Source organism: Mycolicibacterium stellerae, assembly GCF_003719305.1.
GTDB lineage: Bacteria > Actinomycetota > Actinomycetes > Mycobacteriales > Mycobacteriaceae > Mycobacterium > Mycobacterium stellerae.
The window spans coordinates 173,015-230,216 of sequence record NZ_RARC01000001.1; the positions used below are offsets into that span (position 1 = coordinate 173,015).

Genomic DNA, 57,202 nt, shown 5'->3' on the forward strand with positions numbered 1-57,202 from the left:
GCGAACAGCCGCGCGATCGGGTAGTCGAGTATGTATCCGTACCCACCGAAGAGTTGCAGACAGCGGTCGACCGCGCGGGTCTGCACCTCGGAACAGAAGAGCTTGACCTTCGCGGCGTCGACCGGATCCAGTTCCCGGTGTTCGTGCGCGAGCGCCGCGGCATCGAACATTGCCTGTCCCGCAGCGATTTCGGTCGCGACCGCCGCGAGTTCGAACTTGGTGTTCTGGAAGGTGCTGAGCTCCTTTCCGAAGACGCGGCGGTGCCCGACATAGTCGAGCGTCGCATCAAGAGCCGCCTGCGCCGACGAGACCGCGTTGAGTGCGACGCCAAGTCGTTCACCGGCCAGGTTGTGCGTGAGGTAGGTGAAGGCCTCCCCCTCACACCCCAGCAGGTTCGCCTTGGGCACCCTCACTTGGTCGAACGCCAACTCGGCGGTGTCCTGCACGGGCAGGCCGATCTTGTTCAGGTTCGCCCCCTTGGTGAAACCGGGCATCCCGGCCTCGACGACAAGCAGTGAGAGCCCCTTCCTGCGATCCTCGGTGTTCGAGGTCCGAGCCACGACGATCACAGCGTCGGCCAGGATGCCGCCGGTGATGAACGTCTTCGCGCCGGTGACGACGTAGTCGTCGCCGTCACGCACCGCCACCGTCTTGATGCCGCCGAGATCGGAGCCGGTATCCGGTTCGGTCATGGCGATCGCGGTCAACATCGCACCGGCGGCGCACCTGGGTAGCCATCGGCTGCGCTGCTCGGCGTTGCTATAGGTGAGGAAGTACGGCATCACCACGTCGAGATGGCAGCGCAGCGGTCCGAGGTGGACCATCGCCCGCGCGACCTCCTCGTGCAGGACGACGCTGTAGAGGTATCCCGCCTCACCCGACCCGCCGTATTCGACCGGGATGTTCATACCGAGGACACCGAGGTCCGCCAGGCGCACGAAGAAGTCCCTGGGCACCAGCTTGCCCTGCAGCCAGTCGGGAAATACCGGGACGACTTCACGCTGGAGGAATGCGCGAATCATCGCGCGGAAGGCGTCGTGTTCACGGCTGAAGAGTGTGCGCTTCACACCTATGCGGCGCCCTTCTCGAGGATATGAACACCGCACGTCGAACCAAGGCCGATGACGTGCGCCAGGCCCACCGTCGCACCCTGGACCTGACGGTCGCCCGCTTCGCCGCGCAGGTGTGTAGCGATTTCGTAGAGGCCGGCCACGCCAGTGGCACCGATCGGATGGCCCTTGGACAGCAGGCCGCCCGACACGTTGACAGGGATCTGACCGGACCTCTCGGGGCCGCCCGAGCTGACGAATTCGCCTGCCGCGCCTGGCCCGCACAACGCCAGATTGTCGTAGTGCAGTAGTTCAGCTGTCGCGAAACAGTCGTGAAGCTCCACCAGGCTCAACTCGTCGGGTCCGATACCTGCCGCCTCATACGCCTGCGAAGCGGCATTGCGGGTGAGGGTGTTGATATCGGGTTGCACCTGGCCGGTGTCGGTCCAGGGATCTGTCGTCAGCACGGATGCCGAGACCTTCACCGCCCGGCGCCGTACATCGGGATCCAGTGTCGCCAACCGGCGATCGGAGACCACCAGCACCGCGGCGGCGCCGTCACCGGTCGGGCAGCACATCGGCAGCGTGTTCGGGTAGGCGATCACCTCGGCGGCCAGCACCTCCTCGAGGGAGAACTCCTTTCGGTACTGCGCGTAGGGGTTGTGTACGGAGTTGCGGTGATTCTTCACGGCCACCATCGCGAACTGCTCCCGGGTCACACCGTGGCGCAGCGCGTAATCCATCCCGGCCTGTGCGAAGACGCCGGGCATCAGCCCGGTGCCCAGCAGTCCTTCGCTGGGCAGCACACCGCCATATCTGCCCCTTGGCGCGAACGACTTCCGGTCGCCGTTCTTCGGTTTGCCGCCAAGCAGACCCATTTTGCCCATTTGCTCCGCACCGACGGCAAGTGCGACGTCGCATTCACCTGCCTTGATGGCCATGATGACCAGCCGTACGGCCGACGCGCCTGTGGCGCACGCGTTGAAGACGTTGTACGCCGGTATGCCGGTTTGGCCAATCTGCTTCTGTAACCGTTGGGCGACGCCGGTATTCGACTCGTAGGCGTTGCCGCACGCCAGCATCTGCACCTGTGAGATGTCGAGCGAAGCGTCGCCGAGCGCGTTGCGCGTTGCTTCGCTAGCCAGGTCGATCACATCCTTGTCCGGATAGCGGCCGATCTTGGTCATGGCCGCACCGACGATCCACACGTCACCAGAACTCATTGCCCAACTCCTTTCTGCCGGTATCCGAATGCCACGGCCTCGACACCGTCGTCGTCGGTGTCGACCACCCACGTCGTGAGTTCGACCCTGCGAACCTCCTCGATCGCGACGGGGTTGGGCTCCACATCCACGAGGTTCGCCTTGACCGTGCCGCCGCCGTCGAGGTCGACCACGACCGATACATACGGGGTCGGCACCTTGGGCGATGCGCGGTGGACGATGGTGTAGGCGCGCAGCTCTCCGGAGTTCGCGAGGTCGCGCCATCCAAACGTGGCCGATCCACACGAAGCGCATGCGTTACGCCGATCGAAGTACAAAGCCCGGCATTTTTCGCAGCAGTGTGCGCGTAGGTGCGCCGGTTCGTCGAGCACCAGGTAGTCGACGATGGGGATCTGTCCGCCCATGCTTTCCTTGCTTCTCCCTTCAAAAGTGGGTACCCGCGCGCACTCGCGTCACGCGAGTGCGCAGGTACCACCCGTGATTACCTCTGTGTCGTTCACCCGGGTGCGAAATGCCGTCTGGCCGCCGTCGATCCGCCAGACGTCGACGGTGAGCGGATCGCCGGGGAAGACGGGCTTGGCGAACGAGCCGGAAATCGAGGCGATACGAGAGGCGTCCCCGTCGGCGGCGACGTCGACGAGCACGCGCGTCGACATGCCAAATGTGCACAGACCGTGCAGGATCGGCCGATCGAAGCCGGCGGCTCGGGCGAACGACGGATCGGAGTGAAGTGGGTTGCGGTCGCCGGAGAGGCGATAGATCAGCGCCTGGTTTGTGAATGTGTCGATGGTGATCGACTTGTCCGGTTCACCCGCTGGAGGTGTCGGCCGCAGCGACGGTCCCTTGTCGCCACCCCATCCGCCTGCGCCGACGATGTAGATCGCCATGGTCGAGGTCCAGAGCTTCTCGTCGGTCGCCGCGTCGCGGCCGACTGTCTCGGTGACGACGATCGCGGCTTTGCCCTTGTCGTATATGCCGGTCACCTCGGCGATGTTGTTGGCGGATCCGGCCGGCTTCAGCGGCTGGTGCAGCGACACCCGTTGTGATGCATGAACGATTTTGGTCCAGTCGAGCTTGCCGATCATCGTGAGGATCGGCGTTCGGGCCAGCACCACCGGCATCGAAGGCACCGCCTGCAAAGTGATGTCGCGGGAGTTGTCCGTCGTGAATTGTAGGTCGTCGACACCACACCCCAAGCCCAGTGCGTAGAGCATCGAATCCTTTGTCGTCCAGGTGACTTGGACAGCGTCGGTGGCAATGCCGACGGCATCGTGGTTGAGCGTCATGATGACCTCTCGGTTGACGGATTGACAGAATGCCGGTGCGTATCAGCAGGTCATTGTTTGGGCAGCCGCGCATAGCCGCGCGGGCCTTCGTAAACATCGGGCCCCAGATTCTTGAACAGCTCCTCCCGCCGCTCGGCGAGTTCGTCGATTGTCCACTTGCCGTGTTTGAAGACGATGTCGCTGACTTGGGGGAGCTTGACGTGGGCGACGGCTCCGCCGCACACGATGAAGGTCTGCGCGGTGATGTCGGCCGCCAGATCGGTCGCCAGGAACGTGACGAACGGCGCGATGTTGTCGGGGTCCATGGCGTCGAACGGCCGCTCCCCCGTTGCGAACTCGCCTGCACGGTCGGAATTCTCGAAGGTGGTGGTGGTCAGCCGGGTGCGGGCCCGTGGGGCGACGGCGTTGACGGTCACCCCGTATTTCGCCGTCTCTCGCGCGACCGCGACCGTGAACGCCACGATTCCCATCTTGGCGGCGTCGTAGTTCGACTGACCCGCATTGCCGAACAGACCCGACTCGCTTGTCGTGTTGATGATCGCGCGATGCCCGGTGTTGCCTGCCTTGGTCTCTGCCCGCCAATGGCGAGACGCCGCGCGGGTAGGCAAGAAGTGGCCCATGAGGTGCATGTTGATCACGTTCGACCAGTCTTGCGGATCGATGCTGAATACCATTCCGTCACGCAGGATTCCAGCGTTGTTGACGAGGATGTCGAGCCGGCCGAATGCTTCTATGGTCTGACCGACCAAGCGGTCCGCGCCATCGGGATTGGTGACATCGTCGAAGTTGGCGACCGCTTCACCACCTTGCGCGACAATCTCTTCGGCGACCGCCGCTGCGGGCCGTTGGTCGGCGCCCTTGCCATCCCATGCGCCGCCCAGATCGTTGACGACGACCTTGGCGCCCTGGTCGGCCAGGGCAAGGGCTTCGCCCCTGCCGATACCCCGGCCGCCGCCGGTGACTATCGCCACCCTGCCCTCAAGATGCGCCATGCCCTACTTCCCTTCTGGTGTCTGGGTTGGTGTCGACCCATCGCTGGATCAGTTCGCGTTTCACGACCTTGCCGGCGCCGTTGAGCGGCAACGGCAATTCGGTGACCCACCATCGGGACGGAACCTCGAAGTGGGCCAGTGCGGCTGCGGCGAAAGCCTTCAGTTCGGCCGTGTCGATTTCGGCGCCCGTGTCCGTGACGACCACGGCTCCGACTTCTTCACCGAGAGTGGGATGTGGCAGGGCGACGACCGCGACGTCGCGAACGGCCGGGTGGCGCAGAAGCCTGTCCTCGACGTGGCCTGGCGCGATGTTCTCACCGCCACGGATGATGATGTCGCGCGACCGACCGACGATGTAGAGGTAGCCTTCATCGTCGAGGTAACCGAGATCGCCTGTGTGCAACCAACCTTGGTCGTCGATCGGATTGGCGGCGACGTCCTCGCCGACGAAGCCTGCCATCAGGGTCGGCGCCCGAGCCAGTACCTCGCCCACCCCGTCGGCATCCGGGTCGGCGATCATGATCTCGGAGGTGGGTAGCGGCTTTCCCACGCAGCCCGGCTTGTCGAGCAGGTCGGTTCCGCCCGCCGAGGTCAACGCTCCGCCGGACTCGGTCTGTCCGTAGATGCTGCTGATGCTGCGGCGCGCCGAGGGAAGTCCGCGGGCGATCTTCTCCGCCAACTCGGGCACGACAAGCGAACCGCCCATTGCCACCGACACGACACTGGATGTGTCGTAGTCGTGCAGTCGTGGGCTGTCGAGGACGCGGGCGATCATCGTCGGCACTCCGCCGAAGAATCTCACCTGTTCGCGTTCGATCAGGCCGAGCACTTCTTGCGCGTCAAACCGGCCTTCCAGGAACAGGAGCCGGCCCCCGGACAATTGTGCCGACACCAGCGTCTGGAACCCACCGATATGGAACAACGGCAGACACATCAGGCTCACCGTGCCCGGATGGTCGTCGGAGAGCCGGTTTGGCAGACGACGCGTGCGCACCAGGACGTTCTGGATGTTGGCCACGACCGCGCCCTGGCTGAGAATGACTCCCTTCGGCGCGCCTTCGGTGCCGGAGGTGAAGAAGATTGCGGCCGGGTCGGATTCAGTCCGCACGCATAGCGATTCGGCGATCGCCTGCGGGGCGCGGTCCACCAGGATCCTCACGTCGGAGATCGTGAGCGTCGGGTAGTCGCGAAGCGACGGCTTGGCACACCAGATGTCGTCGGCCACGACGAGTGCCGGTCGAACCCTGCCCAACGTGTCATGCACTTCCTCGTCGCTCCACCAGGCGTTAGCGAAGACGACGACACCTCCGATCTTGACGATTGCCCAGTACGCGGTGACCCATTCGGGTGAGTTGCCTGCCAGCAGAACGATCCGGTCGCCCGCTGTCATGCCCCGTCGTCTCAGCTCAGCGGCGACCTCGTCGATATCGGCAAGGTGCTCGGCGAACGTGATCCGTCGCTCGCCTGCGACCAGTACCGTTCGCTGTCCCCACCGCGCGAAATCGGCCAGCAGATCTGCGACGCATTCGGGCCGGTGGGCATAGCGCAGGCCTGCGCCGGTGTCGAAGACCTCGCTGCCCCAACGGTGGTCAGCGACAGAGCCCAGGGTCATGGTGCGGGTCGGATGGGCAGACGAACCACGGCCGACCCCTTCGCGGAGAGTTCACCATCCTGCTGTCGGGCCGTCTGTTCGACGGTCACCAGACCGGCCTCGGCGTCGACGGCGGTCACGAGCCCGGCGATGCTCACGATGTCGCCGGTCGGGTTGTGCCGACGGATCTGCGAGCTGTGTTCCACGAGGAACCCGTGGTCTCCGATCCAGTCGGTGATGTGGTGAGTCAGCCACGAGGCACGCTCGGGTCCGTAGTCGTAGGCGCGCGGTGTGCCGACCAGACGCGCGAGATCGTCGTCCCAGTGCACTCGTTCGGGAACGTCAGGGATGCCGAACCGGTCGGGGATCCCCAGATTGGGGTGCTTTTCGAGTTGGTTGTGCGCCAACCGGTTAGCCCGGATGTAGAGCCCACCCCAGCCTTGCGCGAAGGCGATGAAGCCCGTCACCGTCATCGGCCCTTTGACCATGACGGGCAGTGGGTCACCGACGGCGACCTCGTCGATGTAGAGCGGAACTGCGCCTCGGGGATTCTCGTCGCGGTAGGCCTGCGCGACGTCGGCGATTTCCTGGTAGCCATACCTCGGTTCGCGATCGCGGGCCGCGCTGTACTTGCCCCGCTCCCGCGCGGTATCGCGTTCGGTGCGAAAGCACCAGGAGTCCGCCTCTGCGACGCATTCGTCGCCGACGAAGAAGTCCACGTGATAGATCTGCTGAATCGCCCTGCCCGCGAACTCGGTTTCGTGTTCCACCAGATCCTTGAGGTAGGCCTCGGTGTGGATCACGTCGCCACGGCGCAGGTATCGATGCCACTTCGTCGACGCGCCGGACCACATGGCGTGCACACCTGGCAGGCCACCGACGTACCCCGAGTAGATCCGATTGAGCGCGAACAAGAATGACGGCGGTGCTAGCAACGTCTGATGCGGGGAGGCTTCTGCATACGCCGGATCGCACCAAAGCGGGTTGTCGTCGCCGATGCCGTGCGCGTAGTGGCGCACGTTGTCACGAGTCACCTCATAACACCAGGGCTCCACGGTCTCGGTGATCTTCACACCGATCAACGACCGCAGGTTGTCCAAGGCCCGTTCGGTGATCAGGGAGAACCTCTGTTCATCCGGCTTGACGTCTGTGTCCTGACTCACCGAAGAGTCCTCCTCGATTGCGGGCGGGCAGCTGGCGCCGAAAGGCGCTCACGTTTGTTTAGTACTAGCTATAATAGGGCTATCACATGGATGAAAGGAAAGGCAAGAAATGTGGGCCGCTCCACACTGCGGTCGGCCACCCGAGATGCCGTCAGCGCCAGTCCTTTGTGCCGACGGGGCTACGAGTTCAAGCGGTCCGTCGCTCCGAAATGACTGACGCCCAAACAGCCCTCGCGAGTAGGTAGACGCGCCGTACCGGAGTCAGTGCTCGCGCGAAATCGTCATATCATCGTGCTACGCACCACGCGGTCGGGTAATTGCCCGCCTCGGGCGGCGTGAGGATAGGAGAATGCCGTGGCGCCAAGTCAGGCAGCGCGGAAGCGCCGCCGCATGTCGCCTGAGGACCGTCGCACGCAGATCATCGCGGCGGCGAGATCGGTCTTCCTCGACTACGGCTATGCAGGCACCCGTGTCCGCGATATCGCCGAGCGGGCAGGCATCACCGAGAACCTGGTGTACGTCCGCTTCGCCAACAAGAACGAGATCTATCAGACCGCGGTGACCGATCCGCTCGACGACCTTGTCGATCGTCTGGCCTCGGCCATCACCGAGATGTCACAGGCCGGTCAGTCACGGCGCAAGCTGTTCGAACGCTTCCACGCCGTGCTATACGCGAACATGGTCGAGATGGCGCCGCTGCTGGCCGCCGCTTTGTTCTCGGTGCCAGAAGCGGGGCGCACCTACTACTCCGACGTGGTACTGCCGAAGTTCACCCAGGCGATCAGCGGAGTAATCACCGACGTCACCGGCTACGACGTGGACTCGCTGGAACTCGACGTCCTCGTCGAAGGCGTGCTCGGCCTTCACTTCGGGTTGTCGCTGGACACCATCTTCGCCACTGCGGCGCTGCCGGTTGACGTGGTGGCACGGACGCTGACCGTCATGTTCGGCGACGGTTTGCCGAGGACGAAACGCCGATCACGCTCCAGGAAGCCGCAGTCATCGACGCGGGCCGAGTCCTCGTCGACACGGTCGGCGGACACCGGCGGTCAGCACGGCGCCAGGATGACCGCGGCGGAGCGCAAAACCGACGTCGCCTTGGCCGCCAGGCAGGTGTTCCTCGAACGCGGCATGGCGATGGCCCGGACCAAGGAGATCGCCGAACGCGCGGGCATCACCGAAGCCTTCATGTTCCGACTCTTTGACGGCAAGGAGGAGCTGTATCAGACGGCGATCGAGGATCCCGCCGCGGAGCTGGTCCGGCGCTGGGCCCGCGAGCTCAGCGAGATCGCCACCCGTGGCGACGACGCCGTGACCACGATGCTGGAGATAAACGAGCAGGGAATCGCCATCCTCGACGAACTTGCTCCGCTGTTCATGATCGCGGTCTTCTCCCGGATGGAACGCGGAAAGCGGTTCTACCGCCAGGTGGTCGAGCCCGCGTTGAGTGAGACTCTCTCATCGATCCCGCTGTCGGGGTGGGCGCCTCCTGATGTGAACGCCGAAGTGATGTGGCGGGCGATCTTCGGCATCCAGTTGGGCATCGTCATCAGACATGAGCTAACCCGTACGCCGATGGACACGCTCGAGGTGGCCAGCCAGCTGACCCGGATGATCGCGACCGGTATCAAACAGCCGGCGTGAGCGCCTTCACATCGCCGGTCAACCCCGGGGGCCGCCCGCGACGTAGATCACCTGGCCCGACACGAACCCGGCGCCTTCGCTGACCAGAAACGACACGGTGTGTGCGATGTCCTCGGGTACGCCGACCCGACGCACGGGAATCTGCTCGGCCGCTTTGGCTTTGAAGTCCTCGAAGGACAACCCGAGCCGATGTGCGGTCGCCTCGGTCATACGTGTTGCGATGAATCCAGGAGCCACGGCATTGACCGTGACGCCGAAGCGCCCGAGCTCGATCGCCAATGTCTTGGTGAAACCTTGCAGCCCCGCCTTGGCGGCCGAGTAGTTGGCTTGTCCGTTGTTGCCGAGGGCCGAAGCGCTCGACATGTTCACCACCCTGCCCCATTTCACAGCGACCATGTGCTCGCGCGCGGCTTTGGTCATCAGGAACGCGCCTCGAAGATGAATGCGAATGACGTCGTCCCAGTCGGCGGGAGCCATTTTGTGCAACAACGCATCTCTGGTGACGCCCGCGTTGTTGACCACCACGGTCGGTGCGCCGACCTCGGCAATCAATCGGTTGTAGGCAGCAGCCACCGACGTTTCGTCGGCGACGTCGGCGGCCAGCGCGATCGCGACTCCACCCGACCCTCGAATGTGCTCGACGGTTTCGCAGGAGCATTCTTCGTCGACATCGAGGACACCGACCGCGTGACCATCGGCGGCAAGGCGTTTGGCGACCGCGGCGCCGATGCCACGTCCACCACCCGATACGACGGCCACTCTGCTCACCGACATCGCCAGTTCGTTCCCTTCTGTCGACCTCCTGTCGGCGGGGCGCCGCCGACTCCTTCCACTAATATATATAGTGATGACCCAAATAACCACGACGGGATGGAGCGACTTCGTGCCGGGACTTCCACGCGCCATCGCGGCGCGGCTTCGCATCCCCGTGATAGCCGCACCGATGCTGACGGTGTCGGGCCCCGAACTGGTCGTCGCGGCCTGCCGCGAAGGGGTCATTGGTGCGTTCCCGACTGCGAACGCGAATTCCACCGCGCAGCTTGATGAATGGCTGTCGATGATCAGCGCCCGCGCCGCCGGCACCGCGCCGTATGCGGCCAACTTGATCATGCGTTCGCCGCGCTTGGATGCGGACCTGGAAATCCTGGTGCACCATCGGGCCCCGATGGTGATCACCAGCGTCGGCTCTCCCGAACCGGTGGTCGCGGCGCTTCACGACGTCGGCACCCTGGTCTTCGCCGACGTCGGCACGTTGAAGCACGCCCGCCGCGCGGTTGCCGCAGGCGCCGACGGACTGATACTGCTCACCGCGGGGGCAGGCGGACAATCAGGCCATCTCAATCCGTTCGCCTTTGTCCGGGCAGCTCGCGAATTCTTCACTGGGCCTTTGGTTCTCGCGGGTGGCGTCGGCGACGGCCATGCTCTGCGCGCAGCCATGACGCTTGGCTGCGACCTCGCCTACGTCGGCACGCCGTTCATCGCCACGCATGAGTCGATAGCCTCAGCCGATTACAAGCAGATGGTCGTCGACAGTTCCCTTGATGAGGTCCTGCTGACCAAGGCCTTCACCGGCCTACCGACCAATATGCTGGTGCCTTCCATCACCGCCGCCGGTTTGAACCCGGCCGACCTGGACGAGCGGGTGACACCCGCGCAATCCAAGGAGCTCTACGGTTCGGCCGCGGGCTCGGAGGCCAGGCGTTGGATCGACCTGCGCAGTGCGGGCCATTCGGTGAGCGCCGTCCACACGATTACCAGCGCCGGCGCGCTGGTCGCCAGGCTCGAGCACGAGTACCGGGCCGCGGGACCGCTGAGTTAGTACGCATGCTGACGACAGAATTCGCCGATCTCGGCGATCGCCCTGCGACTCTCCTCCAGCACGGGCGTCATGATGTGCCAGCAGTGGTACATCTCGTCGAAGACACTCAACGTGACCTCGACGCCTGCCCCCTTCGCCTCGGCGGCGAACCGGGCAGAGTCGTCTGTCAAAGAGTCCCATGTTCCGGTCATGACTAGCAGCGGCGGCAGGCCTTTCAAATCGGCGAGCAATGGTGATGCCAACGCTGAATCGGCAGGGGCACCTTGAAGGTAAGCCGCCGCCATCCCCTGCAGCATCTCCGCGGACATGATGGGGTCGAATGCCGCCGTTGTCGTAATCGACTCCGAAGACAGCGTCAGGTCGAACCACGCCGAGATGCATACGCCCGCGGCAGGCAGGGCGTCTCCGCAATCACGCAGGTGGACAAGCAGCGCCGCAACGAGCCCACCCCCGGCAGAATCGCCTGCCACCACCACCGTGTGCGGTTCGTGCTCCGCGATCAACCAGCGATACGCAGCCACCGCATCATCGACAGCCGCCGGGAAGGGATTCTCGGGCGCCAGCCGGTAGTCGACCAGCAGCACATCGCAGTCAGCAGCGCGTGCGAGATCCGCCGCAGTACTCGCATAGCCCTTGGCGGACGCGAGCATGTAACCGCCACCGTGAAAGTACAGAATCGTTCTCTTGGACGTGCTGCCGCGCGTGGCCCAGATCGCGGGGACCCCCGCGGCGTCGACCGGCTCGAGCTCGAGGTCGTCCGGTGCCGGAAAGTAACGCTGCGCCCACTCGTCATACGCATGTCGCATCTGCGCAGGCGTGGACGGCTGATCGGGATCCGCTGGCGCCATCGCCGCAACCATCTCCTGCCAGAGCGCAAGTGCGTCCCGCTTTTCGTCTGTCACTGCAGGTCAACTCCCTTGTTCGCAACGGTGCTTCCCAGGTTGCCAACCGGGCCGCCCCAGAGCATGCGTAGTTCCTACGTTGTGTTCCATACGCAATGTTTGTGAGGGTGCTCACTACAATAGAGCTGAGATTCGGCCCTACCTGCGACGGCGAGAGGGGTGCAATTGCCGCGTAACGTCTCGTCCCCCGGTGATCAGCAATGGCCCTTTGTCGGTCGCGTTGAACTCCTCACCCAACTCGCGACGCTGCTGTTCGACCAGCGCAGGCCCGTCCTGTTGGCCGGCACCGCAGGCGTCGGGAAGACACGGTTGGCCGGCGAGTTGCTCGAGTCGGCCCGACAGCGTGGATTCCCGACCATCCATGCAACAGCCACCCGCGCCGCCGCCGAGATTCCTTTCGGCGCCCTCGCCGGGGTCATATTCGCCGAAGACGAACCGCTTCCGATGCCGGTGTCAGCGCGGGCGGAATGGATGCGCAGCACGGTTCGGCGACTGGCCGCGCTCGGCGGCCAATGCCCGCCGGTGATGTTCGTCGACGACATCCAACTGCTCGATCCGGTGTCTGCGACTTTCATCCACCAGGCCGTCACCGCCAACGCATGCCTGCTGCTGGCGACCATGCGCACCGGGGACGCGGTGCCCGATCCCATCCTGTCGCTCTACAAAGATGGCCACGTCGCCCGTGTCGACGTGGGGGTGCTCGACGACGCGGAAGTCGGGGACATCCTCGCGTCGGTGTTGGGCGGAGGCGTCGAAAGCTCAGCCGTCCAACAGTTCGCGGTGCGTAGCCGCGGCAACATCCTGTTCCTGCGCGAACTCGTGCGTGGGGCACTCAAGTCGGCGACGTTGGTGCTCGACGAGAACGTCTGGCGTCTGACTGGCCGCGCTCCCCTTTCCGCCCGCCTGATCGAGTTGATCGGGGCGCGCCTTGCCGAGTTGACGACCGCGCAACGCAATGTGCTCGACATCCTGGCCTACGGCGAGCCGCTTCAACTGAAACACGTGAATGCCGTCGTACAGGGAGGCGCCGACCTCGCGGAGTGGCTGGAGGATCGCGGGCTGGTCGTCAGCCGGCACGAGGGCCGCAGGCTGTTGATTCGGATCGCGCATCCCGTGTACACCGACGCGCTGCTGCACGAGCTCACGGCGGTTCGGCGCGGCCGCCTGGCACGAGCGCTGGCCGATGTCGCTCAAGACGACGGAGATCTGGGAGCAGATGATGTCATCCGTTCGGCGACGTGGTGTTTGGAGGGCGGGCTCAAGCGCCCGGAAATGATGTTGAAGGCGGCTTACCACGCGCGGTGGGCGTACGACTTCGGAGTGGCTGCGCGACTTGCCCGAGCGGCCGCAGAAGACGGCGCAGGCTTCGAAGCCGATCTGCTATGTGGCCAACTCGCATACCTTCAAGGCCGAGGCAGCGACGCGGAGAGCGCGCTTGCACAATTGGCGGAGGCGGCCGCCACCGATGACCAGCGCACCCGAATCGCCCTTGCGCGTCTCGAATGTGCGATGTTCAGCGGACGTATCGCATACGGGATCCAGATCGCCGAAGCCGCCGAGAAAGCCACATTCGAGAGCGCTCTGCGGGATCAGATCACGGCCAGGCGTGCAGGATTGATCCTCGCCGCGACCGGCCCGGCCGCCGCATCGCAGGTCGCCGCGCCGTTGTTGGAGACATCGCAAGGGCCCGCGCTGGTGTGGGCGTGCCTGGTGGCCGCGGCCAGTTGCGGACGACTGGGACAATTCGATGAGGCGCGCCAGGCCGCCGACATGGGCCATGACGCGCAGTCGACGCTGACCACCCCAGTGGACAACTATCCGTGGTTGCACACGTTCTTTCGTGGTGAGGCGCAGATATATTCGGGCGACTTCGACAGTGCGCTCGCCACGGCGCGCCACCTCTATGCGGAGGCCGTCACCGAGGGATCGATCGAGGCGCAAGCGTATTTCGCGTGGCAGTTGGCCAAGCCCGTCGGCGAGCGCGGCAACATCGACGAGTGCCTGAAATATGCGCGGGAAGCCGCCGTGTTGTTCCGCGACCTCGGCCGGCCGGCGCTGCGCGAGCAGAGCCTTGTCGACCTCGTGATGGCGCTTGCCCTCGGCGGCGATGGTGGTGGCGCAGGCGCGGCGCTGGCGGAACTCAAGAAGCTGCGGCTGCCGAGCAGCTACTACGCCGTCGAAGTGCTGCGCGCACAGGCTTGGACCAACATCGCCAATGGCGACTTGTCTTTGGCGCGCCATGATCTCGAAGAAGGCGCGGCCCTCGGCGAGCGCATCGGTGACCGTGTCGGTGCGTTGGACTGCCTGCACACGCTGGCAAGGCTCGGCCACGCGGCGGGGGTGCACCGGCGCGCGGCTCGAGTGGCCGAACACGTCCAGGGGCGATTGGTAGCGGCACGACTGGCCAACATCCATGCGCTGGAGACCAAGGATTGGCAGGAGCTGCATTCCGTCGCGGAATCGTTCGCCGCCATGGGAGCACACCTGCTTGCCGCCGAAGCCGCGACCGAAGCCGTCGTCACGGCCCGCAACAGGAACGCGTCGACGCAACAAGTGGCGTTGTTGCGTCGACTGGCGGCGAGGTCACGTCAGGAGTGCCCGAAAGCCAAGACTCCCGCCCTGCAGACCGCGCAGTTGCGGGTGGCGCTGACGCCCGCCGAAGCCGATGCTGCGCACCTGGCTGCTGCGGGAATGTCCAACAAGCGCATTGCCCAAAAGCTGTGTCTGTCGACGCGGACAGTCGAAGGTCAGCTTCAGCGAAGCTACGAAAAGCTATGCATCGGCGGGCGCTCCGAACTGGCAGCGGCATTGGCCGAGAACGCATTATGAGGCTGTTACGTCGTCCACGCCGGATGTGGTAGATCGACGAAAACATCGGGCAGATCCCGCGACGTCGACATGACAAAGGATGGTGTCCGGCGCTCCAGAAACGCCTGCACGCCTTCCCTCGCGTCGACAGATGATCCGAGTTCGGCCAGTGCGGCAGACTCGATGTAATGCGCGTCGGCAGGTTCTGCGGCGCCGTACATCCGCCACATCAGCTGCCGCGTCACCGCGACCGAGACGGGGGCCGAGTGTGCGACGAATTCATCGGCGAGCGCGTAGGCGCAGGCAAGCAAGTCCGAGCCCGAATGAACACTGCGCACGAACCTCGCATCGAGTAGCTCATCGGCGGAGTACAACCGGCCGGTGTACATCCATTCCGCGGCACGGCTTATGCCGACGATGCGGGGCAGGAACCACGAGGACGCGCCGTCGGGTGCGATCCCCCTTCGGACGAAGGCAAACCCGACCCGGCCTTGCACAGAAGCCAACCTGATATCCATGGGCAAGGTGAGGCTGGCACCGAATCCCACTGCAGGCCCGTTGATTGCGGCTATCAGCGGCTTGCGGCACCGCAGCATTCGCAGCGCAATGGTGCCGGCTCGATCGGGCGGCGGCGCACCGTCGGTGGATTCGTCGTCGTCACGCGCGAAGGTCTCGGCGCCCATGCTCAGGTCGGCGCCTGCGCAGAAGCCCCGACCGCACCCGGTCACCACGACAGCACGAATCGCGTCGTCGGAGTCGATGGTGTCGAGAACATCGAGGAACTGATCGACCATGTCGCCGGTGAACGCATTCAAGGCTCCCGGGTTGTTGAGCCAAACCGTGGCGGTGCCGTTGGTGACCCGCAGATCGATACGCCCTACGTCGGCCCCGGGCGGTTCATCTGTCGCGTAGTCACGCCCGCCTGCCGTCACTGCCCCACCATTGTGGTTGTCACCCATGCCGACTCCTTTGCTTAGTATAGTGCCATATAGAATAAGCTAAGAACAGCACATGGGTGTTCGGTTTCCATACGCCCTGTCGATTGATCGAGGACACAGCATGGTTGCCGATTTGACCGCAGACCAACGATCCCTTCGCGAGCTGACGCGCGACGTGTTGAGCGCGCGAGCAAGCGAATCCGTCGTACGTGACGCGATGGCGTCCCCATCGGGCTTGGACGAAACCCTTTGGCAGCAAATGGCTCAACTCGGACTGTGTGGCCTTGCGGTGCCGACCGGATATGGCGGCGCGGGATGCGGACCGGCCGAGATCGCGCTCGTCATGCGTGAACTGGGGCGCACGCTCGCCCCCGTCCCGTACTTCTCCACGGTCGCACTCGCACAAAGCGTCGTGCTACAGAGTCGAGACGACTCCGCATGGGAGCGACTGCTTCCCGATTTGGCCGCAGGCCGCCGCGGGGCCGCGGTCGCATTGGTCGAGCCGTCGTGGACGTGGGATCCGCATTCGGTCCAAACAACCGCCAGCGAGGAGCACTCGGCGAAATGGCGCCTCACCGGAACCAAGACCTTCGTCGTCGACGGTGCCACCGCCGACGTGATCTTGCTGGCGGCGGAAACCCCCTCCGGCGTCGGCCTATTCGAAGTCGATGCAGGTGCGCCGGGGGTGACCCGCACCGCGTTGCGGGGCATCGACCAGACCCGGCGGCTGGCCACGATCGACCTGGCTGACGCCCCGGCACATCGGATAGGCGGGCACGATGCAGGCCGTGACATCCTCGGTCGGGCTCTGCTCCTGGCGAATGTCTACCTCGCCGCTGAGTCTGTCGGCGCAACGGAATCCGTGCTGTCCCACGCGGTGGCATACGCCAAGACCCGTAAGCAATTCGGTCGCTACATCGGCGCGTTTCAGGCGATCAAACACAAGTGTGCCGACATGCATGTCGACTTCGAGACCGCGCGCTGCACACTCGAGCACGCGGTCTCCGTGGTAGCGCCGGACACGGGCGAGGATGCCGTCATCGCGGCGGCGACATGCGCGGCGCTATGCCACGAGACATTCCTCCGGTGCGCCGCGGAGAACATTCAGATCCACGGCGGCATCGGATTCACCTGGGAACACCATGCCCATCTCTATTACAAGCGGGCACAAGGCAACCGGGTCTTGTTGGGCGACGACGTCCACCACCGTCGGATCCTCGCGGAGTCGTTGGGCCTGCTTCTGTAGCGGTCTCAGCCGGCGGGAGGCGGCGTGAGCATGTCCTGCCACGTACGTGGCGCGCCCGCGGCGGAGAGGTCGGCTTGGGTGTAAAGCTTCCCATCCGGACCGAGATACGCGCCGGTGGCCGGATCGTAATCGGTCACGGCCAGCGGAGGCACTGCCTGCGCGGCAGGTGCGGGTCCCTGCGGTCCGCTCGATTCCGGCGGCAACTGCGGCACCGGCTGCCCCGACAGCGTGGCGTTCGGGTCACCCTTCCAGTTCATGCCGTCGTTGAGCGGGACGTAATTCTCGTCGCTCTCGCACATCTTGACGGTAGGAGCGCGCTTCCCCGGCCGCGTGATACACGGGAGGTTGCGGGCACCGCGAACCGCGAACGCCGAATCCTGGGGGATCCGGCAGTACAGATCGCCCGGCGGTCGCTGCGGAGCGTCGGTGAAATTGGCGGTTCGTGCCTGTGAAGCAGGCAGGAAGCCGGTTGTACACGGCGGGGGAAGGTTGATGTTGAGGTTGAAGTCGAGGTTGATTCCGTTGTAGTCCTGTTTGGTGTTGCGATTGGCCGCCCCTGCGGCCTGCAGATCGGCGACGCCTTGTGGCAACAACACCAGCAACTGCTCGATGCTGGCCTGGTAGGTGACCGCCACCTGGTTGATGCTGACCAGGTTGGCCAGCAGAATCGGCAACGTCGGCCGTAGTGCGTCGAACAGTTCGCGGCCCTTGTCCAGTGCTGCCGGGCCGCGCCGGATCAATGCGCCCGCCGATTTGTCCTCGCGCCTTGCCTGATCGGTTATCGTGGCCAGATTCGCCGCCCAGGCCGCGACGGCATCGGAGCTGTCGGTCTGGGAATCCAGAACGGGTTTGGATTGGTCGACCAGGGTGGTCAGCTGATCGAGGTTGGCCCGCGAATCGATGGCAAGTGTGGTGGAGCCGTTGATGATTCGCGACAGTTCCGGGCCAAGCCCGCCAACGGCCGTGTATGCCTCGTCGACGACGGTCTTGAGGTTGTCACCCGGTATCGCGTCGAGTCCGGTGTTCAGGGAGTCGAGAAGTGAGTCGACCGGTGGAGGGATCGAGGTCCGGTCGACGGGTATCACGTCGCCCTCCTTGAGGTAGGGCGGTTCGCCGGTCCTCGGCAGCAGCGCGACATACTGTTCGCCGATCGCCGACTGACTGTGCACCTGGGCGTCGAGGTCTGCCGGGATCTTGATATCGGACTTCAGCGAAAGAACCGCGTCGACACCGTCATTGGAGAGCCCGACGGATTCCACGCGCCCGACCTCGGTACCCCGATATGTGACGTTACCGCTCGGGTACAGGCCTCCTGATGTCGGTAGCCGCACAACCACGGTGTAGTGGCCGGCCCCGAAGAGCATGTTCGGCAGACGGATATAGCCGATGATCATCACCGCGGCCCCAATGGCCGCGACGACCGCGAAGATGATGAGTTGCACGGCTGTTCGCCTGGTGAGCCTCATTACGGTCCTTGGTCCCAACGGTAAGGAATGACCAGCGGATTGCCTGCGGTATAAGGGCTGGGCAGTTGGCCGATCGTGCGCCCCCATTGCATCTCGAGGTTGGTCAGCTTTCCTTCGAAGCGCGTGCCGGTGAACAAGGCCGCGTCGAGCCTGCTCAATGTCAGATCGATGATGAAGGTGTCGTTGGCGAAGTCGCCGCGCTGCCACGTATCGATCGTCTCCCGTGGCCACGGGTAGGTGGCCAGGACGCTCAGCGAGCGGGTCAGCGCAGGCCCGGTGCTCGCCAGTTGATCGAGTATGGGCCCGATGTCGCTGAACTCGTTGATCAGGTGTTCGCGAGTTTGATCGACTGTGCTCGCCGCCAAAGCGCTGTACTGGCCGAGCTTCTCGAGGGCTTCGGTTAGGTGCTGACGCTGATCTTTCAACACCGCCAAGGCATCCGGGATGGTGGTGAGGGCGGTATCGATCACCGGCGCCTGGGCGGCGAATTTTCCTGCCAGGTTGTTGAGGCTTTCGGTTGCCGCGATGATGTCGCCGGTCTGTTCGTTGAGGTAACCCACGTAGCGGTCCAGTTGTCCGATCAGGCTACGCAAATCGGCATCGCGGCCACGAAAGGCGGTGCTGAACGATTTGGTTATCTCCTGGATCTGACCGATGCCACCACCGTTGAGAAGCAGGGAGACAGCCGAAAGGGTCTGTTCGGTGCTCGGATAAGTCGCCCCGGCCGACAACGGGATCAGTGAACCGTTGTGCAGCTTGCCCTGGGGTGGCGAATCCTTCGGCGCCGCCAGTTCTACGTGCAGTGAGCCGAGCAGGCTGGTTTGGCCGATTGTCGCGGTGGCGTTGGCGGGTAGATCGACGTCGGGATCGATCTTCATGGTCAGCAGCGCATGCCAACCCTGCCGCTCGATCTTGGTGACGGTGCCGACGTTGACGTCACCGACCCGCACGCGCGAATTCTGTTGAATGGTACTGACATCGGGCAACTGAGCCTGAACGGTGAAGGCACCGGCTTCGTCACCCTGGGTTCCTGGAAGCGACATCGAGTTCAGACCACGCCATTCACATGCGGGAGCCGCCGCGACGACCAGCAGGGCCAGCAGGTATCCGGTCAGCCGGTGCAGTCGTCGGGCGCTCATCCGCCCGCCCCTGGCGGCGACATGATCCCCAGCAGGCCGGAGTCCGGATTGGTCGAAGTCGCCTCCGCAGGCAACGGCGGCACGTCCTCCTGTGGCGGGCTCGCCGGCCCCGATTGGGCCACGGCGTTCGGATCCCCCTGCGGAGCGGCCGCGGGCAGCCCCGTTGCTTCATCGGTCGGTGTCTCCGGCACCGGTACGTGGTCGGGTCTCATCCAGTCCTCGCTGTAGGTCAGTTCGTTGGGCCGGGCCGAGGTCCCCACGAAGGGGTTGACGCCGAACGGCAGGAAGTTCAGCTGCCGGTTCTTGATGATGGGCGCCAGATACTGGACGCAGAGCTTGGCGGACTGCTCGGCGCCCAACCTCGACGCCGCCTGAATCGCCCCACAAAGAAACGAGATGGGATTGGAGAAGTTGTTCATCGCGATCGCGCCGGACAGCGATCCCTGCGCCGGTTGATAGATGTTGAGGAAGTTCGAGAACGCCGTCGGGGTGACGTGCAACGTCTGCTTGATGTCGTCAAGGCTGTCTTTGACGGCGTTTGTCACCGACGCGAGCTTTTGCGACGCGGTGGATATCGAATCGTTGTTCTCACCGAGGAATTCCGCAACGTCACCGACCGCGACATTCATGTCCGATATCGCGGCGGCGACTTCGCCGGGGTCGTCGGCGAGCAGACGGGTGACGGCCGCAAAGCTCATGTTGAGCTGACGCATCCCGTCGGTGCTGTTCCGCAGCGCCGACACCAGGGCGGCGAGGTTTCGCACGGTCGCGAAGATGTCCGTGCTGTGATCGCCGAGGGCCGAGAACGTTTGCGACAGTTGGACGATCGTGTTGCGGATATCACCGCCCTGCCCGCGCAGATTGTCAGCGGCGGTGTTGATGTACGCGCCGAGGGTGCTGACGCCACCGGGGTGGGTCGGCTGCAAGGTTTCGGTCAGCCTTTCGAGTTGGTCGCGCAGGTCGTCCCATTCGACGGGCACCGCGGTACGGTCCTGCGGAATTACGGCACCGCTTCGCATTTGGGGGCCGGAGGTATACGCAGGCGTCAGCTGGATCGAACGGGCAGTCACCAGCGACGGAGCAAGAATCGCCGCGTTGACCGAGGCAGGCACCCGGTATTTGGCGTCATACCAGAAGCTGATCTTCGCCCGTTGCGGCTCGGGCTCGATCGCGTCGATCTTGCCGACCGGCACGCCGAGTATGCGGACCTGGTCACCGACGAAGATCCCGGTGCTGTTGGCGAAGTAGGCGACGACATGGATTCGGCGCATGGATCGCACACCGTCGGACAGCAGCACCGCCGCCCCGGCGACGAGGGTGACCGCCAGCAGCACGGCCAGCAGAACCCGAGGGAGTCGGCGTGATCTCATGGTTGACCGTCCTGCGTTGTCGGCTGCTCCAGGGGTGCTGGGACGTATACCGGGCTGGGTGTCGGATCCGGGGTGGACGCCATCTCCGGCGGCGGGGCAGCGGGCGGGCCAGGCGGCGGGCCGCCCGCCGGCGGCGCCGGGGGTGGCTCGCGGTAGGGGTATCGGCTGTCTCCTGGATTGCCCGTGATCGCGTCCGGCAGCGTCAATCTGGGCTCTCCGCCCTGTCCCGTCCGCGGGTAGGGGATCGGCAGCGCAGGCGTGCCGGGTTGGCCCACCTGCGGATCGGTTCGTTGCGACGGCAGCAGGGTGTTGGGGTCGATGCCGAGGTCGGAAAAGGCGGCGTCGACGAAGGGTTGGACGAACTGGCCAGGCAGCAGATTGGCGACATAGGCTTTGAAGAACGGCCCGGATGCCACCGATTCGCCAAGCGACATCGCGTAGGCGTTGAGGTATTTGATCGCCTGCTGCACGCGGTCTTTGCGGTTGTCGACGATCGTCAATACCCCGTTGAGTTTGTCGAGCGCGGGCTTGAAGTCGTGTCGGTTGTCGGCGATGAACCCGCTCAGCTGATGGCTCAGCTCAGAGATGTTTCCCGCGATGCCGTCCAGGGCGGTGCTCTGGCTTTGCAGTTGCACCAGAAGGGCATTCGCGTCGGCCACCAGCCCGACGATTGCGTCGCTGCGCTTGGCGAGCACCGAGGTCACCTTGTTGGCGTTGCTCAGCAGGTTGCGCAGCTGTGCGTCGCGCACGTTGACGGTTTGCGCAAAGCGGGCCACCCCGGCAACGGCCGCGTGCAGGTCGGGCGGTGTCGACTTGAACGTCTCGGCCAGGGTGGTCAGTGACGTCGATAGCTGTTGTGTGTCAAGGCCGCTGATGGCAGCCGTCAGGTCGCCAAGAGCGTCCGGCAGCTGATAGGGCGACGTCGTCCGCTCGAGCGGGATCTCGGTGGTCAGCGCGGCATCACCGCGCGATGTCAGCTCGAGTATCTTGTCCCCGAGCAGAGCGCGCGCTTGGATGGCGGCCTCGGTGCGGTCGCCCAGCCGGACATCCTTGCGAACCGCGAACTTGACCAGTACGCGCGGTCCGTCCAGGTCCACGCTGGACACCTGTCCCACGCGTAGCCCTGAATACTGAACTGCATCACCGGTTTGCAGGCCGCCCGCGTCGGCGAACAAGGCGCTGTAACTCCGGTCGGAAGTGATGAACGGCACCTTGTCGTACTGCAACGCCGCGACGACCCCGGCGACGATCAGAGCGACGCCGAGCAGTCCGATCGTCAAGGGATTGCGCTCTTCGAATGACTTCATTTCGGGGCGCACCTCCCGGTACTCTGCCCCGCGACCCTGATATAGACCGGCTGACCGCCTTTTCCGTTCATCTTCAGCACGATGTCGCAGAGGTAGAAACTGAAGAAGTCGCCGTACATGCCCTGGCGCGACAGCACCCGGTAGGCATCGGGCAGACCGTTGAGCAGGTTGTCCAGGTAGTCGTGATCTGCCACCGCGATGCCCGCAACGCGGTCGGTGCCGGTGACGACATTGCGCAGCGGAGGACGCCCCTGCGACAACAGGTCGGCGACGGAGCGTGCGGCGGCATCCGTATAGGCGATCCCGTTCGCCACCGTCTCTTTCTGCTCGGCCAGTCCGTGCACCAATTCGGCTACGGAGTCGATCGCCTCCGCGAATTTGTCACTTTGATTGCCGAGCGATTCCAGCACCACGTTCAGGTTGTCGATGACCTCGCCGATGAGCTGGTCCCGGTCGGCCAAAGTGTTTGTCAGAACCGCTGATTGGGCAAGCACCGATGTGACGGCGCTGCCTTGTCCCTGGAAGGCGTTGACCAACTGTGTCGACAGCGCGTTGACCTGGTCGGGGTCCAGCGCGCGGAACAGGGGCCGAAATCCACCGATGAGGGCATCGAGGTCCAGCGCGGGTTCGGTGTTGGCCATGGGAATCGTGTCGCCCGTGCGCAACAGTTCTGTACCGCCGGCGCCCTCTTCGAGAGACATGAATCGACCGCGGATCAGGTTGTCGTAGCGGATGACGGCTCTGGTGCCCTCCGTGAGGACGACACCGGGATCGACGGCGAATGTGACCAGCATTTTCGAGTCGCCATCGATCGCGATGTCGCGGATCTTGCCGACTTCCACTCCGGCGATCCGGACGAAATTGCCCTTCTCGAGCCCGGATACGTTGCTGAACAATGCTTTGTAGTCGACTAGCTTGTCGAATCGCAGTTGCGCGAAGACGGCGAACAAGCCGAAGATGCCGGCGATGCACACGACGACGAAGACGCCAAGGCGCCACAGCGTGGCGGGTAGGGATCGCCTCATGGCCTGCCTCTCCTCGTAGTCGAGGGCTTACCTATGCCGTTCGTCATGGACTCGGGGGCGCCTCACTGTCAGGTGGCGATGCCGGTGGTGGTTGGCCGACCGGCGAAGGATCCGGCTGCGGCTGTTGGTCGTTGGGCGGTGGTGGAGGAGGGGATACACCGGGGAACAGCGGCTGCCCGTCGGGTCCGTACCAGGGAGCGCCGTAGGGCGGGCTGCCCGGCGGGACTATCGGTCCTGGCGCAGGCGGACCCTCGCCGCGAATCGACGGCGGTTCGGGCACAGCCCTGGTGACGGGGAAATAGTTGATCCACCACGGCTGTCCGACGCCCGGGTTGGGACGTAGGTCCAGCCCGGTACCCCAACCCGTGTCGGTGACCAGATATCGCTGTGGCCAATTGTTGTCGACCACCGGTAGTGAGCCGCAGCCAGGCTTGCCGCCAGGACCGCCTTTGGCCGCCACGACCGGCAGGTTGTCCGGATAGCGGTACATGTCGTCGCCGAAAAGCAGTGCGCTGTCGAGTTGGACCGACCGCCCGTTGCCGCCGAGCGCGCCCGCGCCGTGGTCATGGAAGTACACCGCGCCAAGGACCGTACATGCATATTCCGGGTTGTACTTGTTGAGCAACTCGGTCGTCGGCTCAAGGGTTTTGACGGCCTGGACGAGGTTGTCCTTGTTGGGGGCGAGCAGTTCGATCCCGCTGTTCGAGAAGCCGACGACACCGAGTAACAGTGCGTCCAGCGACGCGGCATTCGCGGTGATCGTCTTGCTGGTGGCGCTCGCCGCGTCCAGGGTTGCGATGATGTCGGGTGCGGCCGCGGCGTACGTGTCGCTGTAGCCCTTCACCGAGCGCCAGTCGGCCGCAATGGTGTCCGCCCGCTCGTTGAGCGCGATCAGCACCTCGTTCGCCGCGCTGGTCGCCTCACCGATCTGCTCCCCCTTCCCTCGGACACCGTCGGCCACCGCTGTCAGGATCGCGTTCAGTTTCGAGGTGTCGACCTTGTCCAGCAGACCGACGAGATTCTGGAAGATGGTGTTGACCTCGGTGCTGACGTTTTCGCTCTGCAGCCGCTGGCCTGCCGAGATCCGCTGCGTGCTCGGCTTTTCCGGGTAGATGAGGTCGACGTATTTTGCCCCGAACGCGGTGGTGGCGCGTATCCGCGCCTGCACGTTTGCGGGTATGAACTTCACCTGATCGGGGAAGATCTCCAGATTGAGGCTGACTTGGTCTGTACCACTTTGGATCTGGCCGATCCGGCCTACCTGGACTCCGCGCATCTTCACCTTGCCGCCGGGTTCCATGACCAACCCCGCACGGTCGGCGGTGAGCGTCACCGGGACATAGGAGGCGAAGCTGCCCGTGAAGAGGGCGCCCGATAGCAGAACCAACGCGGCAATGGTGGCGAACATGATCAGTGTCCACCAGGCCGGGTGCAGGCGTCGGTCGCCGGGTCGCAAGGTTTCCATTCGTCAGCCAGACAGGTTGAAGTTGCCGGATTGTCCGTAGATAGCAAGCGAGACAAAGACTGTCACGCATACCGCTGCCACAAGGGAGGTGCGGACCGCGCGGCCGACCGCCTCCCCGACGCCTGCGGGCCCTCCGGTTGCCGTGAAGCCGTAGTAGGTGTGCACGAGCATGATGACAATCGCCATCGTGACGGCCTGGAAGAACGACCAGATCAGATCGCTGGGGTTGAGGAACGTATTGAAGTAGTGGTCATAGACGCCCGTCGACTGCCCGTAGATGAAGGTCGTTCCGAAGCGCGCCGCGAGAAAGGACATCAACACGGCGATGCAATACAACGGGATCACGACGATCACACCGGCGATCACACGCGACGATGCGAGGTAGGAGATCGAGCGGATACCCATGACCTCGAGTGCGTCGATCTCCTCGTTGATCCGCATGGCGCCCATCTGAGCCGTCGCGCCTGCGCCGATCGTTGCGGCGAGGCCGATGCCGGCGACAAGCGGTGCGATGAGACGAACGTTGAAGTAGGCAGAGATGAATCCCGTCAGCGCTTCCACGCCCATGCCGGACAACGAGTTGTATCCCTGGACGGCGATCAGGGCGCCGGCCGAGAGCGTCAGAAAGCCGACGATGACGACGGTGCCGCCGATGATCGCCAACGCGCCCGTGCCGCCGAGGCTCATCTGTGCGATGAGGCGCAGCAGCTCGAACTTGTACCTCGTGCACGCTTCGACGAGGCCACGCAAAGTTTGGACGTAGAACTGCATTTGGAGCCCGATGCGATTCCACCCGGCCACCCACTTCGCGACGGTGTGGCTGATTCGCGGAAACGCGGAGTTCAAGGCGACGGTCACATCGTCGCCTTTACGCCGACCGCCGTGCTGATCACGTTGATGACGAACAACGCCACAAAGCTGTAGACAACGGTCTCGTTGACGGCGTTGCCCACACCCGCGGGCCCGCCGTCGACTGAAATGCCCTTGTAGCACGCGATCAGGCTGGCCGCCAGGCCGAAGAGCGCAGCCTTGATCAGACAGATCACGACCTCGGGGGCGCCGACGAGGAGCGTCAGACCGGCGACGAACGAACCCGGGGTCACGTGCTGGACGAACACCGAGAATGCGAACCCGCCGGTGAGGCCGACGATGGTGACAAGACCCGAAAGCAAGAGGGCGACGAAGGTGGCCGCCAGTACCCGAGGCACGACGAGCGCCTGAATCGGGTTGATGCCGAGTACTCGGAGCGCATCCAGTTCCTCTCGAATGGTCCGCGCACCGAGGTCGGCACACATCGATGTTGCTCCGGCGCCCGCGACGACCAAAACCGTTACCAGCGGACCGATCTGCGTCACCGCACCCAGTGCCGTGCCGGTGCCGGAGTAGTCGGCGGCGCCGAACTCCACCAACAAGATGTTCAACGTGAAAACCGTCAACACCGTGAACGGGATCGACAACATCAATGTGGGAACCAGTGATACCCGCGCGACGAACCACGCTTGTTCGAGCATCTCACGCAAGGCAAACGGTGGCTTGAACATGAACACGAACGTGTCCAAGGCCATTGCAAAGAACTTGCCGACCCCGGTGAACGGCGTCGCCGCCGTGGCGACCCTCATGAACTGCCGGCCCGATGCCGGCGCCTTGCGCCGGCGCAAACGTTGCTGAAATCGACGAACGGGGCGCGTCGACGGCCTCGGCGCCCAGAGGCCTCGAACCGATAGCCCGGAGCCGAAGCCGAGCGGCGGAGCTGTCTTCGCCGGCCGGATGACCGCCTCTCGCACCGGCGCGGAGTCCCACTCACAACCTCGACCTACCATCCGGCTCTAGTTGGACGGCGTCATCTGAAGTGCCTCTGGTAGAGGCGGATTGACGCTCGAAGCCGCGCGTCTGTGACGCTTGCCGAAGCCGGCTCGTCGCGCTCGACGACGGCGGATGTCTCCCGGTCTCAGCCATGGTCAACTTGTCGCCTCCCCGAATCTGAAGGTATCCACACGGAACGTTATCTTGTATAGTGATAGCCAAAATAGCAAGGGATTGATGACAACGGTGAAGCTTTCGCAGATACAGCAGGAGTTGCGTGCGCGTGCGATCGAGGCGGCAACGCCGTGGCGCTCACATGTCGACGAGTGGGACCGCACAGACGAGGCGCCCTATGGCCAGGTCGCTGCGACGATGGCAGCTGCGGGCCTGTGCGGCCTGACGATGCCAGCAAAGTACGGCGGAGCCGAACTCACGGTGGTCGACTACGTCGTCGTCGTCGAGGCGCTGATCGCGACGTCCCAATCGTGGATAGTCGCGGAGCCCACCTTCGGCTCGACGGGGCCAGGACCCACCATCGTCTTGCGCGCAGAGCGCGAAGATACTCGTGAGAAGTTCTTGCCGGACATCGTCAGTGGCCGCAAAGCATGCGCCATCGCTCTCACCGAACCTGAACACGGTTCGGACCTGACCGCGTTGGCAACGTCGGCGGTGCCCGACGGGGACAACTACGTCATCAACGGGTCGAAACGTTTCATCACCGGCTCCCCCGCCAACGAGCTCTATGCCACCTTCGTGAGGTTCGGTGATCAGCCCGGGCATCGGGGTATCGGCGCCGTGATCGTCGAAAAGGGCTCGCCGGGGCTGCGATTGGAAACCGGGGCGCGCTTCTCCGGGACGCGTGGACTGCCCCACGGCGAGGTTCACTTCGACAACTGCGTCATACCACCGGAGAACGTCATCTGCGGGCCCGGCCACTTCGCTGAACTGATGATGGCCTTCAACATGGAGCGGATACACAACGCGACGCTCAGTTTGGCACTCGCGGAGGCGGCGTTCGACGAAGCCGTCAGCTACACGTCCGGACGCAGCGCATACGGCAAGCCGATCATCGAGTTCCAGGCGACCTATCACACGCTGGTGGAGATGCGGATGGCCATCGATGCGCACCGGCTACTGACGCAGCACGCCGCGGCCAACTCCGTAGAAGGTCGGTTTCCGACGGCGCGTGAGTCGACGTTCGCCAAGCTGTCCGGCGCCACGATGCTTCCCGAGGTCACGCGCCAGGCGATGATCCTGTGCGGCGGCGACGGAGCAACGCTGGATCATGCGGCCCAGCGTCTGCACCGCGACGCGATGGCTGCGCTCGTCGCCGGCGGATCGCCGCCGGTTCTCAAAAATGCGCTGGCGAGCCAGCTTTTCCCTGACCACCGCTTCCGCCAGTGACGGAGCGGATCGACGACAACGCGTTCGCCGCGAAGTGTCGGTTATTCCTCGATGCCAACGCGGAGCGTCTCGACGCGGCGTCGGCGACGCTCGAGGACTCCGACGCCATCCCGGTTTTCGACAGCCCCGAGCGCAGCGAGGAGGAAGCCCAGCTCGCGGTGGCAAGGGATTGGCAACGTGCACTTTTCGATGCGGGATTGGCGTGGATCGATGGACCCACCGATTATGGCGGCGCGGGCCTTGCTCACCATCATCAAGAGGTGTTCGACGAGATGTGCGCGCAGTATCGGCTGCCGAAGCTCAACACGCTTTTCGTCACATTCCACATCGTGCTCCCCGGACTTCTCGCTGCGGCATCCGATGACCTCAAGCGTCGGCTCGTGCCCGCGTTGCTGCGTGGCGATCTCATCGCGTGCCAACTGTTCTCCGAGCCGGGTGCGGGCTCGGACTTGTCGGCGGTCTCCACCCGCGCGGTGCGCGCCGAAGGTGGAGCGGTTTGGGTTGCCACGGGCCAAAAGGTCTGGACTTCGGGCGGTCACTACAGCGATATCGGACTGCTGCTGGCGCGCACATCAGACGACGACGTCCCGCATCGCAGGCTGACCATGTTCGTGGTCGATATGCACGACCCGGCAATCGAGGTGCGGCCGCTGCGGGAAATGAGTGGCGGTGCGCATTTCAACGAAGTCTTCATAGACGGCTTACACATCCAAGACAGCTGCCGCGTCGGAGACGTCAACGGTGGGTGGCGGGTGGCCATGGCTACCCTCGGCGGCGAACGTAAGGCGGTTGGATACAGCTCAGACGCTCCCAATTGGGTAGTCGTTCAACGACTTCTCGAGCTGGCGAGGACCGCCGCCCATAGGGGGCAGATCGCAGCGAGCGTTGTGGACGCAGTCGTTCGTTGCTACGTGCTCGGGTCAGCGATTGAGCACACAGCGGCAAATCTCGCTGCGGCTGAGCGCAGAGGCGACACCCGCGGTCCGGAGATGTCGACGCTGAAGTTGCTGCGCAACCGGCTGCTGCGCGACTGTATCGACACCGCAGGCCACATTCTCGGGATGAATATGCTGGCCGACAGCGGCGAACGGGGCACCTACGCTTGGGGATACGCCTCCACGCTGGCTCCCGGACTGAGGATCGGAGGCGGTACCGACGAGATACAGAAGAACATCATCGGTGAACGACTTCTAGGCCTGCCGAGGGATCGTTGACGACCGCCGAGGCGCTTACGGCTTGGTGAAGCCCGCCGCGTTCAAGATTTTCTGTCCCGATTCGCCGATGACGAGATCGACGAACTTGCCCGCCAGTTCCCGATTCTTGGACTGCTTGAGCACGGCGATCGGATAGCTGTTCACCGCCGCAGCGGATTCCGGGAACGGCACGGCGGTCACCTTGTCGCCCGCGCCCTGCGCATCGGTGACGTATACGAGGCCGGCGTCGGCCTCCCCGCTGGTCACCTTGTTGAGCACATCGGTCACCTGTGATTCCTCGCTGACCGGGTTCAGTTGCGCACCGGTCGCCTTCTCGATCTTTTCCGCTGCGGACCCGCACGGGACCTGCGGGGCGCACACCACCACCGCCAAGCCGGGCCGGCTTAAGTCTCCGAACGACGCCACCTTCTCCGGATTGCCCGGCGCCGTAACGATTGTCAGCGTGTTGGACGCGAAGTTCGCCGGTTCACCCGCCAGCAGATCGGCCTGTGCCGCCATGTCCATGTTCTTGGTATCTGCGGAGGCGAAGACGTCTCCTGGAGCGCCCTGCGTCAACTGGGTCACCAGATCGGAGGAGCCCGCGAAGTTGAATTCGACGTCGCTGCCCGGGTTGTCGGTCTTGAAGTGCTCACCGATCTCGGTGAACGACTTCTTCAACGACGCGGCCGCGAACACGATGAGCCTTCCGCCGCCTGCGTCGCTTGACCAGGAATTCGACGAACCGCACCCGACGACCACGAGGCTCAGTACCGCAGCCGCAGCCGCAACGGACACAACCAGTTTCACGCCTGTCCCCCAGGGGTTTCCACTATCACGGTGGTGGCCTTGACGACGGCTACCGCGACGCTACCGGGCTCCAGCTTCAACTCACGTGCCGCGTCGGCGCTCATCAGCGACACGACGGCGAACGGACCGCACTTCAACTCGACCTGCGCCATCACGCCGTCGATGACCACCCTCGTGACAAGTCCGGTGAAGCGATTCCGCGCCGAGCTCGCGATGCCGAGCGGTTCCTTCGGTGCCGCCGCGGAATTTCTGCTCGCGAATTCGGCGAGCGCCCCGCCAGGGATCACTTTGCGGCCCGAGGTGTCCTGGTCGACGGGCAGCGTGCCATCGTCGATCCAGCGCCGAACGGTGTCGTCACTGACGCCCAACAGGTCGGCGGCATCGCGAACTCGAATCATCGACATGTGCGGATGATATCCGCAGAAGCGGCTGTGGTGTACATTTCAGTCCGCATCTGCGGCATCATGTTGTTCGTCAGCAGGTGGCGTCGACGTACACCGTCATGCCGACCACCTGGCTCATAGGATCCATCTGAGCGCCGGGATAGCCGGAATCGAAACGGCTGTAGGTGTGGCCGGCCCGTACTCCGGCCACGGTGCACTCCGACAACGGCTGGTTGCCGGTGCGGTTGACGATCACGGTGTTGCCTGACTCCTGCAGCCTCATGACCACCTCGCCGGCGTCCTGCGGGCCCGACGGCGCAGCGGCCGCAGGCGCGGCGAACGCAACGGCAGCAGCTCCTGCGGCGAGTGAGAGGGTAGCGAGACGGACGTTCATTTCTTATCCTTTGGGTCGGCTCAGTGGCATCCGTTGATGCCCTTGCACTTTGGTAGTGCTCCGACCGGCGGGCGGCGTTACGGCCTGTTACCGAAAGTCGCGAAAAGCGTTGAGCAACCGGTCACGAAACGCGGGATCGATGCTCTCCTGGTCGATCTTGCCCACGGTATCGACGGTGGCGCGGAACTGTTGCAGGTAGTTCTCGCAGCCGTCGCATTCCACCAGGTGCACGTCGAACCGCGCCCGCGTTTCGCTGTCCAGCGACCCGTCGAGGTAGGCGGTGACGAGCTCGACGAGTTCATTGCAGTCCATGGACGAGTTCACTTCGACTCCCTCAGATAGTCTTCGAGCACCTGTCGCACCGCTGCGCGTCCGCGGTGCAACAGCACGCGCTGATTGGCGACGCTGATGTCCAGCAGTTCACGTACTTCGGCGGAGTCGAAGTCCAGCATGTCGCGCATCGTGACGACCATCCGCTGTCGCTCAGGAAGTTTCGCCAGTTCGCGCCGGGCAACCGCGACCAGTTCGTCGCCGAGCACCGACCCTTCGGGAGTGTCGGGGAACGGCGCGGGAGCCTCGTCCTGTCGCCAGTGCCCCGGATACTGATCGTCGGCCGGACGAAATCGCGCGGGGTCGACCGTGCCGCCCGTGAACGCGAGGATCTCGACCTCCGAATTGCGGCGTTCGCGGATGCCGCGCGCCTTGGCGATGTTGATCAGAACGGTGAAAAGCCATGTGCGCAGCGAAGACCTGCCTTCGAACTTTCCGATTCCCTTCAGCAGCGCGATCCATGCCTCCTGCACGACTTCCTCGGCGATTTCGTGGCTTCGCACATATCCACGGGCGACGTGCAACATCGACGGGGTGTGACGGTCCACCAACTCGGCGAAGGCCGCCTCGTCTCCGCCCTTCAGGGCGTCGACGAGTGCGGCTTCATCGCCTGCGGCTCTGGTCATCTCGGCCACAGCGTATCCGGTCAATCGACTGCCTTCGCGGTTCGCAGAGCATCTGCCAGTGTCCACACCGACACACCAAGCAGTGCCGCGTCTTTGATGAGGAACTGCCCCGTCGAGGACAGCATGGGGAAGCCGCCTTCGGACGCCTCGAACACGCCAGGGGTGGTGAACAGGAATGTGAGGGTGGCGGTGAACAGGCCGATCGCTATGACGCTGCCGAAAGCCGAGATCCGAGGCGCCAACGGCTTGACGGCCAGCAGCACCGCCGCGGCCACTTCGACAACGCCGAGCAGCGCCGAGAACGTGGTGACGGAAAAGACGTCGTACATCCAACTCATCAACGGGCTGTTGGCGACCAGCGACTCGATACCGCGTGCCTCGAACTCGGTGAACTTCATCAGCCCGATCCACCCGATGACGACCACCAGGCCGTACCGGGCAAGCAGGGCACCCAGCGTGTCAAGCAGGGTCGGAAACTGGGCAACGCGGGCGTTGCGCGCGATGGTGTCGGTCATGCTGGGCTCCCTCCAAGCGGGTGAACAGTCGGTGTATCTGCTCAGTGCGCGCCAAGGGGCGAAGCGTTACACGCCCGGTCGCTGAAGGGCACAATGAGCAGTGGTCGGAGTTCGAACAAGGGGAGGATGCACATGGCGATCACAGCGACCGCCCGAGCCAGCGTTCGCTATCTGATAGATGACGTAGACCGCGCCATCGAGTTCTACACAACCCATCTCGGATTCACACTTGGGCGCAACGCCTCACCCGCATTCGCCGAAGTCCTGCGAGGACCGCTACGGCTCCTGCTCTCGGGTCCGACCAGCTCCGGGGCGCGCCCACTGCCCGACGGCACGACCCCTTCGCCTGGCGGCTGGAATCGCATCCACCTGGTTGTCGATGACATCAACCACGACGTCGAGCAGCTGCGCGCAGCCGGGCTGACTTTCCGCAGTGAGATCATCAGAGGCCCTGGCGGACAACAAATCCTGCTCCAAGACCCGTCCGGAAACCTGATCGAGCTGTTCCAACCTGCCGAGAGGTAACGTCAGCGGCCTCAGCGCGGCCGCATCATTCCGCCGGGCCCCATCATTCCGCCGGCTCCCATCATCCCCTGCATCATCGCAGGCATCCCGTCGCGAACGAATCCGGTGACCTCTCTCGCGTGCTCCCGAATTGCTTGAACGATGACGGGGTCATCGGCGGTTTCTTCGGCGATCACGCCGGTCGGCGTGAGGGTGAGCCGACGGCGGTAACCGCTGGCATTGCGGAAGAGGGTCGGAAGACTTTGGCTCATGCACGTGACCTCGGCTCCGTCCTCGATGCGCGCGTACATGTTGGTCACGTGTGCCTGTAACTGCGCGACGAGGTCCGGCGCCTTCGATTCGGTGGTGGTGCGAACGCCACCCGGGATTTCCTCGACAGTGCGATTGATTTCGGTATGACGACTGAACATTTCCATGTACAGCCGCATGTCCGCAGGGCCGACGCCCATCATCCCCCCGCCGTCGGGCCCGTTGGCGAGCCGGACACCCGGCGAATGGCCGATACTTCGCAGCAAATACCCAAGTCCGACAACGCCGCCCGCCGCGACCGTGCCCAACGCGGCGAGCGCCGCGCGTCGAGTGATTGTCCGGCTCATCGGTGCTCCTGCGAATGCCAAGGCGTCTGAACGGTGCGCCGTTACGGTCGGGGGGTACCGGCAGTCGCGGGACGCGACTGCTGACCAGGTGGCCACGGCCCACCGGGCGCCATCATGCCGGGGTTCTCGCGGCTGTACTGCGGTAGATGCTCAACAGGTCCGGCCATGCGTCAACTATGCGCCGAACTCGAGTCGGCGCTGTAGAGACTTTGTGCCTCAAATCTGCGCCAAGGACTGTTTGCGAAAAAGTGGGTTGACCTGCGAGGACGTGTCAACGCGTGTTCCCCGGCCATGCTGGTTCAATCGAGACAGTCATCCGAATCCATTCACCAAGCCAACCGCCTCCAGGCTGGCGTGAAAGGCTCAATTGCAATGTGTCGCAACAGTTTTTGTAGCACATCGGAACCCACCGGGGAAGCCGTCGGGCGGGCCGGCCGTCTATCGACAAAAATGGCAGACCAGTTGCCTGATCTGCCATTTCGAGGTGTGGAGCTAAGGGGATTCGAACCCCTGACCTCCTCGATGCGAACGAGGCGCGCTACCAACTGCGCCATAGCCCCTGGTCGGTAGCACAGGCTACCAGTCAATGCGCCGCGGCAGAAACCGGCCGACCTGAGGTCGAATTACTGGCCCGCCGCCCTCGGCAGGTGGTACTCGCGGGACGCAGGCGCGTACTCCAGGTGCTCGAAGATCGGGTCCTCGTCGTCGATCTCCAACACCACCGAGCCCGGGCGACGCAGCCGCGGCGGCAGCAGATCGAGATCGCGGTCCTCGGTGTTCTCCACGCCGAGGCGCGAACGTGCCGCCCGCTGCGCACGGCGCCGCCGCACCCGCTCTTCGATGCGGGTCTGACGGCGCAGATATCCCAGGTAGAGCAGCGTCACCGCACCCGTGCCACCGCACACGTACCAGGCCAACGGCGCGACCGAGGCCGCCCCGAAGTACGCGGCCGCTGCCGACCCCAGCATCACCAGCGTCATGAACGCCAGCATCCGCTTGCGGAACTTGTACTTGCGCGCGCTGACCGCCGCAGCCTTCGCCGGGTCGTAGCGGCGTCGCCGCGCGGCAACTATCGAGTCGGCGACCGCCAGATCGCTCTCCTCGGGGGCCTCAAGGCCCGACGAGTCGTCGACGTACTCGTACTCGTCGTCGGCACCGTCTGCATCGTCGTCTTCGTATTCGTCGGTCGCGATCTCATACACCGCGGTGTCGACGTTTTCCTCTTCGACTTGCTCTTCGAAATTGAGTGTCAGCTCGTCGGCCGATTCGCCGACCGTCAGTGCGCCCGCCGGCTCGTCGACGACCTCGACGTCGAGGAATTCGGGTTCCGCGTCTTCCGTGACGGGTGCCGCCAGCACCACGGTCTTCTGCGGCTCCTCTTCTTCCTCGTGTTCTTCCTCTTGCTCGTAGTCGTCGTCGTACTCGTCCTCGTCGAAGTTCTCTTCGAGATCGTCTTCGGACGCTCGCCAGTCCGGATCGCTGCGGTGCCCGGACGCCGGCCCCCCACGCTTGAGCAGCCGGCCGCTGGTCGTGCCGTTGAGGACGCGCGTCGCCAGCGCCACGTCGCTCGTGCGCCGCACGGCATCGCGCTTGCTGATCAACATCGGGACCAGCACGAAGAGCCAGAGCACTACGAGAGAGATCCAAAGGAGGGATTGGGGGATGCTTGGCATTACGCCGGCTCCTTTCCCCATCAGGCTAGGTCCGTGACCAGCGCATCCGTCGATGGCGCGCCGAGACAATTACACACCTGTAATTCCCCTCTGACAAGCACCAACAGTCACTTATGTCACATTTGCCACAGCTCTCTTATGCCGACGACTGAGCGGAGCCGCAGGCGAAACGCCGCTCCTGTGGATAAATCTGCACAGCCGAGCGGTGGATGTCGCTCGCCGTCGCCAGGCTCCGGCCATGGGACAGGAGTTGGAATCCCCGCTTCGCGGGTGCGAAGCCGTCGAGGGCGGGCTGCTGTCGGTTCCCGAGCTGCGACGCTTCTACGTCCCGGTCTATCCGGGCGTTCACATTTCGCGGTGCGCTGAGCTTTCCGCAGTACAGCGCGCAAAATCCGCGTGGTCGTGGTCGCGCCGACGGGGCGTCCTCGCCGGTTTGTCAGCCGCCGCGGTACTGGGCGCCAAGTGGATAGAACCGGGCCTTCCCGCCGAATTGGTGCTCACCTTTCGTCGACCGACGCCGATGCTGACCGTGCACACCGATGGCATCCATGCCGAGGCGCGACGTGTCGATGGCATGCGCGTGTCGTCGGCCGCCCGCACCGCTTTCGACGTCGGCAGGCGCCCGGAACTCGTCGCGGGCGTCCAGCGTGTCGACGCGCTGATGAATGCTCAGCGCAGACGGTCAGGTCCAGCTGGCGTGACCTGCGCGCACCAGCTGCGAGCTCACCGACCCGTGGATCTCCTCGGTCGTGACGGCCACCAGCAGGTGATCGCGCCACCCGCCGTCGACCTCGAGGTAGCGCTTCAGCAGGCCCTCCTCGCGGAACCCCGCCTTCGCCAACACCGCGCGGCTCGCGGCGTTCTCCGGCCGCACCGTCGCCTCCAGACGATGCAGCCTGACCGGGCCGAACGCATGGTCCATACCGAGTGCCAGCGCGGCGGTCGCCACCCCGCCGCCGGTGTGCGTGCTGGCCACCCAATAGCCGATCCACGCCGACTTCAGCGCCCCGTGGGTCACGTTGCCGATCGTCAGCTGGCCGCCGAACTCCCCGTCTACCTCGATCACATACGGCAGCATGCGACCCTTTCGAGCCTCCGCGCGCAGCCCAGAACACACCGAAGGCCACTGTGAAATCCCGTGCCGGACATCCCAATTCACCTCTGTGCTGGGTTCCCACGGCTCCAGATGCGCACGGTCGGCCAACCTGATGCGGCTCCATTGGGCGCCGTCGCGCAGCCGCACCGGCCGCAGCTCGACCACACCGGCAGGCACCCGAAGCGGCCCGACAGGCATCGGCCAGCCCGTGTGTGCGGACGAATTGCGCCACAAGTTCATGACGGGCCCAGGTTCGCCGCTCAGCCGCGCTGAGCCAGGAACGCGACGTCGACGATCTCGCCGGTGCGGATCTCGTCGGCCTCGCTGGGAATCATCACCAGACAGTTCGCCTCGGCCAGCGTCGCAAGCAGATGCGACGACGCGCCCGGCGCGCCGCCGAGCGCCTGCACGAGGTACTCGCCGGTGTCCTGGTCACGCATCAGCTGGCCGCGCAGATACCCCTTGCGGCCTGCCACCGACGTGATCGGGGACAGCGCGCGGGCCTGCACCACCCGTCGCATCGGCTGGCGCTTGCCGAGCGACAGCCGGATCAGCGGCCGCACCATCACCTCGAACACCACCAGCGCGCTGACCGGGTTGGCGGGCAGCAGAAACACCGGCACGCCGTCGGACCCGAGTTGGCCGAACCCTTGGACAGAACCCGGATGCATCGCGATCCGGGTCACCTCCATCTCGCCGATTTCGGCAAGCACCGTGCGGACGCTTTCGGCGGCCGCACCGCCGACGGCGCCCGCGATCACCAACACCTCGGCGCGATTCACCTGACCCTCGACGACGTCGCGCAACTCCTTCGGGTCGGTGTCGACGATGCCGACCCGATTGACCTCGGCACCCGCGTCCCTGCCCGCCGCGGCAAGCGCATACGAGTTGACGTCGTAGACCTGCCCGTTACCTGGCGTGCGCGAGATGTCGACCAGCTCACCGCCCACACTCATCACCGACAGCCGCGGCCGCGGATGCACCAGCACACGTTCGCGGCCGACGGCGGCAAGCAGACCGACCTGCGCCGGGCCGATGATCGTGCCCGCCCGCACCGCCACATCACCGGGCTGGACGTCGTCACCGGTACGACGGACGTAGGCGCCAGAACGCACCGGCCGCAGCACCCGCACCCGCGACTGCCCGCCGTCGGTCCACCGCAACGGCAACACCGCATCGGCCAGCGTCGGCATCGGCGCGCCGGTCTGCACACGGGCGGCCTGTCGCGGCTGCAACCGGCTCGGGGTTCGGGTGCCCGCCTCGATGGTGCCCATCACGGGCAGGCTGACCTGCTGATCGCCGTTGGACGCGTCGTCGGCGTCCTCGTTGTCGTCGGCGCCGGTTATCGGTGTCACGCCAAGCACGTCGACACTTCGCACGGCGTAGCCGTCGATGGCGGCCTGGTCGAAGCCGGGCAGTGGGCGTTCGGTGACCACTTCCTCGGCACACATCAGGCCTTGTGCTTCCGCGATCGCGACGCGCACCGGCCGGGGCGCGACCGCAGCGGCCGAAACCCGAGCCTGTTGCTCCTCAACCGAACGCACAAGAACCCTTTCGTCGTTACGGGGCCGTCGTACGCGTCAGCAGTCGATCAGCCCGAGCCGTTCCACCAACCACCGCCGCAGTTCGGGGCCGTAGTCGTCGCGCTTCAACGCAAAGTCAACCGCAGCCTTGAGGTAGCCGCCGGGATTTCCCAGGTCGTGTCGATCGCCGCGATGCACAACCACGTGCACCGGGTGGCCCTCGTTGATCAGCAGCGCGATCGCGTCGGTCAACTGGATCTCGCCGCCCGCTCCGCGGGGAACCCTACGCAACGCGTCGAAGATCTTGCGGTCAAGCACGTAGCGGCCCGCGGCCGCATACAGCGACGGCGCGTCCTCGGCCTTGGGTTTCTCGTACATGCCCTTGACCCGTAAGACGTTGGGGTTGTTGGTATCTGGAACGGTCTCGACATCGAAGACACCGTAGGCGCTGATCTCGTCCCTCGGCACCTCGAAGGCACACAGCACCGAACCACCGCGCTTGGCGCGCACCTTCGACATCGTCTCGAGCACGCCGGTGGGCAGCACCAGGTCGTCGGGCAGAAGCACGGCGATGGCGTCCTCATCGGGTGCCAGGCTGGCTTCGACGCAGCCGACGGCATGTCCGAGGCCGAGCGGTTCGGCCTGCACCACCGACTCCACCTTGATCAGCGCGGGCGCGCGGCGGACCTTCTCCAGCATCGATTGCTTGCCGCGGGCTTCCAACGTGCCTTCCAGGACCAGGTCCTCGACGAAATGGGCGACGACGCTGTCCTTGCCCTCGGAGGTGACGATGATCAGCCGCTGGGCGCCCGCCTCGGCCGCTTCCGCCGCCACCAGTTCGATACCCGGCGTATCCACGACCGGCAGCAACTCCTTGGGGACCGTCTTGGTCGCGGGCAGGAAGCGGGTCCCCAACCCAGCGGCTGGGACAACAGCCGTATACGGAATCGAGACCAGACTACGTGTCATCGTTCCCACACTATCGCCAACCGGTTACGCGCCGCCTGTGGCGCCGCCGTGTCATCGTGGACGTGTGGGGTCGCCGAGCAAAGCCGAGATGCGGACGGCGATTCTGGCGTCGCGGCGCGCGGTGACCCGCGAGGTCCACGATGCGGAGGCCGCCGCGCTGTGCGGCCATCTTCCCGACGTGGTCGCGGGGATGGCCATCGTTTGCGCCTTCGTACCCATCAAATTCGAGCCGGGATCAATCGCATTCCTGGACAGGCTCGTAGCGCACGGTGTCCAGGTGTTGCTTCCGGTCGCCCGCCAAGACGCCGATGGCGTACCGCAGCCGATGCAGTGGGGGCGATACCAGCCAGGCCGGCTAGTCGCGGCGCGGATGGGTCTGCAGGAGCCGCGGCAGCCCTGGCTGCCCGCAGGCGCGGTGGCCGACGCTGCGGTGGTGTTTGTTCCTGCGCTGGCGGTCGACCGGGCCGGGGTACGGCTGGGCCGGGGCGCGGGGTTCTACGACCGGACCCTGCCGTTGGCCGACTCGTCGGCGCGGCTTGTCGCGGTGATCCGAGACGACGAAATCGTCGACGAAATTCCCGCCGAGCCACACGACATCCCGATGACCCACGCGCTCACCCCGGGGCACGGGCTCGTCGAACTGGGCTGAGTCAACAGCGCGTCAGCACGTCTTGCATCGCCCGTTTCTCGTTCTTGGACAACCACAAGCCGTAGGCCGCCTTCACGTCAATCTGCTTCGCGACGAACTCACAGCGGAAGCCCTCGTTGGTCGGCAGCCAGCCGGCGGCATCGCGAAAAGCCTTGTCGAAGTTGGCTTGTCCGCCGACCGCCAGCAGGTTGCGCGGGTCGTTGGCGAAGTCGCGGCGGCGCCGGTCGTCCCATTCGCGTGCACCCTTGTACCAAGCGTCGGACAGCGAAACCAGATGGTCGATCTGCACGGCCTCAGATGTCGCGGGTCCCCTGGTGAACGCAATGGCCTGCCCGGTATACGGGTCGTGCAGCACGCCGCTTTGCGCATAGCAGGTGCCAGGACGAACGATCAGGTCGGCGAGGTCCCGGCGCAGGATGTCGTCGCGGGTGTTGCAGCCGTTGTGACCGAATTCGACGTTGACGTCGTCGCTCCAGGCCTCGCCGAACCGGTAGCGGGAGAAGTCGGTGTTGCGGTCCCAGCCCTTGACCGGCAGCCGCGCCAGCGTCGCCCGCGCGGCGTCGTAGGTGGGGCTGACCGGGGTGGCCTGCGGCTGCGACGCGGCCGGCGGCGGCTCGGGAGCGTTTTGGAAGTGCAGCCAGATCGCGACGCCGATGCCCAGCACGAACACGCCAACCAGCACGGGAATGGCAGCGGGTAGCCGGGCGGGAATGGTCGAGCCCACATAGCGGTTTTAGCACTTAAGCCGGTAGAGTGCTAAGTAGTTTTGACCATCACGGAGGGTTTGTTCGTGCCTACCTATTCTTATGCGTGCACCGAATGCGACAACAAGTTCGACGCGGTGCAGGCCTTCAGCGACGACGCGCTGACCGAGTGTCCCAAGTGCGACGGGCGCCTGCGCAAGCTGTTCGGCAAGGTGGGCGTGGTCTTCAAGGGCAGCGGCTTCTACCGCAACGACAGCCGTGAGGCCGCCAAGAGCACCTCGAACGGCTCCTCGAAGAGCTCCGAGTCCGCGGCCTCGTCGAGTTCGTCCGATTCGTCTGGTTCATCTGGCTCGTTTGAGAAGAAGTCGGATTCCACCAAGTCGGACAGCTCCAGCTCGAGTTCCTCGTCCAGCAGCTCTTCGTCGACCTCGGCCGCCGCAGCCTCCAGCTGACGCGCCGAAGTTATCCACAGCCCGGCGGGACGGCACGCCCGGTGAGCGCCGCGCTGTCTAGCGTGGCTGGATGGGGGAATCACTCGATCCGTCGGTGCGCAGCCGGCTAGTCCATCAATGGCGGCCGGACTGGACACGCACCGTGGCCGCCCGCAGGGCGGCGGCCGGCGCACTCGTCGTCCTCGCTGCGGTCGCCGCGCTGCGCTCCGACCCACACGGCGACCAGACGGACATCGTGGTGGCTGCGCGTGACCTGTCCCCCGGCATCGAGCTGACGACCGAAGACGTTCGACTCGAAAAGCGCTCGACCGCAACGGTTCCCGACGGATCCCAATCCACCGTCGACAAGGTTGTCGGGTCGACGCTGGCCGGCCCCGCGCGTCGCGGCGAGGCGCTCACCGATGTGCGACTGCTCGGTCCGCGGCTGGCGCGGTCGGCGGCGGGCCCGGATGCCCGCATCGTGCCCCTGCACCTCGCCGACACGGCGCTGTTGGACCTCGTGCGCCCCGGCGATGTGGTGGACGTGCTGGCGGCCGCCGACGACGACACCGAGCCGAGGGTGGTGGCGACAGAAGCCGTGGTGGTCCTGGTGTCGGAGAAGCAGAAGGGTGCCGGCGCCGGAGGCGAGCGCGTGCTTCTCGTCGCCCTGCCCGCACATGCCGCCAACGACGTCGCGGGCGCGACCCTGATGCAGACGGTCACGCTGACATTTCACTGACCCCAGCCGCCTCGGGATGGCTAACGTTGCACATCTCTGGTCGGACTGAGGGAAGGGTTTTCACGCATGTTGAAGGGTTTCAAGGATTTCATTTCGCGGGGCAATGTCATCGATCTGGCTGTCGCGGTCGTCATCGGCGCCGCGTTCACCGGATTGGTCACGTCGTTCACCGAGAAGGTGGTCCAGCCACTTGTCGACCGGGTCGGTGCAGGCGGTGACAGGGAATACGGAATTCTCAAGGTCTCTCTGGGTGGTGATCCCGAGCAGTTCCTGGACTTCAACGCGGTGCTGTCCGCCTTCATCAACTTCCTGATCGTTGCGGCGGTCATCTACTTCATCATCGTGGTGCCCTACAAGAAGCTGAAGGAACGCGACAGCAAGGTCGAGGAAGAAGAGACCGAACTGACATTGCTCACTCAGATCCGCGACCTGTTGTCCGAGAACGGTGACACCTCAGGCAGGCACGGCTCCTCGCCTGCGGCCCTCGAGGCCGCCGAGGCGAACAAGTCGGACACGCCCTAAACCCGCGCAGACAAACAGCCCCCGGCTTTTCGGCCGGGGGCTGTTTGTCTGTCTAGCAGGGAGTTACGCCATGTCCCATGGCTCGCCGTAGGTGGTGACGCTGTCACCGGCCGACGAGATCAGACGGGCGAACGGACGCAGCAGCACGCCACCGGCCGCACCGGTCACGGTGCCGTGCGCGTTGGAGACCGCCACGCCGCCTGCCGGGCCTGCCACGTCAACCGAGAAGGTCGCAACCTCTTGGATGCCGGGGCCGTTACCCAGGTCAGCGCTGATCGACACACCGGGGAACAGGTTGGGCGTAATGACCGAGCCCAACGGGTTGAAGGTGGGGAACAGCGACGCGTCGTCGAGCAGGATGTTGGGGGTGGTGTAGCTGAAGTTGATGCCAACGCCCAGCGACCAGGGGAAGCCGATCTGGTAGCCCAGCTCCAGCGTGCCCTCGAATTCGTCGGCACCGGGGCCGGCGACGATGTACTTGGCGCGACCCGAGTGGAACCACTCACGGGTCAGCCGGTTGCGGTCCAGCGGAAACACGCCGTTGAGGAAGGTATCCCACTGTTGGATCGTCAACGTCCGATCCTGACCGTCAACCAGGCTCAGCTCGTTGTCCAGTCCTGCGTGTGAGGTACCGGTGCTTACGAAAAGAGCCGCGATGGCGGCGACCATCGCGATCAGCACCCGACTGATTGCCTTCATGTTCTCCCTAGCTCTTTCGGCGGTGACCGTAGCGGCTCACCGATTGGTTTTCTGTGCTGGTGAGTACGCCTACACCACACACGACGCAAGCGTCACACGTGTGACAAATGAGAGAGTCCACATGCTCTTCTTACGTTTTGCTCATCGTTGACAGGAGGAACATAACGGGGCGGCATCAGACCGGCAACGCGTAGGGGTACGTGTCGGATCGCCGGTCGACAGCTGGCGCGAGTTTGCTGAGACCCTGTGGGCCTGCCGGTGTCATGGGCGCTCGCGTAGCACCCGGCCAATTCGATCGCGCAGCGGGATGTCACGAAAGCACACCGCGGGCGGGGGCCTTTTTGGCGCCCTCACCAGTCATTTCACACGCTCAGCGCAAACTCAGAGGTCAATCATGGTGAGGCGGAATGTTGTCCCGCAACCAGTTGTCGTGCTCAGCGTCCGCGGCGGGCGAATCTGTTTCGCGCTCGTCCGACGACGCTTGGGGTAGCTCGTCGCCGAAGATCTTGTTAACTGCATCTCGAGAGGGATGCGAGGAAGCGGTCACAACCAACCTCCCGTGTGACGAAGATCACATTTTGATGATGGCAGCTGTTCACGTTGTCGTAACAAAGGAGTCATCACCGACGCGACCACGCGCCAAGCAGGTGCGGGCCTGGTTCCAGCGGGAACCGAAATATTAGATCTCCAGGCTGGACAGCTGGCCGATGATCTGGACCGCCAACGGGTTCAGAGTCGCCATCCCGTCACGGACCGCAGAGCGAGAGCCGGCGATGTTGACGACCAGGGTGCTGCCGGAGACCCCCGCCAGGCCACGGGACAGCCCTGCGTCGACGACGCCTGCAGCCAGGCCGGACGCGCGCAGCGCCTCGGCGATGCCGAGAAGTTCGCGATCCAGGATGTCGCGAGTCGCCTCAGGCGTCACATCCCGTGGCGTCACACCAGTGCCGCCGACCGAGACCACCAAATCGACGCCCCCGATGACCGCCGTGTTCAGCGCGTTGCGGATCTCCACCTCGTCGGAGGACACCACGACGACACCGTCGACCACGAAGCCGGCCTCATGAAGCAACTCGGTGACCAACGGACCGCTGTGGTCCTCCTCACCATGGGCTGTCCGATCGTCGACGACGACGACAAGAGCCCGACCAACCAACTCCCCTGGCTGTTCCATGAGTGCCACCGTATATGTGGCGGCGGACACCGGCGCGGCCACTCTCAACGTCGGCGTCCCTGGTGGCGAGATCACTGCGCTGCCTTGCCCAGCGTCACCTGCACCGTTTGCGGCTTACCCGATTGGTCGAGGTAGGTCAGCGTGACCTTTTCGCCCGGCGCCCTGGAACGAACGGCGGCGACCAGCGCGTCGGCGCTGCCGATGACCCGGTCGTCGACCTTGGTCACGACGACACCGCTTGGTAGGCCTGCGGCCGCTGCTGCTCCGCCGCTTGTCACCTCGACGATCTTGGCGCCATGCGAGGCGGTGTCGTTGCCGACCTGCACACCGAGCGACGCATGCGAGGCATTGCCGCTCTGGATCAGCTCATCGGCGATCCGCTTGGCCTGATCGATCGGGATCGCGAAACCCAACCCGATCGAGCCGCTCTGCGCATCGGCTGAGTCACCGCCGAGGGTGGCGATCGCCGAATTCACGCCCACCAATTCGCCGTTCATGTTGACCAGCGCTCCACCGGAGTTACCGGGGTTGATCGCGGCGTCTGTCTGGATCGCGTCGAGCACGGTGTTCTGGTTGCGGATGTCCCCACCCGCGGCGACCGGCCGGTTCAGCGCGCTGATGATGCCGGTGGTGACGGTGCCTTCGAGGCCGAGGGGCGAGCCGATCGCCACCACGTCCTGGCCCACCTTCAGGTTGGCCGACGAACCGATGTTGATCGGGGTGAGGTCGGAGATGTTGTCAGCCTTGACGACGGCGATGTCGCTGCTCGGATCGGTGCCGACCAGGGTGAACTTGGATGTGCGCCCGTCGGCGAAGGTGACCGTGGTGTCGCCGCCCTTGGCGGCCTCCACGACGTGGTTGTTGGTCAGGATCAGGCCGTCGCTGGACAGGATGATCCCCGAGCCCTCTTCGGAGGCCCGGCCCATGTCGGTCTCCAGCTTGACGACGCTCGGCACCACCTTGGCCGCGACTTGTTCGACGGATCCGGCGGGCAGGCTGGCGGCAGGCACGCTCGGCGCAGCGGTGATCTGTGTTCCGCCTGCGTGGTTGTCGGGCTTGGCCATCAGCGCGACACCGCCGCCGATACCTGCCGACACCACCGCGATCGCCAGCGCGCCGACGGTCAAGGCTCCTGCGCGCGAACGCTTCTGCGGCGGCTGGGGGTATCCCCCTCGCGAGCGGGGCGCCCACCCGCCTGCGGGGGATTGCGGCTGAGCGGGGGCGCCGCGATACGGGTCGTAGGCCTGGCGGTAGGCGTGCTGCTGCTGCTGGGTCGCGTAGCGCCAGTCGTAGGGCTGCTGTTGCTGATAGCCGGTAGGTCCACCCCCGCGAGCGGGAGGTACCCCCAGCTGGCCGTTGGGATATACCGCCGTGCGGTCATCGCCGGGCCTGCGGCCCGCAGGGGGCGGCGGCGGTGAGTACCTCGGGTTAGTCATGTCGCAACGGGCTCTTTCTACGAGTTCGGGAGAAGGCCGACACCTCTATAACGACGGGCTGCATCCCCACGGTGCCCGGATGGGCTGAGAATCCACTTAGAGAATGTTCGGCGCATTCCCAGATTTCCGGCCGGACCGTTGCACCGTTCACCCATTGTCGGCGCTGGCCACCGATTGTGCGACCTCCACGGGCCGTGTCGCGGAAATCAGTCGGCCCGGCAGCAGCACATAGATCGAGGTACCCGGCGGCTGCCCGCCGGGCAGGGTGTCCTCCACCCGAAGCGCGCCGCCGTGTTTGAGAACGACCTGCTTGACGATGGCCAGGCCGAGGCCAGAGCCCGGCATGGCCCGCGCCGACGTGGACCGGAAGAACCGCTCGAAGACCAGCTGGCGTTCGTGCGGCGGGATGCCGGGGCCGTAGTCGGAGACGACGAGCTCGGCGCGCACCGGATCGATCTGGCTCATTCGCACGAGGACCCGGCCGTTGGCCGGGCTCCACTTGGCAGCGTTGTCGAGCAGGTTCAGCACGGCTCGCGACAACCCGGCCGAATCGCCGAACACCTGCCACGGGATGATGTGGACGTCGAACTCGATGTCGCTGCGGCGCCGCCGAACCCGTTCGAGGGAGCGGTCGATGACCTCGGACATGTCGACGGGTTCGTGCACAACGCCGCCGGCTTCGTCGCGGGTGAGATCTACCAAATCGCCTACCAGCGTTGACAATTCCTCGATCTGTGCGATGACATCGGCGCGCAGCTCGACCATCTCGTTCTCGGGAATCCGCGGCGCGCCTGGCTGCTGGGACGCTATCAGCAGCTCGACGTTGGTGCGCAATGACGTGAGCGGGGTACGCAGCTCGTGACCCGCGTCGGTGACGAGGCGGGCCTGCCGTTCTCGCGACTCGGCCAGTCCGCGCAGCATCATGTTGAAAGCCTGTGTGAGACGCGCGAGTTCGTCGCTGCCGAGCACCGGGATCGGGCGCAGATCATCGGTGCGCGCCACCCGTTCGGCGGCCTCGGTGAGCCGGGCCACCGGTCGCAACCCCGCCCGGGCCACCATTCCGCCTGCGAACGCGGCGATCGCCACCCCGATCCCACCGACGATGAGCAGCACTGTGCCAAGCCGTTTGAGCACCTTGCCGGTGGGGGCAAGGCTCTTCGAGATCAACAACGAGCTGCCGTTGCTCAAATGAACGGCGAGCACACGCTGATGGTCGGCGGTGCGCAGCGACAGCAGCAGCTGGCCGGACATCACGTCCTTCTCCTGCTTGCCGATCGGCAGCGTCTGCCCCTGCTGGTTGGCCGTGTAGATGGACCGGCCCGGGTTCACCAGCATCGCGTTGACGTCGGAGTAGGCCGTCCCCTCGATCGCCTTGCCCGGATCGGCGGCCAGCGAACCGCTTTCGATCAGCAGGCGGGCCCGGCTGTGCAGCTGGTTGTCGATGTCGTCGTAGAGCGCCCTCGAGACGACGACGTACACGGCGAGCGCCATCAGCACGACGACCATCGCGACCATCGACATCGCGAGCAGCATCACCCGCCAGCGCAGTGACAGCGAGCTGGGTTCGGGTAGCGAACTGGGCCGGAACGGGAGGGGTCGCAAACCAGCCATTAGGGCGGTGTCTCACGCAGCACGTAACCCACCCCGCGAACGGTGTGGATCAGCCGCGGCTCGCCTTCCGCTTCAGTCTTGCGACGTAGATAGCCGACATACACCTCGAGGGCATTACCTGAGGTCGGGAAATCGAATCCCCATACTTCTTCGAGGATGCGGCTGCGGGTGAGCACGCGCCTAGGGTTGGCGATCAGCATTTCCAAGAGGGCGAACTCGGTGCGGGTCAGGCTGATCTGGCGGTGTCCGCGGGTGACCTCGCGGGTCACCGGGTCCAGGCTCAGATCGGCGAACGTCATCGCAGGCGAATCGCCATCGTCGGGGGTGGTGCGGCGCAACAGCGCGCGCATGCGCGCGAGAAGTTCCTCGAGCGCGAACGGCTTGGGCAGGTAGTCGTCGGCGCCCGCGTCGAGGCCCGCGACGCGCTCGGACACCGAGTCGCGGGCGGTGAGAACCAGGATGGGCAGATCGTCTCCGGTACTGCGGAGCTGACGGCAGACCTCGAGGCCGTCGAGCCTGGGCATCATCACATCAAGCACTACCGCGTCGGGCCGATCGGTGGAGATCAGATCCAGCGCCTCGACGCCATCTTGGGCCAGCGCAACCGAATAACCGTTGAACGACAGCGAGCGACGGAGGGATTCGCGAACAGCACGGTCGTCGTCAACGACAAGAATTCGCACGGCCACCAGTGTTAACCCATCGCCTGAGAGCGGCCTGAGAGGCTCGCCGGTGGTCCGTCGGCGAGTTCAATCACCGCAAGGCGAGCCGATCAGCGACGGTCGAGGTCGATCAGGCCGAGTCGAGCGGCCTTGAGTAGACGGCGCGGCACCTTGTGCTGCTGGCCTGCGACCGTGACACCGACGAGCTCGGTGCGCTTGGCCTTCCACTGCGAGCGGCGGCTACGGGTGTTCGAGCGCGACATCCGGCGCTTGGGCACAGCCATTGGTTGAAGCTCCTCTATAAGGGGTGCTGCCGCGCAAGTTCGGCGGCCGCAATTGCCTTCAGGATAGCCGGTGACCTGCGCGGCCTCCAAACAGCGCTGACCGGCCACAGTGCTCCGGTCGACAGCGGCCGCTATCGGCGGCGCCGGATCCCTGCGAGTCTTCGCGCCGGCGAAGGGGAACCTGGCTCACGGCGCGGGTTCTCGCGGTCGAAGTCGCGCATCATGCCGTCGAGCTTGCGGTTCTCGGACCGAAACCGGCGCACGACCCACAGCACTGACGCGAACGCCAGCGCTGCCAGGACGATCCACACCAACCAGTCCATCAGCACCCCCGGCCGAGCGTAGCGTCCGAACTACGCAATTTACGGGTGAATACCCGCGCCGAGCGGTGTTTGTCACGCCGAAGTCGATAGCGGGGTGCCTTGACGGCGGACCCGAGGAACCGGCTAACCTACCGGTTGGTTGGTACGCCTGGTCGATGAGGAGAATGCGTGACGTCTGCGGTGCGCATCGGCAACTGCTCGGGGTTCTACGGAGACCGGCATTCGGCGATGCGCGAAATGCTGACCGGCGGCGACCTGGACTACCTCACCGGCGACTATCTCGCCGAGCTGACCATGCTTATCCTGGCCCGCGACCGGGCCAAATCCCCCGACCGCGGTTATGCCAAGACCTTCCTGACCCAACTCGAGGAGTGCCTGGGCACCGCACTCGACAACGGCGTGCGGATCGTCGCGAACGCAGGCGGGCTGAACCCGGCCGGCCTGGCCACCGCGGTGCGGGCACTGGCCGAACGCCTTGGCCTCGACGCCAAGGTCGCCCACGTCGAGGGCGACGACCTGGTGGCGCGCGCAGGCGAGTTGGGCTTCGGAGCCGTCACGGCGGCGACATCCGGCGGGGGAGCCGCCACGGCGGCGACATCCGGCGGGGGTAGTCCCCTGGCGGCCAACGCCTACCTCGGCGCGTGGGGCATCGTCGACTGCCTCAAAAGCGGCGCCGACGTGGTCGTCACCGGTCGCGTCACCGACGCGTCGGTCATCGTCGGCCCGGCCGCCGCGCACTTCGGGTGGGCCCGCGACGATTACGACCGCCTTGCCGGTGCAGTCGCCGCGGGCCACGTAATCGAATGCGGGGTGCAGGCCACCGGCGGCAACTTCGCGTTCTTCACCGAGGTTCCCGACCTTTTACATCCGGGCTTCCCGCTCGCCGAGATTTACGACGACGGCGCGTCGGTGATCACCAAGCACCCAGGAACCGGCGGGCTGGTCAGCGTGGACACCGTCACCGCCCAACTGCTGTACGAGATCACCGGCGCCCGGTACGCGAATCCCGATGTGACGGTGCGGATGGACAGCCTCGAGCTGTCGCCCGACGGCGCCGACCGGGTGCGCATCGACGGTGTGCGGGGTGAGCCGCCTCCCCCGACGTTGAAGGTCTCGCTCAACAGCATCGGTGGTTTCCGCAACGCGATGACGTTCGTGCTGACGGGGCTCGACATCGACGCCAAGGCCGACCTCGTGCGCCGACAGCTGGAATCCGGCCTTACCGTGAAGCCTGCCGAGCTGGAATGGACGCTTGCGCGCACCGACCACGACGACGCCGACACCGAGGAGGCCGCCAGCGCGCTGCTGCACTGCGTCGTGCGCGACCCGGATCCGGCCAACGTTGGCCGCCAGTTCTCCTCGGCGGCAGTGGAATTGGCGCTCGCCAGCTATCCAGGCTTCACGACCACCGCGCCTCCGGGTGATGGTCAGGTGTACGGGGTCTTCAGCCCGGGCTACGTCGACGCGACAGAGGTGTTGCAGGTCGCCGTGCACGCCGACGGCTCCCGCGCCGACATTCCCGCCGCGACCGAAACCAAGGTGCTCGAGCCCGTCGCACCGTTCGCGCTGCCAGAACCCATGCCCTTCGAGGACACCCAGCGTGTCCCGCTCGGCCGCATCGCGGGCGCGCGCAGCGGCGACAAGGGCGGCAACGCCAACGTCGGCGTGTGGGTGCGCACCACCAACCAGTGGCGGTGGCTTGCCCACGCGCTGACCATCGACAAGCTGCGCGAAATGCTCCCCGAGACCGCCGATCTGAAAGTCACCCGGCATCTGCTGCCCAACCTGCGGGCGGTGAACTTCGTCATCGAGGGCATCCTCGGTGAGGGCGTGGCGTACCAAGCGCGCTTCGATCCGCAGGCCAAGGGCCTTGGCGAATGGCTGCGCAGCAGGCACATCGACATCCCGGAGAGCCTCCTATGAACATCTGGCATACAGCCGAACGAGAGCAACTGCGAAAGACTGTGCGCGCCTTCGCCGAACGTGAGGTGCTGCCGCACGTCGACGAGTGGGAGCGCTCCGGCATGCTGCCACGCGAGCTGCACCTCAAGGCCGGTGAAGCCGGCCTGTTGGGAGCCGGACTGCCCGAGGCGGTCGGTGGTGGCGGCGGTGACGGCGCCGATGCGGTGGTCATCTGCGAGGAGATGCATTACTCCGGTGCGCCCGGCGGTGTGTTCGCGTCGCTGTTCACCTGCGGCATCGCGGTGCCGCACATGATCGCCTCCGGCGACCAGCGGCTGATCGATACCTACGTGCGGCCCACGCTGCGCGGCGAGAAGATCGGGTCGCTGGCGATCACCGAACCCGGCGGCGGCTCCGATGTCGGGCACCTCACCACCAAGGCCGTCCGCGATGGCGACGACTTCATCATCAACGGGGCCAAGACCTACATCACTTCCGGTGTGCGGGCCGACTACGTCGTCACCGCTGCACGCACGGGCGGCCCTGGCGCGGCTGGAGTTTCGCTGATCGTCGTCGACAAGGGCACGCCGGGGTTCGAGGTCACCCGCAAGCTCGACAAGATGGGCTGGCGGTCCTCCGACACCGCCGAGCTGTCCTACACCGACGTCCGGGTGCCCGCCGCGAACCTGATCGGCGAGCAGAACACCGGCTTCATCCAGATCGCGGGCGCATTCGTCTCCGAACGCGTCGGCCTCGCGGCACAGGCATATGCGAGCGCCCAGCGCTGCCTCGACCTGTCCGTCGAATGGTGCCGCAACCGCGAAACGTTCGGAAAGCCGCTGATCTCAAGGCAATCCGTGCAGAACACGCTCGCCGAGATGGCTCGGCGCGTCGACGTGGCGCGGGTGTACACCCGAAGCCTGGTCGAGCGGCAGTTGGCCGGAGAGGCGAATCTGATCACCGAAGTGTGCTTCGCGAAGAACACCGCCGTCGAGGCAGGCGAATGGGTCGCCAACCAGGCGGTGCAGCTGTTCGGCGGGATGGGATACATGTCCGAGTCGGAAGTCGAGCGTCAGTACCGCGACATGCGAATCCTCGGGATCGGTGGCGGGACAACCGAAATCCTGACCTCCCTGGCCGCCAAGACGTTGGGATACCAGTCATGACGACTCTCGCGTCGACGCTCGACCCGCGTTCATCCGCCTACGCCGAGGCGGCCGCGGCGATGACGGCCAAGCTCGCCGAACTCGACGCCGAACACGTCAAGGCGTTGGCCGGCGGCGGCGAGAAGTACGTAAAGCGTCATCACGACCGCGGCAAGATGACGGCCCGAGAGCGCATCGAGATGCTGGTCGATCCCGATTCGCCGTTCCTCGAGCTGAGCCCGCTGGCCGCCTACGGCAGCGACTTCCAGATCGGCGCGAGCGTGGTGACCGGCATCGGCGTGGTCGAGGGCGTCGAGTGCATGCTGGTTGCCCACGACCCGACGGTCAAGGGCGGCACCACTAATCCGTGGACGTTGAAGAAGATGTTGCGGGCCAACCAGATTGCGTTTGAGAACCGGCTGCCGGTGATCTCGCTGGTCGAGTCTGGCGGCGCCGATCTGCCCACGCAGAAGCTGATCTTCATCCCCGGCGGGCAGGGCTTCCGCGACCTGACCCGGTTGTCGGCAGCGGGCATCCCGACCATCGCCTTGGTGTTCGGCAACTCCACAGCGGGTGGTGCCTACATCCCCGGCATGTCCGACCACGTCGTGATGATCAAGGAGCGCTCGAAGGTGTTCCTGGCCGGACCGCCGCTGGTGAAGATGGCCACCGGCGAGGAGTCCGACGACGAATCGCTTGGCGGCGCCGAGATGCACGCCCGCACTTCCGGTCTCGCCGACTACTTCGCCGTCGACGAACTCGACGCGATCCGGATCGGCCGCCGCATCGTCGCGCGGTTGAACTGGCGCAAGCAGGGGCCGACCCCGAAGCCGTTCGTCGAGCCGCGCTTCGACGCCGAAGAGCTGATCGGCATCGTCCCGTCCGATCTGCGCATCCCGTTCGATCCGCGGGACGTGATCGCCCGCATCGTCGACGGGTCCGACTTCGACGAGTTCAAGCCGCTGTACGGCTCGTCGCTGGTGACCGGTTGGGCGAGGCTCTACGGCTATCCGATCGGGATCCTGGCCAACCACCGCGGCGTGCTGTTCAGCGAGGAGTCGCAGAAGGCCACCCAGTTCATCCAGCTGGCGAACCGATCCGACACGCCACTGTTGTTCCTGCACAACACCACCGGCTACATGGTCGGCAAGCAGTACGAGGAAGGCGGAATGATCAAGCACGGCTCGATGATGATCAACGCCGTCTCGAATTCGACCGTCCCGCATATCTCGCTGCTGATCGGCGCGTCGTACGGCGCAGGTCATTACGGCATGTGCGGGCGCGCCTATGACCCGCGCTTCCTGTTCGCGTGGCCGAGCGCCAAGTCCGCGGTGATGGGAGGCACGCAGCTGGCTGGCGTGCTGTCCATCGTGAGCCGGGCGGCCACCGAGGCCCGCGGCCAGCAGGTGGACGAGGAGGCCGACGCCGCGATGCGGGCCGCCGTCGAAGGGCAGATCGAGGCGGAGTCGCTGCCCATGGTGCTGTCCGGGATGCTGTACGACGACGGCGTGATCGACCCACGCGACACCCGCACGGTTTTGGGATTGTGCCTGTCCGCCATCGCCAATGGCCCGATCGAGGGGACGTCGAACTTCGGCGTCTTCCGGATGTGAGCACGATGGTCACACGAGTTCTGGTCGCCAACCGCGGGGAGATCGCCCGCCGCGTGTTCGCCACGTGCCGGCGCCTCGGGATCGGCACCGTCGCCGTCTACACCGATCCCGATGCCGGCTCGCCGCATGTCGCGGAGGCCGATGCGCGGGTCCGGCTGGAGGGCCGCAACGGGTACCTCGACAGCGCGCAGCTGATCGCCGCGGCAATGGCATCGGGCGCCGACGCCGTCCACCCCGGGTATGGATTCCTTTCCGAGAATGCGGATTTCGCCGCTGCGGTGCTGGACGCCGGGTTGACGTGGATCGGCCCCCCGGTCGCCGCGGTGGCGGCGATGGGCTCCAAGATCGAGGCCAAGAAGATGATGGCGGCCGCGGGCGTGCCGGTGCTCGACGAGCTGGACCCCGAGACCGTGACGGCCGACCAGCTGCCGGTGCTGATCAAGGCGTCGGCAGGCGGCGGGGGCCGCGGTATGCGGGTGGTCCGCGAATTGTCCGAACTGCCTTCGCAAGTCGAGGCGGCGCGTCGCGAGGCGCAGTCGGCGTTCGGCGACTCCACGGTGTTCTGTGAGCGCTACCTCGCAACCGGTCACCACGTCGAGGTGCAGGTGCTGGCCGACGAGCACGGCACCGTGTGGGCCGTCGGCGAACGCGAATGTTCGATCCAGCGGCGCCACCAGAAGATCATCGAAGAGGCACCGTCGCCGCTCGTCGAACGCACTCCTGGCATGCGCGACAAGCTGTTCGACGCGGCACGGCTTGCAGCTAGCGCCATCGGCTACACGGGTGCGGGCACGGTCGAGTTCATGGCTGACGAGAGCGGGGACTTCTTCTTCCTAGAGATGAACACCCGGCTGCAGGTCGAGCATCCGGTCACCGAGGCGACCACCGGCCTCGACCTCGTCGGCCTTCAACTGTTTGTCGCCGACGGCGGCCATCTAGACCCCGAACCACCCCCGTCACGCGGCTACTCCATCGAGGCGCGGCTGTACGCCGAGGACCCGGCCAAGGGCTGGCAGCCGCAGGCCGGATCCGTGTACCGCTTCGAAGTGCCCAACACCACAACGCGTTTCGGCACGCTCGACGGGCTTGGAGTGCGCGTCGACACCGGAATCGAGAACGGTTCAGAGGTGTCGGTGTTCTACGACCCCATGCTGGCCAAGGTGATCTCCTACGCGACGACGCGTCGTCAGGCCGCCAGACTGCTGGCCGACGCGCTTGCCCGCACCCGCATTCACGGCGTGCGCACCAACCGCGACCTTCTCGTCAACGTGCTGCGCCATCCGGCGTTCCTGGACGGCGCCACCGACACCGCGTTCTTCGACACCCACGGCCTGGCCGAGCTGGCCGCACCGCTGGCAGACGTGCGCGCCGTCGAGTTGTCGGCGCTGGCCGCCGCGCTGGCGGACGCAGCCGAGAATCGCCGGACGGCAACGGTATTCGCCGCCGCACCGAGTGGCTGGCGCAATGTCACGTCGGGCTTCCAGACCAAGAACTACGGCGACAGCGCGGGAGAGACGCACGAGGTCCGCTACCGCTTCACCCGCGCCGGTGTTGAATTCCCCGACTTCGATGCGGTGAGCCTGGTGTCGGCGACGCCCACCCGGGTGGTGCTGGCTGTCGACGGGGTGGACCGGCCGTTCGACGTCGCGCGGTACGTCGACGATGTGTTCGTCGACTCGACGCTGGGCTCGGTGCAGCTCGTCGCGCTCTCTCGCTTCCCCGACCCGACGGCAGCGCTGGCGCACGGGTCCCTGCTGGCGCCGATGCCCGGCTCGGTGCTGCGCATCGGTGCCGCGGTGGGAGACACCGTCACCGCCGGCCAGCCGTTGATCTGGCTGGAAGCCATGAAGATGGAGCACACCGTGGTCGCGCCTGCCGACGGAGTGCTCGCCGAACTCAACGTCGAATCGGGCCAGCAGGTCGAGGTCGGCGCCGTACTCGCCCGCGTGGATGATCAAGGAGACCGCCAGTGACAACGACAGACAACGGCTTCATCGAGAGCGAAGAGCGCAAGGCGCTGCGCAGGGCGGTCGCCGGAATGGCAGCCAATTACGGCCAGGACTACTACCTGGAGAAGGCCCGGGCCGGCCAGCACACCGACGAATTATGGCAGGAGACAGGCAAACTCGGCTTCATCGGCGTCAACCTGCCCGAGGAGTACGGCGGCGGCGGCGCGGGCATGTACGAGCTGTCCATCGTGATGGAGGAAATGTCGGCCGGCGGCTGCCCGCTGCTGCTGATGGTGGTCTCCCCCGCCATCAACGGCACGATCATCAGCAAGTTCGGCACCGACGAGCAGAAGAAGCGGTGGCTGCCGGGGATCGCCGACGGCTCGATCACGATGGCTTTCGCGATCACCGAACCCGACGCAGGCAGCAACAGCCACCGCATCACCACCACCGCCCGCCGCGACGGCAGCGGCTGGGTGCTCAACGGCCAGAAGGTGTACATCTCCGGTGTCGACCAGGCGCAGGCGGTGCTCGTCGTGGGCCGGACTGAAGAGGCGAAGACCGGTAATCTGCGGCCCGCGCTGTTCATCGTGCCCACCCATACTCCGGGCTTCACCTGGACCAAGATCGACATGGAGATCGTCAGCCCGGAAAACCAGTTCCAGGTTTTCCTCGACGACGTCCGGCTGCCGTCCGACGCGCTGGTGGGATCCGAGGACGCCGCGATCGCCCAGCTGTTCGCCGGCCTGAACCCCGAGCGGATCATGGGCGCGGCCAGCGCGGTGGGCATGGGCCGGTTCGCGATCAACAAGGCCGTCGACTACGTCAAGACCCGCCAGGTGTGGAAGACGCCGATCGGCGCGCACCAGGGCCTGTCGCATCCGTTGGCGCAGAACCACATCGAGGTCGAGCTCGCGAAGCTGATGATGCAGAAGGCCGCGACGTTGTATGACAGCGGCGACGACGTGGGCGCGGCCGAGGCGGCGAACATGGCCAAGTATGCGGCGGGCGAGGCGTCGGTGCGCGCGGTCGACCAGGCGGTGCAGTCGCTCGGCGGCAACGGGCTGACCAAGGAGTACGGCATCGCCGCGGCGGTGACGGCGTCCAAGCTGGCCCGCATCGCCCCGGTCAGCCGGGAGATGGTGCTCAACTTCGTAGCGCAGACGTCGTTGGGTCTGCCACGCTCTTATTGATGAAAACTGTCGTCCACTACTCCGTCGAAGGTCCGGTCGCCCGGCTGACGCTGGACTCGCCGGACAATCGCAATGCGTTGTCCAAGGCGTTGGTCAGCCAGCTGCGGCAGGGCCTGTGCGATGCATCCGATGACTCCGCGGTGCGGGCGGTGGTGTTGACCCACACCGGCGGCACGTTCTGTGCGGGAGCCGACCTGTCGGAATCTTCCGCGGCCAGCGGCGGCGACGCGGCCGAGACGGTGGTCGAGAACGCGCGTCAGCTGACGTCCGTTCTGCGCTCGATCCTCGAGATGCCACAGCCTGTGATCGGCGCGATCGACGGGCATGCCCGGGCGGGCGGTCTGGGGCTCGTCGGGGCATGCGACATCGTCGTGGCGGGGCGCAACAGCACCTTCGCGCTGACCGAGGCGCGCATCGGGGTGGCGCCGTCGATCATCTCGCTAACGCTGCTGCCGAAGATGTCCGCGCGCGCTGCTGGACGGTATTTCGTGACAGGAGAGAAATTCGGGGCTGATGAGGCCGCTGAGATTGGTCTGATCACGATCGCGGCCGACGACGTCGATGGCGCCGTAAGTGAGCTGACAGCCGAGATCGCCAAGGGCTCGCCGCAGGGCCTTGCGGCTTCGAAGGCGCTGACCACCGCCGCGATCTTGAATGCATTCGACGACCATGCCGAGGCTCTGACCAGGCAATCTGCCGAGCTTTTCGTCTCCGACGAAGCCCGCGAGGGCATGCTGTCGTTCCTGCAGAAGCGCCCGCCGAACTGGCGGTGAGGTCGGTTCCGCGGGCCCGTTCGAGGCCGCCCGCGGCAAACGAACTTTGCTGAGGTCGGTGTACAGCTTCCTGAGAGAAGTGACGTAGTGCTCTACGCGTGTCACCGACACGCCCGTACGGTAGCAACGGAGAGTCAGGATTTTGATGGTTGTCGGCCGCGGACGCCCAGCGTCGTTATCACAGCTGCGAAATATGTATCTACCAGCGGTTTAGCCAGGGAGTTCGCATAGGAAACACCTAGCAAACTATCTTTGCTGGATCGTTCAAGAGGCCCTGTTGCCGCTCGAAACGCTCTGACGTCGGGGATAATAAGAAAGCACTTGCGCGAAGTGGTGGATCATGGTCTATATTGAGTTAACTGAACGGCGAGCAACGGCGGACCGATCAAAACTTCTAAACCAAGGAGAGACAATGAAGATCAAGTCAATCGCGGCCGTTGGCGCCATGGGACTCGGGCTGGGCTTCGCCAGCTTCATCGGTGGCACCGGCACTGCGTCGGCCGAGTGTGGCCTGCCCACAACTCCGCCGGCAGAGCGTGTCTCGTGCCTCGTCAACGCCGACCTCAGCGAGTTCGCGAGCAGCACCAACCCCGCGAACCAGCTCAACACGCTGTTCAACGGCACCGACACCGAAACGTGCGTCACTGACAACACTGGCGAGCATTGCGAGACCTCGAACGACGGCCTCGGCCTCAACGACCAGCTGGACACGTTCAAGGACAGCCTCGCGGACTTCGCGGCCGGACCTGTCTCCGCCGCCGGCTAAATCTCGCTAAAGTCAACGGGCACTTGCGCACCGCGCAGGTGCCCGTTTTCTATTGCCGGTCTTTCATCTGCGCGTAGGCTCGCTGACCAATGGCTCGTGACGTTCTCATCACCGGCGCGACCGGCACGCTCGGACACCGAGTGGTCGGCGAGGCTACCGAGGCCGGCCACCACGTCCGTGCGCTGAGCCGTAAATCTCATGTCGGCTACACCGGCGTCCATTGGGCACAAGGGGACCTGCTCAGCGGCGAGGGTATCGACGCGGCGCTGGACGGCATCGACACCGTCATCCACTGCGCGACCCAGGGCACCCGCGGCAAGGACGTCGTCTCCGCCGACAACCTGATCTCCGCCGCAC

General features: G+C 65.3%; 56 protein-coding genes and 1 tRNA gene (2 of these 57 cut by a window edge). 19 read left to right on the forward strand and 38 right to left on the reverse strand.

Translation table 11 applies throughout. From position 1 onward, the window contains the following. The 7 genes in view from D6M19_RS00815 to D6M19_RS00845 are tightly spaced (at most 50 nt apart) and all read right to left on the reverse strand, a layout consistent with a single transcriptional unit that may run on beyond the window. On the reverse strand, positions 1-1,067 hold the 5' portion of the coding sequence (locus tag D6M19_RS00815) for an acyl-CoA dehydrogenase family protein (protein ID WP_123023264.1). Its footprint begins 79 nt before the window's first position; only the first 1,067 of its 1,146 coding nucleotides appear in the window; it begins with the start codon at positions 1,065-1,067; the stop codon falls past the left edge of the window. 2 nt (positions 1,068-1,069) lie between these two features. Continuing rightward, the gene (locus D6M19_RS00820; protein ID WP_123023265.1) at positions 1,070-2,272 is read right to left on the reverse strand and encodes a thiolase family protein; all 1,203 of its coding nucleotides are present in this window, start codon (positions 2,270-2,272) and stop codon (positions 1,070-1,072) included. Further along, the gene (locus D6M19_RS00825; RefSeq protein ID WP_123023266.1) at positions 2,269-2,676 is read right to left on the reverse strand and encodes a Zn-ribbon domain-containing OB-fold protein; all 408 of its coding nucleotides are present in this window, start codon (positions 2,674-2,676) and stop codon (positions 2,269-2,271) included. Before D6M19_RS00825 ends, D6M19_RS00820 begins: the two co-directional genes overlap by 4 nt. A 48-nt stretch (positions 2,677-2,724) precedes the next feature. Continuing rightward, a complete protein-coding gene (locus D6M19_RS00830; RefSeq protein WP_123023267.1) occupies positions 2,725-3,558 on the reverse strand; it encodes a MaoC family dehydratase in 834 nt (277 codons plus the stop codon). Positions 3,559-3,608: 50 nt separating this feature from the next. Continuing rightward, positions 3,609-4,550, reverse strand: coding sequence for an SDR family NAD(P)-dependent oxidoreductase (locus D6M19_RS00835; protein WP_123023268.1), 942 nt, complete (start codon positions 4,548-4,550; stop codon positions 3,609-3,611). Next, entirely contained in the window at positions 4,537-6,162 is a 1,626-nt protein-coding gene (locus tag D6M19_RS00840; RefSeq protein WP_123023269.1) for a class I adenylate-forming enzyme family protein, read from the reverse strand. The genes D6M19_RS00835 and D6M19_RS00840 overlap by 14 nt, the downstream gene beginning before the upstream one ends. Beyond that, positions 6,159-7,304 (reverse strand): FAS1-like dehydratase domain-containing protein, encoded by a 1,146-nt coding sequence (locus D6M19_RS00845; RefSeq protein WP_123023270.1) that lies wholly within the window; start codon positions 7,302-7,304, stop codon positions 6,159-6,161. Before D6M19_RS00845 ends, D6M19_RS00840 begins: the two co-directional genes overlap by 4 nt. Positions 7,305-7,694: 390 nt before the next feature. On the opposite strand from D6M19_RS00845, the gene D6M19_RS00850 reads away from it, so the two are divergent. Then, positions 7,695-8,948, forward strand: a complete 1,254-nt coding sequence (locus D6M19_RS00850; protein ID WP_123023271.1) for a TetR/AcrR family transcriptional regulator — start codon at positions 7,695-7,697, stop codon at positions 8,946-8,948. Between the two features lie 18 nt (positions 8,949-8,966). Here D6M19_RS00850 and fabG read toward each other — a convergent pair whose 3' ends face one another. Further along, complete coding sequence (gene fabG, locus D6M19_RS00855) at positions 8,967-9,722, reverse strand: 3-oxoacyl-ACP reductase FabG (protein ID WP_123023272.1); 756 nt, start codon at positions 9,720-9,722, stop codon at positions 8,967-8,969. A gap of 73 nt (positions 9,723-9,795) precedes the next feature. On the opposite strand from fabG, the gene D6M19_RS00860 reads away from it, so the two are divergent. Next, complete coding sequence (locus D6M19_RS00860) at positions 9,796-10,767, forward strand: NAD(P)H-dependent flavin oxidoreductase (protein ID WP_123023273.1); 972 nt, start codon at positions 9,796-9,798, stop codon at positions 10,765-10,767. Here the strand turns inward: D6M19_RS00860 and D6M19_RS00865 are convergent. After that, positions 10,764-11,669, reverse strand: a complete 906-nt coding sequence (locus D6M19_RS00865) for an alpha/beta hydrolase (protein WP_123023274.1) — start codon at positions 11,667-11,669, stop codon at positions 10,764-10,766. The genes D6M19_RS00860 and D6M19_RS00865 overlap by 4 nt on opposite strands. A gap of 165 nt (positions 11,670-11,834) precedes the next feature. On the opposite strand from D6M19_RS00865, the gene D6M19_RS00870 reads away from it, so the two are divergent. Continuing rightward, positions 11,835-14,498: an AAA family ATPase gene (locus D6M19_RS00870; protein ID WP_164478275.1), complete on the forward strand. Its 2,664-nt coding sequence runs from the start codon at positions 11,835-11,837 to the stop codon at positions 14,496-14,498. 5 nt (positions 14,499-14,503) lie between these two features. Here the strand turns inward: D6M19_RS00870 and D6M19_RS00875 are convergent, their stop codons facing one another. Beyond that, positions 14,504-15,436, reverse strand: a complete 933-nt coding sequence (locus D6M19_RS00875) for an enoyl-CoA hydratase-related protein (protein WP_123023276.1) — start codon at positions 15,434-15,436, stop codon at positions 14,504-14,506. A 100-nt stretch (positions 15,437-15,536) separates the two neighbouring features. Between D6M19_RS00875 and D6M19_RS00880 the strand changes: the two genes are divergently transcribed. After that, complete coding sequence (locus D6M19_RS00880) at positions 15,537-16,661, forward strand: acyl-CoA dehydrogenase family protein (RefSeq protein ID WP_123023277.1); 1,125 nt, start codon at positions 15,537-15,539, stop codon at positions 16,659-16,661. 5 nt (positions 16,662-16,666) lie between these two features. Here the strand turns inward: D6M19_RS00880 and D6M19_RS00885 are convergent, their stop codons facing one another. From D6M19_RS00885 to D6M19_RS00920, 8 genes are read right to left on the reverse strand one after another with little or no spacing between them, the layout of a single operon-like run. Then, positions 16,667-18,127, reverse strand: a complete 1,461-nt coding sequence (locus D6M19_RS00885; protein WP_123023278.1) for an MCE family protein — start codon at positions 18,125-18,127, stop codon at positions 16,667-16,669. Beyond that, positions 18,127-19,266 carry an MCE family protein gene (locus tag D6M19_RS00890; RefSeq protein ID WP_123023279.1) on the reverse strand — a complete coding sequence of 380 codons (1,140 nt, stop codon included), beginning with the start codon at positions 19,264-19,266 and terminating at the stop codon, positions 18,127-18,129. The genes D6M19_RS00885 and D6M19_RS00890 overlap by 1 nt, the downstream gene beginning before the upstream one ends. Then, entirely contained in the window at positions 19,263-20,636 is a 1,374-nt protein-coding gene (locus D6M19_RS00895; protein ID WP_123023280.1) for an MCE family protein, read from the reverse strand. Before D6M19_RS00895 ends, D6M19_RS00890 begins: the two co-directional genes overlap by 4 nt. After that, a complete protein-coding gene (locus tag D6M19_RS00900; protein WP_123023281.1) occupies positions 20,633-21,943 on the reverse strand; it encodes an MCE family protein in 1,311 nt (436 codons plus the stop codon). Before D6M19_RS00900 ends, D6M19_RS00895 begins: the two co-directional genes overlap by 4 nt. Next, positions 21,940-22,968: an MCE family protein gene (locus D6M19_RS00905; protein ID WP_123023282.1), complete on the reverse strand. Its 1,029-nt coding sequence runs from the start codon at positions 22,966-22,968 to the stop codon at positions 21,940-21,942. Before D6M19_RS00905 ends, D6M19_RS00900 begins: the two co-directional genes overlap by 4 nt. Before the next feature lie 43 nt (positions 22,969-23,011). After that, positions 23,012-24,433: an MCE family protein gene (locus D6M19_RS00910; RefSeq protein ID WP_123023283.1), complete on the reverse strand. Its 1,422-nt coding sequence runs from the start codon at positions 24,431-24,433 to the stop codon at positions 23,012-23,014. 3 nt (positions 24,434-24,436) lie between these two features. Then, entirely contained in the window at positions 24,437-25,291 is an 855-nt protein-coding gene (locus D6M19_RS00915; RefSeq protein WP_407665278.1) for an ABC transporter permease, read from the reverse strand. After that, positions 25,288-26,052, reverse strand: a complete 765-nt coding sequence (locus D6M19_RS00920) for an MlaE family ABC transporter permease (protein ID WP_123023616.1) — start codon at positions 26,050-26,052, stop codon at positions 25,288-25,290. The genes D6M19_RS00915 and D6M19_RS00920 overlap by 4 nt, the downstream gene beginning before the upstream one ends. A 421-nt stretch (positions 26,053-26,473) precedes the next feature. Between D6M19_RS00920 and D6M19_RS00925 the strand changes: the two genes are divergently transcribed. Continuing rightward, on the forward strand, positions 26,474-27,640 hold the full coding sequence (locus D6M19_RS00925; RefSeq protein WP_123023284.1) for an acyl-CoA dehydrogenase family protein: 1,167 nt from the start codon (positions 26,474-26,476) through the stop codon (positions 27,638-27,640). Continuing rightward, entirely contained in the window at positions 27,637-28,854 is a 1,218-nt protein-coding gene (locus tag D6M19_RS00930) for an acyl-CoA dehydrogenase family protein (protein ID WP_123023285.1), read from the forward strand. Before D6M19_RS00925 ends, D6M19_RS00930 begins: the two co-directional genes overlap by 4 nt. 15 nt (positions 28,855-28,869) lie before the next feature. Here the strand turns inward: D6M19_RS00930 and modA are convergent, their stop codons facing one another. From modA to D6M19_RS00960, 6 genes are all read right to left on the reverse strand, one after another. Continuing rightward, on the reverse strand, positions 28,870-29,640 hold the full coding sequence (modA, locus tag D6M19_RS00935) for a molybdate ABC transporter substrate-binding protein (RefSeq protein WP_123023286.1): 771 nt from the start codon (positions 29,638-29,640) through the stop codon (positions 28,870-28,872). Beyond that, positions 29,637-30,044 carry a TOBE domain-containing protein gene (locus tag D6M19_RS00940; RefSeq protein WP_123023287.1) on the reverse strand — a complete coding sequence of 136 codons (408 nt, stop codon included), beginning with the start codon at positions 30,042-30,044 and terminating at the stop codon, positions 29,637-29,639. The genes modA and D6M19_RS00940 overlap by 4 nt, the downstream gene beginning before the upstream one ends. A gap of 70 nt (positions 30,045-30,114) precedes the next feature. Continuing rightward, positions 30,115-30,417 (reverse strand): hypothetical protein, encoded by a 303-nt coding sequence (locus D6M19_RS00945; protein ID WP_123023288.1) that lies wholly within the window; start codon positions 30,415-30,417, stop codon positions 30,115-30,117. Positions 30,418-30,504: 87 nt separating this feature from the next. Beyond that, a complete protein-coding gene (locus D6M19_RS00950) occupies positions 30,505-30,729 on the reverse strand; it encodes an anti-sigma factor family protein (RefSeq protein WP_123023617.1) in 225 nt (74 codons plus the stop codon). 8 nt (positions 30,730-30,737) lie between these two features. After that, positions 30,738-31,373 (reverse strand): RNA polymerase sigma factor, encoded by a 636-nt coding sequence (locus tag D6M19_RS00955; protein WP_123023618.1) that lies wholly within the window; start codon positions 31,371-31,373, stop codon positions 30,738-30,740. A gap of 20 nt (positions 31,374-31,393) precedes the next feature. Further along, a complete protein-coding gene (locus D6M19_RS00960; RefSeq protein WP_123023289.1) occupies positions 31,394-31,888 on the reverse strand; it encodes a YkgB family protein in 495 nt (164 codons plus the stop codon). 132 nt (positions 31,889-32,020) lie between these two features. On the opposite strand from D6M19_RS00960, the gene D6M19_RS00965 reads away from it, so the two are divergent. Next, the gene (locus D6M19_RS00965; RefSeq protein WP_123023290.1) at positions 32,021-32,413 is read left to right on the forward strand and encodes a VOC family protein; all 393 of its coding nucleotides are present in this window, start codon (positions 32,021-32,023) and stop codon (positions 32,411-32,413) included. 11 nt (positions 32,414-32,424) lie between these two features. On the opposite strand, the gene D6M19_RS00970 is transcribed toward D6M19_RS00965, so the two are convergent. The 6 genes from D6M19_RS00970 to D6M19_RS00995 all read right to left on the reverse strand — a co-directional run bounded on the left by D6M19_RS00970 (position 32,425) and on the right by D6M19_RS00995 (position 38,270). Then, positions 32,425-33,009, reverse strand: coding sequence for a hypothetical protein (locus D6M19_RS00970; protein ID WP_123023291.1), 585 nt, complete (start codon positions 33,007-33,009; stop codon positions 32,425-32,427). A gap of 487 nt (positions 33,010-33,496) precedes the next feature. Beyond that, a tRNA-Ala gene (locus D6M19_RS00975) sits at positions 33,497-33,569 on the reverse strand. A gap of 63 nt (positions 33,570-33,632) precedes the next feature. Then, positions 33,633-34,682 (reverse strand): divisome protein SepX/GlpR, encoded by a 1,050-nt coding sequence (sepX, locus tag D6M19_RS00980; protein ID WP_123023619.1) that lies wholly within the window; start codon positions 34,680-34,682, stop codon positions 33,633-33,635. A gap of 682 nt (positions 34,683-35,364) precedes the next feature. Further along, complete coding sequence (locus tag D6M19_RS00985) at positions 35,365-36,018, reverse strand: GNAT family N-acetyltransferase (protein WP_123023292.1); 654 nt, start codon at positions 36,016-36,018, stop codon at positions 35,365-35,367. 20 nt (positions 36,019-36,038) lie between these two features. Then, complete coding sequence (gene glp / locus D6M19_RS00990; protein WP_123023293.1) at positions 36,039-37,322, reverse strand: molybdotransferase-like divisome protein Glp; 1,284 nt, start codon at positions 37,320-37,322, stop codon at positions 36,039-36,041. A 36-nt stretch (positions 37,323-37,358) separates the two neighbouring features. Further along, entirely contained in the window at positions 37,359-38,270 is a 912-nt protein-coding gene (locus tag D6M19_RS00995; RefSeq protein ID WP_123023294.1) for a UTP--glucose-1-phosphate uridylyltransferase, read from the reverse strand. Between the two features lie 64 nt (positions 38,271-38,334). On the opposite strand from D6M19_RS00995, the gene D6M19_RS01000 reads away from it, so the two are divergent. After that, a complete protein-coding gene (locus D6M19_RS01000; protein ID WP_234834639.1) occupies positions 38,335-38,919 on the forward strand; it encodes a 5-formyltetrahydrofolate cyclo-ligase in 585 nt (194 codons plus the stop codon). Between the two features lies 1 nt (position 38,920). Here the strand turns inward: D6M19_RS01000 and D6M19_RS01005 are convergent, their stop codons facing one another. Further along, positions 38,921-39,643, reverse strand: a complete 723-nt coding sequence (locus D6M19_RS01005; RefSeq protein WP_123023296.1) for an HNH endonuclease family protein — start codon at positions 39,641-39,643, stop codon at positions 38,921-38,923. Positions 39,644-39,709: 66 nt separating this feature from the next. On the opposite strand from D6M19_RS01005, the gene D6M19_RS01010 reads away from it, so the two are divergent. From D6M19_RS01010 to mscL, 3 genes are all read left to right on the forward strand, one after another. Beyond that, positions 39,710-40,075: an FmdB family zinc ribbon protein gene (locus tag D6M19_RS01010; protein ID WP_123023620.1), complete on the forward strand. Its 366-nt coding sequence runs from the start codon at positions 39,710-39,712 to the stop codon at positions 40,073-40,075. A gap of 70 nt (positions 40,076-40,145) precedes the next feature. Then, complete coding sequence (locus D6M19_RS01015) at positions 40,146-40,793, forward strand: SAF domain-containing protein (RefSeq protein WP_123023297.1); 648 nt, start codon at positions 40,146-40,148, stop codon at positions 40,791-40,793. Between the two features lie 66 nt (positions 40,794-40,859). After that, the gene (gene mscL, locus D6M19_RS01020; protein ID WP_123023298.1) at positions 40,860-41,315 is read left to right on the forward strand and encodes a large-conductance mechanosensitive channel protein MscL; all 456 of its coding nucleotides are present in this window, start codon (positions 40,860-40,862) and stop codon (positions 41,313-41,315) included. A gap of 63 nt (positions 41,316-41,378) precedes the next feature. Here the strand turns inward: mscL and D6M19_RS01025 are convergent, their stop codons facing one another. From D6M19_RS01025 to D6M19_RS01055, 7 genes are all read right to left on the reverse strand, one after another. Beyond that, positions 41,379-42,014 carry a porin MspA gene (locus tag D6M19_RS01025; protein WP_123023299.1) on the reverse strand — a complete coding sequence of 212 codons (636 nt, stop codon included), beginning with the start codon at positions 42,012-42,014 and terminating at the stop codon, positions 41,379-41,381. A gap of 679 nt (positions 42,015-42,693) precedes the next feature. Then, positions 42,694-43,236: a MogA/MoaB family molybdenum cofactor biosynthesis protein gene (locus tag D6M19_RS01030; protein ID WP_123023621.1), complete on the reverse strand. Its 543-nt coding sequence runs from the start codon at positions 43,234-43,236 to the stop codon at positions 42,694-42,696. Positions 43,237-43,259: 23 nt separating this feature from the next. After that, entirely contained in the window at positions 43,260-44,624 is a 1,365-nt protein-coding gene (locus D6M19_RS01035; RefSeq protein WP_123023300.1) for a S1C family serine protease, read from the reverse strand. 147 nt (positions 44,625-44,771) lie between these two features. Further along, on the reverse strand, positions 44,772-46,235 hold the full coding sequence (locus D6M19_RS01040) for a HAMP domain-containing sensor histidine kinase (protein ID WP_123023301.1): 1,464 nt from the start codon (positions 46,233-46,235) through the stop codon (positions 44,772-44,774). Next, positions 46,235-46,918: a response regulator transcription factor gene (locus D6M19_RS01045; protein ID WP_123023622.1), complete on the reverse strand. Its 684-nt coding sequence runs from the start codon at positions 46,916-46,918 to the stop codon at positions 46,235-46,237. Before D6M19_RS01045 ends, D6M19_RS01040 begins: the two co-directional genes overlap by 1 nt. Before the next feature lie 89 nt (positions 46,919-47,007). Beyond that, on the reverse strand, positions 47,008-47,181 hold the full coding sequence (gene rpmF / locus D6M19_RS01050) for a 50S ribosomal protein L32 (RefSeq protein ID WP_105342880.1): 174 nt from the start codon (positions 47,179-47,181) through the stop codon (positions 47,008-47,010). A 131-nt stretch (positions 47,182-47,312) separates the two neighbouring features. Then, positions 47,313-47,504 carry a hypothetical protein gene (locus D6M19_RS01055; RefSeq protein WP_206428411.1) on the reverse strand — a complete coding sequence of 64 codons (192 nt, stop codon included), beginning with the start codon at positions 47,502-47,504 and terminating at the stop codon, positions 47,313-47,315. Between the two features lie 180 nt (positions 47,505-47,684). Between D6M19_RS01055 and D6M19_RS01060 the strand changes: the two genes are divergently transcribed. From D6M19_RS01060 to D6M19_RS01095, 8 genes are all read left to right on the forward strand, one after another. Next, positions 47,685-49,427, forward strand: a complete 1,743-nt coding sequence (locus tag D6M19_RS01060; RefSeq protein ID WP_456093860.1) for an acyclic terpene utilization AtuA family protein — start codon at positions 47,685-47,687, stop codon at positions 49,425-49,427. After that, positions 49,424-50,572, forward strand: a complete 1,149-nt coding sequence (locus D6M19_RS01065) for an acyl-CoA dehydrogenase family protein (RefSeq protein WP_123023304.1) — start codon at positions 49,424-49,426, stop codon at positions 50,570-50,572. The genes D6M19_RS01060 and D6M19_RS01065 overlap by 4 nt, the downstream gene beginning before the upstream one ends. Then, positions 50,569-52,164: an acyl-CoA carboxylase subunit beta gene (locus tag D6M19_RS01070; RefSeq protein ID WP_123023305.1), complete on the forward strand. Its 1,596-nt coding sequence runs from the start codon at positions 50,569-50,571 to the stop codon at positions 52,162-52,164. Before D6M19_RS01065 ends, D6M19_RS01070 begins: the two co-directional genes overlap by 4 nt. Positions 52,165-52,169: 5 nt before the next feature. After that, a complete protein-coding gene (locus D6M19_RS01075; RefSeq protein WP_123023623.1) occupies positions 52,170-54,137 on the forward strand; it encodes an acetyl/propionyl/methylcrotonyl-CoA carboxylase subunit alpha in 1,968 nt (655 codons plus the stop codon). Further along, positions 54,134-55,306 carry an acyl-CoA dehydrogenase family protein gene (locus D6M19_RS01080; protein ID WP_123023306.1) on the forward strand — a complete coding sequence of 391 codons (1,173 nt, stop codon included), beginning with the start codon at positions 54,134-54,136 and terminating at the stop codon, positions 55,304-55,306. Before D6M19_RS01075 ends, D6M19_RS01080 begins: the two co-directional genes overlap by 4 nt. Then, on the forward strand, positions 55,306-56,079 hold the full coding sequence (locus D6M19_RS01085) for an enoyl-CoA hydratase family protein (RefSeq protein ID WP_123023307.1): 774 nt from the start codon (positions 55,306-55,308) through the stop codon (positions 56,077-56,079). The genes D6M19_RS01080 and D6M19_RS01085 overlap by 1 nt, the downstream gene beginning before the upstream one ends. Positions 56,080-56,491: 412 nt before the next feature. After that, complete coding sequence (locus tag D6M19_RS01090) at positions 56,492-56,845, forward strand: hypothetical protein (RefSeq protein WP_123023308.1); 354 nt, start codon at positions 56,492-56,494, stop codon at positions 56,843-56,845. An 89-nt stretch (positions 56,846-56,934) separates the two neighbouring features. Beyond that, positions 56,935-57,202: the 5' portion of an SDR family oxidoreductase gene (locus D6M19_RS01095; RefSeq protein WP_123023309.1), read on the forward strand. Its footprint extends 494 nt past the window's final position; 268 of the gene's 762 nt are visible here — the first part of the coding sequence; it begins with the start codon at positions 56,935-56,937; the stop codon falls past the right edge of the window.

Coding starts and splice junctions, on each gene's coding strand:
- D6M19_RS00820 (WP_123023265.1), bottom strand. CDS start 2,272: ATGAGTTCTGGTGACGTGTGGATCGTCGGTGCGGCCATGACCAAGATC.
- D6M19_RS00825 (WP_123023266.1), bottom strand. CDS start 2,676: ATGGGCGGACAGATCCCCATCGTCGACTACCTGGTGCTCGACGAACCG.
- D6M19_RS00830 (WP_123023267.1), bottom strand. CDS start 3,558: ATGACGCTCAACCACGATGCCGTCGGCATTGCCACCGACGCTGTCCAA.
- D6M19_RS00835 (WP_123023268.1), bottom strand. CDS start 4,550: ATGGCGCATCTTGAGGGCAGGGTGGCGATAGTCACCGGCGGCGGCCGG.
- D6M19_RS00840 (WP_123023269.1), bottom strand. CDS start 6,162: ATGACCCTGGGCTCTGTCGCTGACCACCGTTGGGGCAGCGAGGTCTTC.
- D6M19_RS00850 (WP_123023271.1), top strand. CDS start 7,695: ATGTCGCCTGAGGACCGTCGCACGCAGATCATCGCGGCGGCGAGATCG.
- fabG (WP_123023272.1), bottom strand. CDS start 9,722: ATGTCGGTGAGCAGAGTGGCCGTCGTATCGGGTGGTGGACGTGGCATC.
- D6M19_RS00860 (WP_123023273.1), top strand. CDS start 9,796: ATGACCCAAATAACCACGACGGGATGGAGCGACTTCGTGCCGGGACTT.
- D6M19_RS00875 (WP_123023276.1), bottom strand. CDS start 15,436: ATGGGTGACAACCACAATGGTGGGGCAGTGACGGCAGGCGGGCGTGAC.
- D6M19_RS00880 (WP_123023277.1), top strand. CDS start 15,537: ATGGTTGCCGATTTGACCGCAGACCAACGATCCCTTCGCGAGCTGACG.
- D6M19_RS00885 (WP_123023278.1), bottom strand. CDS start 18,127: ATGAGGCTCACCAGGCGAACAGCCGTGCAACTCATCATCTTCGCGGTC.
- D6M19_RS00890 (WP_123023279.1), bottom strand. CDS start 19,266: ATGAGCGCCCGACGACTGCACCGGCTGACCGGATACCTGCTGGCCCTG.
- D6M19_RS00895 (WP_123023280.1), bottom strand. CDS start 20,636: ATGAGATCACGCCGACTCCCTCGGGTTCTGCTGGCCGTGCTGCTGGCG.
- D6M19_RS00900 (WP_123023281.1), bottom strand. CDS start 21,943: ATGAAGTCATTCGAAGAGCGCAATCCCTTGACGATCGGACTGCTCGGC.
- D6M19_RS00905 (WP_123023282.1), bottom strand. CDS start 22,968: ATGAGGCGATCCCTACCCGCCACGCTGTGGCGCCTTGGCGTCTTCGTC.
- D6M19_RS00910 (WP_123023283.1), bottom strand. CDS start 24,433: ATGGAAACCTTGCGACCCGGCGACCGACGCCTGCACCCGGCCTGGTGG.
- D6M19_RS00920 (WP_123023616.1), bottom strand. CDS start 26,052: ATGAGGGTCGCCACGGCGGCGACGCCGTTCACCGGGGTCGGCAAGTTC.
- D6M19_RS00925 (WP_123023284.1), top strand. CDS start 26,474: ATGACAACGGTGAAGCTTTCGCAGATACAGCAGGAGTTGCGTGCGCGT.
- D6M19_RS00940 (WP_123023287.1), bottom strand. CDS start 30,044: ATGTCGATGATTCGAGTTCGCGATGCCGCCGACCTGTTGGGCGTCAGT.
- D6M19_RS00945 (WP_123023288.1), bottom strand. CDS start 30,417: ATGAACGTCCGTCTCGCTACCCTCTCACTCGCCGCAGGAGCTGCTGCC.
- D6M19_RS00950 (WP_123023617.1), bottom strand. CDS start 30,729: ATGGACTGCAATGAACTCGTCGAGCTCGTCACCGCCTACCTCGACGGG.
- D6M19_RS00955 (WP_123023618.1), bottom strand. CDS start 31,373: ATGACCAGAGCCGCAGGCGATGAAGCCGCACTCGTCGACGCCCTGAAG.
- D6M19_RS00960 (WP_123023289.1), bottom strand. CDS start 31,888: ATGACCGACACCATCGCGCGCAACGCCCGCGTTGCCCAGTTTCCGACC.
- D6M19_RS00965 (WP_123023290.1), top strand. CDS start 32,021: ATGGCGATCACAGCGACCGCCCGAGCCAGCGTTCGCTATCTGATAGAT.
- D6M19_RS00970 (WP_123023291.1), bottom strand. CDS start 33,009: ATGAGCCGGACAATCACTCGACGCGCGGCGCTCGCCGCGTTGGGCACG.
- sepX (WP_123023619.1), bottom strand. CDS start 34,682: ATGCCAAGCATCCCCCAATCCCTCCTTTGGATCTCTCTCGTAGTGCTC.
- D6M19_RS00985 (WP_123023292.1), bottom strand. CDS start 36,018: ATGAACTTGTGGCGCAATTCGTCCGCACACACGGGCTGGCCGATGCCT.
- D6M19_RS00995 (WP_123023294.1), bottom strand. CDS start 38,270: ATGACACGTAGTCTGGTCTCGATTCCGTATACGGCTGTTGTCCCAGCC.
- D6M19_RS01015 (WP_123023297.1), top strand. CDS start 40,146: ATGGGGGAATCACTCGATCCGTCGGTGCGCAGCCGGCTAGTCCATCAA.
- mscL (WP_123023298.1), top strand. CDS start 40,860: ATGTTGAAGGGTTTCAAGGATTTCATTTCGCGGGGCAATGTCATCGAT.
- D6M19_RS01025 (WP_123023299.1), bottom strand. CDS start 42,014: ATGAAGGCAATCAGTCGGGTGCTGATCGCGATGGTCGCCGCCATCGCG.
- D6M19_RS01035 (WP_123023300.1), bottom strand. CDS start 44,624: ATGACTAACCCGAGGTACTCACCGCCGCCGCCCCCTGCGGGCCGCAGG.
- D6M19_RS01040 (WP_123023301.1), bottom strand. CDS start 46,235: ATGGCTGGTTTGCGACCCCTCCCGTTCCGGCCCAGTTCGCTACCCGAA.
- rpmF (WP_105342880.1), bottom strand. CDS start 47,181: ATGGCTGTGCCCAAGCGCCGGATGTCGCGCTCGAACACCCGTAGCCGC.
- D6M19_RS01055 (WP_206428411.1), bottom strand. CDS start 47,504: ATGGACTGGTTGGTGTGGATCGTCCTGGCAGCGCTGGCGTTCGCGTCA.
- D6M19_RS01065 (WP_123023304.1), top strand. CDS start 49,424: ATGAACATCTGGCATACAGCCGAACGAGAGCAACTGCGAAAGACTGTG.
- D6M19_RS01070 (WP_123023305.1), top strand. CDS start 50,569: ATGACGACTCTCGCGTCGACGCTCGACCCGCGTTCATCCGCCTACGCC.
- D6M19_RS01075 (WP_123023623.1), top strand. CDS start 52,170: ATGGTCACACGAGTTCTGGTCGCCAACCGCGGGGAGATCGCCCGCCGC.
- D6M19_RS01085 (WP_123023307.1), top strand. CDS start 55,306: ATGAAAACTGTCGTCCACTACTCCGTCGAAGGTCCGGTCGCCCGGCTG.
- D6M19_RS01090 (WP_123023308.1), top strand. CDS start 56,492: ATGAAGATCAAGTCAATCGCGGCCGTTGGCGCCATGGGACTCGGGCTG.